The sequence below is a fragment of the Burkholderia sp. LK4 genome (assembly GCF_001043615.1).
Lineage (GTDB): Bacteria > Pseudomonadota > Gammaproteobacteria > Burkholderiales > Burkholderiaceae > Burkholderia > Burkholderia cepacia.
On record NZ_LDUL01000040.1, the window covers coordinates 1 to 57,142 of the forward strand.

50 protein-coding genes and 1 pseudogene (1 of these 51 cut by a window edge) are annotated in these 57,142 nt (G+C 66.5%); 22 read left to right on the forward strand and 29 right to left on the reverse strand.

Annotated elements, in window-relative coordinates; all coding sequences use genetic code 11:
* Positions 1–68: 68 nt before the first annotated feature.
* The 5 genes from VK92_RS20545 to VK92_RS20565 form a co-directional block, all read right to left on the reverse strand.
* Positions 69–1,130, reverse strand: coding sequence for a radical SAM protein (locus VK92_RS20545; RefSeq protein ID WP_048023594.1), 1,062 nt, complete (start codon positions 1,128–1,130; stop codon positions 69–71).
* A 39-nt stretch (positions 1,131–1,169) separates the two neighbouring features.
* On the reverse strand, positions 1,170–1,979 hold the full coding sequence (locus VK92_RS20550) for an alpha/beta hydrolase family protein (RefSeq protein WP_231600588.1): 810 nt from the start codon (positions 1,977–1,979) through the stop codon (positions 1,170–1,172).
* A gap of 435 nt (positions 1,980–2,414) precedes the next feature.
* Entirely contained in the window at positions 2,415–3,806 is a 1,392-nt protein-coding gene (gabP, locus tag VK92_RS20555) for a GABA permease (protein ID WP_021156961.1), read from the reverse strand.
* 412 nt (positions 3,807–4,218) lie between these two features.
* The gene (locus tag VK92_RS20560; RefSeq protein WP_021156959.1) at positions 4,219–4,563 is read right to left on the reverse strand and encodes an MmcQ/YjbR family DNA-binding protein; all 345 of its coding nucleotides are present in this window, start codon (positions 4,561–4,563) and stop codon (positions 4,219–4,221) included.
* 81 nt (positions 4,564–4,644) lie between these two features.
* Positions 4,645–5,961, reverse strand: coding sequence for an MFS transporter (locus VK92_RS20565; RefSeq protein ID WP_048023597.1), 1,317 nt, complete (start codon positions 5,959–5,961; stop codon positions 4,645–4,647).
* Positions 5,962–6,154: 193 nt separating this feature from the next.
* On the opposite strand from VK92_RS20565, the gene gcvA reads away from it, so the two are divergent.
* From gcvA to ettA, 3 genes are all read left to right on the forward strand, one after another.
* On the forward strand, positions 6,155–7,072 hold the full coding sequence (gcvA, locus tag VK92_RS20570) for a transcriptional regulator GcvA (protein WP_048023598.1): 918 nt from the start codon (positions 6,155–6,157) through the stop codon (positions 7,070–7,072).
* Positions 7,073–7,184: 112 nt separating this feature from the next.
* The gene (locus tag VK92_RS20575; RefSeq protein ID WP_048023599.1) at positions 7,185–7,493 is read left to right on the forward strand and encodes a DUF3761 domain-containing protein; all 309 of its coding nucleotides are present in this window, start codon (positions 7,185–7,187) and stop codon (positions 7,491–7,493) included.
* A gap of 190 nt (positions 7,494–7,683) precedes the next feature.
* Positions 7,684–9,351, forward strand: a complete 1,668-nt coding sequence (gene ettA / locus VK92_RS20580) for an energy-dependent translational throttle protein EttA (protein ID WP_039352138.1) — start codon at positions 7,684–7,686, stop codon at positions 9,349–9,351.
* Between the two features lie 136 nt (positions 9,352–9,487).
* Here the strand turns inward: ettA and VK92_RS20585 are convergent, their stop codons facing one another.
* The 4 genes from VK92_RS20585 to VK92_RS20600 all read right to left on the reverse strand — a co-directional run bounded on the left by VK92_RS20585 (position 9,488) and on the right by VK92_RS20600 (position 12,824).
* Positions 9,488–10,111: an HAD family hydrolase gene (locus VK92_RS20585; protein WP_021161781.1), complete on the reverse strand. Its 624-nt coding sequence runs from the start codon at positions 10,109–10,111 to the stop codon at positions 9,488–9,490.
* Positions 10,108–10,659: a cysteine hydrolase family protein gene (locus VK92_RS20590; protein WP_021161782.1), complete on the reverse strand. Its 552-nt coding sequence runs from the start codon at positions 10,657–10,659 to the stop codon at positions 10,108–10,110. The genes VK92_RS20585 and VK92_RS20590 overlap by 4 nt, the downstream gene beginning before the upstream one ends.
* Before the next feature lie 77 nt (positions 10,660–10,736).
* Positions 10,737–12,551 carry an aminopeptidase P family protein gene (locus VK92_RS20595; RefSeq protein WP_048023603.1) on the reverse strand — a complete coding sequence of 605 codons (1,815 nt, stop codon included), beginning with the start codon at positions 12,549–12,551 and terminating at the stop codon, positions 10,737–10,739.
* 18 nt (positions 12,552–12,569) lie between these two features.
* The gene (locus VK92_RS20600; RefSeq protein WP_021161784.1) at positions 12,570–12,824 is read right to left on the reverse strand and encodes a hypothetical protein; all 255 of its coding nucleotides are present in this window, start codon (positions 12,822–12,824) and stop codon (positions 12,570–12,572) included.
* Positions 12,825–12,995: 171 nt separating this feature from the next.
* Between VK92_RS20600 and VK92_RS20605 the strand changes: the two genes are divergently transcribed.
* From VK92_RS20605 to VK92_RS20635, 7 genes are all read left to right on the forward strand, one after another.
* A complete protein-coding gene (locus VK92_RS20605; RefSeq protein ID WP_021161785.1) occupies positions 12,996–13,757 on the forward strand; it encodes a response regulator transcription factor in 762 nt (253 codons plus the stop codon).
* A 26-nt stretch (positions 13,758–13,783) separates the two neighbouring features.
* A complete protein-coding gene (hemA, locus tag VK92_RS20610) occupies positions 13,784–15,082 on the forward strand; it encodes a glutamyl-tRNA reductase (RefSeq protein ID WP_048023606.1) in 1,299 nt (432 codons plus the stop codon).
* Between the two features lie 93 nt (positions 15,083–15,175).
* Complete coding sequence (prfA, locus tag VK92_RS20615; protein ID WP_027788492.1) at positions 15,176–16,258, forward strand: peptide chain release factor 1; 1,083 nt, start codon at positions 15,176–15,178, stop codon at positions 16,256–16,258.
* A 7-nt stretch (positions 16,259–16,265) separates the two neighbouring features.
* Complete coding sequence (gene prmC / locus VK92_RS20620) at positions 16,266–17,108, forward strand: peptide chain release factor N(5)-glutamine methyltransferase (protein WP_048023610.1); 843 nt, start codon at positions 16,266–16,268, stop codon at positions 17,106–17,108.
* 67 nt (positions 17,109–17,175) lie between these two features.
* Entirely contained in the window at positions 17,176–17,487 is a 312-nt protein-coding gene (gene grxD / locus VK92_RS20625; protein ID WP_021161789.1) for a Grx4 family monothiol glutaredoxin, read from the forward strand.
* Between the two features lie 20 nt (positions 17,488–17,507).
* On the forward strand, positions 17,508–18,104 hold the full coding sequence (locus tag VK92_RS20630) for a UbiX family flavin prenyltransferase (RefSeq protein ID WP_048023612.1): 597 nt from the start codon (positions 17,508–17,510) through the stop codon (positions 18,102–18,104).
* Between the two features lie 219 nt (positions 18,105–18,323).
* Positions 18,324–19,115: a DODA-type extradiol aromatic ring-opening family dioxygenase gene (locus VK92_RS20635; protein ID WP_048023613.1), complete on the forward strand. Its 792-nt coding sequence runs from the start codon at positions 18,324–18,326 to the stop codon at positions 19,113–19,115.
* A 111-nt stretch (positions 19,116–19,226) separates the two neighbouring features.
* On the opposite strand, the gene VK92_RS20640 is transcribed toward VK92_RS20635, so the two are convergent.
* Positions 19,227–20,825, reverse strand: a complete 1,599-nt coding sequence (locus VK92_RS20640; protein ID WP_048023615.1) for an APC family permease — start codon at positions 20,823–20,825, stop codon at positions 19,227–19,229.
* A 420-nt stretch (positions 20,826–21,245) separates the two neighbouring features.
* Between VK92_RS20640 and VK92_RS20645 the strand changes: the two genes are divergently transcribed.
* Positions 21,246–21,449, forward strand: coding sequence for a cold-shock protein (locus VK92_RS20645; RefSeq protein WP_006477070.1), 204 nt, complete (start codon positions 21,246–21,248; stop codon positions 21,447–21,449).
* Positions 21,450–21,548: 99 nt separating this feature from the next.
* Here VK92_RS20645 and VK92_RS20650 read toward each other — a convergent pair whose 3' ends face one another.
* The 3 genes from VK92_RS20650 to VK92_RS20660 form a co-directional block, all read right to left on the reverse strand.
* Positions 21,549–22,799, reverse strand: coding sequence for an Hsp70 family protein (locus VK92_RS20650; RefSeq protein WP_021161794.1), 1,251 nt, complete (start codon positions 22,797–22,799; stop codon positions 21,549–21,551).
* Positions 22,800–22,985: 186 nt separating this feature from the next.
* Positions 22,986–23,591, reverse strand: a complete 606-nt coding sequence (locus VK92_RS20655) for a nitroreductase family protein (protein ID WP_021161795.1) — start codon at positions 23,589–23,591, stop codon at positions 22,986–22,988.
* 165 nt (positions 23,592–23,756) lie between these two features.
* Complete coding sequence (locus tag VK92_RS20660) at positions 23,757–25,040, reverse strand: MFS transporter (RefSeq protein ID WP_021161796.1); 1,284 nt, start codon at positions 25,038–25,040, stop codon at positions 23,757–23,759.
* 220 nt (positions 25,041–25,260) lie between these two features.
* Between VK92_RS20660 and VK92_RS20665 the strand changes: the two genes are divergently transcribed.
* Entirely contained in the window at positions 25,261–25,881 is a 621-nt protein-coding gene (locus VK92_RS20665; RefSeq protein WP_021161797.1) for a TetR/AcrR family transcriptional regulator, read from the forward strand.
* 76 nt (positions 25,882–25,957) lie between these two features.
* A complete protein-coding gene (locus VK92_RS20670; protein ID WP_048023616.1) occupies positions 25,958–26,530 on the forward strand; it encodes a DUF1415 domain-containing protein in 573 nt (190 codons plus the stop codon).
* A gap of 70 nt (positions 26,531–26,600) precedes the next feature.
* On the opposite strand, the gene VK92_RS20675 is transcribed toward VK92_RS20670, so the two are convergent.
* From VK92_RS20675 to VK92_RS20690, 4 genes are all read right to left on the reverse strand, one after another.
* Complete coding sequence (locus VK92_RS20675) at positions 26,601–27,491, reverse strand: class I SAM-dependent methyltransferase (RefSeq protein ID WP_021161799.1); 891 nt, start codon at positions 27,489–27,491, stop codon at positions 26,601–26,603.
* Between the two features lie 89 nt (positions 27,492–27,580).
* Complete coding sequence (locus tag VK92_RS20680) at positions 27,581–28,714, reverse strand: methyltransferase (RefSeq protein WP_048023618.1); 1,134 nt, start codon at positions 28,712–28,714, stop codon at positions 27,581–27,583.
* 156 nt (positions 28,715–28,870) lie between these two features.
* Complete coding sequence (locus VK92_RS20685; RefSeq protein ID WP_027788501.1) at positions 28,871–29,203, reverse strand: YegP family protein; 333 nt, start codon at positions 29,201–29,203, stop codon at positions 28,871–28,873.
* 147 nt (positions 29,204–29,350) lie between these two features.
* Positions 29,351–29,845, reverse strand: coding sequence for an LEA type 2 family protein (locus tag VK92_RS20690; protein ID WP_042976607.1), 495 nt, complete (start codon positions 29,843–29,845; stop codon positions 29,351–29,353).
* 640 nt (positions 29,846–30,485) lie between these two features.
* On the opposite strand from VK92_RS20690, the gene VK92_RS20695 reads away from it, so the two are divergent.
* Positions 30,486–32,654, forward strand: a complete 2,169-nt coding sequence (locus VK92_RS20695) for a M1 family metallopeptidase (protein WP_021161803.1) — start codon at positions 30,486–30,488, stop codon at positions 32,652–32,654.
* 154 nt (positions 32,655–32,808) lie between these two features.
* On the opposite strand, the gene VK92_RS20700 is transcribed toward VK92_RS20695, so the two are convergent.
* Positions 32,809–33,729, reverse strand: a complete 921-nt coding sequence (locus tag VK92_RS20700) for a LysR family transcriptional regulator (RefSeq protein WP_048023621.1) — start codon at positions 33,727–33,729, stop codon at positions 32,809–32,811.
* 161 nt (positions 33,730–33,890) lie between these two features.
* Here VK92_RS20700 and VK92_RS20705 point away from each other — a divergent pair, with 161 nt between their 5' ends.
* Together VK92_RS20705 and VK92_RS40375 are read left to right on the forward strand one after the other, a co-directional pair.
* Complete coding sequence (locus VK92_RS20705; protein ID WP_048023623.1) at positions 33,891–34,868, forward strand: quinone oxidoreductase family protein; 978 nt, start codon at positions 33,891–33,893, stop codon at positions 34,866–34,868.
* Positions 34,869–34,892: 24 nt separating this feature from the next.
* Positions 34,893–35,042: pseudogene (locus VK92_RS40375) on the forward strand (DUF1427 family protein); the annotation flags it as partial.
* 16 nt (positions 35,043–35,058) lie between these two features.
* Here VK92_RS40375 and VK92_RS20710 read toward each other — a convergent pair.
* A complete protein-coding gene (locus VK92_RS20710) occupies positions 35,059–36,084 on the reverse strand; it encodes a transporter (RefSeq protein WP_048023647.1) in 1,026 nt (341 codons plus the stop codon).
* A gap of 204 nt (positions 36,085–36,288) precedes the next feature.
* Complete coding sequence (locus tag VK92_RS20715; protein ID WP_048023625.1) at positions 36,289–37,245, reverse strand: hypothetical protein; 957 nt, start codon at positions 37,243–37,245, stop codon at positions 36,289–36,291.
* A gap of 121 nt (positions 37,246–37,366) precedes the next feature.
* Here VK92_RS20715 and VK92_RS20720 point away from each other — a divergent pair, with 121 nt between their 5' ends.
* From VK92_RS20720 to VK92_RS20735, 4 genes are all read left to right on the forward strand, one after another.
* Positions 37,367–38,212, forward strand: a complete 846-nt coding sequence (locus VK92_RS20720; RefSeq protein ID WP_021161809.1) for a M15 family metallopeptidase — start codon at positions 37,367–37,369, stop codon at positions 38,210–38,212.
* Between the two features lie 301 nt (positions 38,213–38,513).
* A complete protein-coding gene (gene tssM, locus VK92_RS20725) occupies positions 38,514–42,458 on the forward strand; it encodes a type VI secretion system membrane subunit TssM (RefSeq protein WP_048023626.1) in 3,945 nt (1,314 codons plus the stop codon).
* Positions 42,455–43,444 carry a type VI secretion system-associated protein TagF gene (gene tagF / locus VK92_RS20730; RefSeq protein WP_021161811.1) on the forward strand — a complete coding sequence of 330 codons (990 nt, stop codon included), beginning with the start codon at positions 42,455–42,457 and terminating at the stop codon, positions 43,442–43,444. The genes tssM and tagF overlap by 4 nt, the downstream gene beginning before the upstream one ends.
* 4 nt (positions 43,445–43,448) lie before the next feature.
* Positions 43,449–44,378, forward strand: a complete 930-nt coding sequence (locus VK92_RS20735) for an OmpA family protein (RefSeq protein WP_048023628.1) — start codon at positions 43,449–43,451, stop codon at positions 44,376–44,378.
* Between the two features lie 85 nt (positions 44,379–44,463).
* On the opposite strand, the gene tssA is transcribed toward VK92_RS20735, so the two are convergent.
* The 9 genes from tssA to VK92_RS20780 form a co-directional block, all read right to left on the reverse strand.
* Positions 44,464–45,585 carry a type VI secretion system protein TssA gene (gene tssA / locus VK92_RS20740; protein WP_021161813.1) on the reverse strand — a complete coding sequence of 374 codons (1,122 nt, stop codon included), beginning with the start codon at positions 45,583–45,585 and terminating at the stop codon, positions 44,464–44,466.
* 39 nt (positions 45,586–45,624) lie between these two features.
* A complete protein-coding gene (tssH, locus tag VK92_RS20745; protein ID WP_048023629.1) occupies positions 45,625–48,294 on the reverse strand; it encodes a type VI secretion system ATPase TssH in 2,670 nt (889 codons plus the stop codon).
* Between the two features lie 404 nt (positions 48,295–48,698).
* Entirely contained in the window at positions 48,699–49,799 is a 1,101-nt protein-coding gene (tssG, locus tag VK92_RS20750) for a type VI secretion system baseplate subunit TssG (protein ID WP_048023630.1), read from the reverse strand.
* Positions 49,763–51,598 carry a type VI secretion system baseplate subunit TssF gene (gene tssF, locus VK92_RS20755; RefSeq protein ID WP_021161817.1) on the reverse strand — a complete coding sequence of 612 codons (1,836 nt, stop codon included), beginning with the start codon at positions 51,596–51,598 and terminating at the stop codon, positions 49,763–49,765. Before tssF ends, tssG begins: the two co-directional genes overlap by 37 nt.
* A gap of 77 nt (positions 51,599–51,675) precedes the next feature.
* Positions 51,676–52,161 carry a type VI secretion system baseplate subunit TssE gene (gene tssE / locus VK92_RS20760; RefSeq protein WP_021161818.1) on the reverse strand — a complete coding sequence of 162 codons (486 nt, stop codon included), beginning with the start codon at positions 52,159–52,161 and terminating at the stop codon, positions 51,676–51,678.
* Between the two features lie 62 nt (positions 52,162–52,223).
* Positions 52,224–52,727: an Hcp family type VI secretion system effector gene (locus VK92_RS20765; protein ID WP_006477093.1), complete on the reverse strand. Its 504-nt coding sequence runs from the start codon at positions 52,725–52,727 to the stop codon at positions 52,224–52,226.
* A 70-nt stretch (positions 52,728–52,797) separates the two neighbouring features.
* Positions 52,798–54,288, reverse strand: coding sequence for a type VI secretion system contractile sheath large subunit (gene tssC / locus VK92_RS20770; protein WP_006477094.1), 1,491 nt, complete (start codon positions 54,286–54,288; stop codon positions 52,798–52,800).
* Positions 54,289–54,303: 15 nt separating this feature from the next.
* Positions 54,304–54,819: a type VI secretion system contractile sheath small subunit gene (tssB, locus tag VK92_RS20775; protein ID WP_006484395.1), complete on the reverse strand. Its 516-nt coding sequence runs from the start codon at positions 54,817–54,819 to the stop codon at positions 54,304–54,306.
* A 46-nt stretch (positions 54,820–54,865) separates the two neighbouring features.
* Positions 54,866–55,504, reverse strand: coding sequence for a tetratricopeptide repeat protein (locus tag VK92_RS20780; RefSeq protein ID WP_042976611.1), 639 nt, complete (start codon positions 55,502–55,504; stop codon positions 54,866–54,868).
* A gap of 373 nt (positions 55,505–55,877) precedes the next feature.
* Here VK92_RS20780 and tssJ point away from each other — a divergent pair, with 373 nt between their 5' ends.
* Positions 55,878–56,489, forward strand: a complete 612-nt coding sequence (tssJ, locus tag VK92_RS20785; RefSeq protein WP_042976613.1) for a type VI secretion system lipoprotein TssJ — start codon at positions 55,878–55,880, stop codon at positions 56,487–56,489.
* Between the two features lie 102 nt (positions 56,490–56,591).
* A protein-coding gene (gene tssK, locus VK92_RS20790; RefSeq protein WP_011350756.1) for a type VI secretion system baseplate subunit TssK crosses the window boundary here: on the forward strand, positions 56,592–57,142 show its beginning. It continues 796 nt past the right edge of the window; the window shows 551 of its 1,347 coding nt (coding positions 1–551); the start codon lies at positions 56,592–56,594; its stop codon lies beyond the right edge, outside the window.

Consider the following 57,142-nt stretch of genomic DNA (forward strand, 5'->3'; position numbering starts at 1 on the left):
AGTTGCTTAACTGAACGGCATTACCGCTGCAGCGGGCTTTTCATTTTCCGGGCGAGCGGCCCGTTGTGTCATTGCATCGTGCGACTCGAGATACGCTCAAGACGACTGCGCGGATGGTATCTCGACCAGACGAACTGACTGAAATAGCTCTCCGCCACTTCCGTCCACGTTCTGAGCCCGTCGTCTTCCTGCATAACTTGCTTGGCATTGACCAGCAACCACGACATCACGGCCTGGCTGTCTCGACACTTCGCACATTCTCCTGATGTGCAGCAGCGCGCTAGCGTATGCATGTCTGCACGATACGCGTTGAATTTCGGCAACGCGGGCCACCCCGACGTGAAACGCGTGGCGTTCTGCGGATGAGCCTCGCTGACGCTCGGGCAACTAGTATGGTCGAATGTCCCCCATGCGGTCTCCCCGCGCATGAGAGCAGCCAGATAATAGGGATGGCTCGCCACTGTTTCCGGATATTTCGCCTTCAATTCGAGCAATACATCCAGGAGCTGCTCCTCACCACGTCGGCGAAGCGGGCCGGCAACGTCGTATGGACTGTAGTAGTTGAACAGCAGTCGATTTCCGTTATCTTGAATCTTGCGCACCGTATCTTCGATATAGGCAATTCCGTCGATCGACACCGCATAGACGAAACCCGCCCGCTCGTCATTGCGATAGTTGAGTAGCGCCTTGTCAAACAAGCCCGCGAAACGCTTCCCATTCGGACCGATCGCGCGCAGTTCGTCATCGAGCGGCCCGCCACCGAATACAGAGATCGCGATGGTGATATCTTCGAAGCCCTCGATTGGAATGCGCCGAAGGCCGTTTGTCGAGACGGACACCTTCGGCATGTGTTTCCGGAATATTCTTATCCGGTCGAGATGCAACGCAGGCTCGCCGCCGATCAGCAATGGTGCGTTGACCCCGCGCTCGGCCTCGTCCTTCACGCGCGCCTCAAGACGCGACGTATCGTTTAACTCATCCGATGCGACGTCGAATTCGTTTTCGAAGAACCAGCACCCCTTGCATCGCAAGTTGCATTGATTCGTGAGATGGTAAAGCGATGCGCGCGTTTCACTCGCTTCGTTTCTGACTGCTTTGAAGCGCGCCTTCATATCTTTTGAATCGTCCATCTTGGTCTCCTGATACGAGGATGCAAGCTCGCCTGAACGTCAACCCCGCAATCCTCTGATGAGTTCCGGCCACAACGACGAATACTGGCGACGAAACATGCCGACGTGACCGATTGCTCGGCCATCGCAGTTTTCCGGACTGATGAAATGGATATTGCTTTTGGCCCGCGGCAACCATCGCAGCCAGTCTTCGATGTTGGCCGGTGTCGCGAGTGGGTCGTCGGTCGCAGCAACTACCGTGACGGGAGCGGAGAATTCGTTGTAGTGGTGCTGCGTAATGCCGACCCCGAACTCGTTCGCCATATATCCGGGGCGGCGGCACCATCGGGCCCACTGAAGCCCGACGCGTGCCGGCAAATCGTCGCCCCAACCGAGCACCCTCGCAGGCACATAGCCGAGTAGGCGTGCGGTAACCGGAACATAGAGATTCGCCAGCAACAACGCAGCGATTCGCTTCGGCCACCGGATGTTGCCGACGTATCCGGATGACGCGGAAATCGCGCATAACGAACGGATCGACGCGTGATTCGGCATCAGTCCGACCAGTTGCCCGCCCGCACTGTGACCGATCAGGTGAGCTTCGCTCGCGCCGGTTTCACGAAGAAGCCAGTCAAGCGCGGCGGGCATGTCGAGCTGGCCCCAGTCCTGTTTGCGTGCGCGCGACTGGCGAACATGGCGCATGCCGAGCGACGCCCCCATCCCCCGGTAATCGAATACGAATACTGGATACCCGATTGCATTCAGCCAATCCGAGAATGGAAAATAAAAGGATTGGCGAACGCCCGTCGCGGGGCAAATGAGAACGGGAAAGCAAGTGGCCGAGGCCACCGGAAAATACGTGCCCTTCAACGGAAATCCATCGCGGGCTTGAAATGCAACGCATACACGAGATAACGACGGCCGGTTCATCGCTCGGGTCCCGATACGATAATCACGCAAGGATGTGCCCGGCATTCCGGAACGAACATACGGCCCGATTTCTGAATTTGGTCGTGTAAAAAAGGATTCAAAATCGATTCGCCCATCGATTCACCCCGTTTATCGAGGTGATCAATGTATTAATTTTTTGCCGCCAGTAAAATCAGACGAGTTCGATTTTTGACCACAAATTTCAATGCCGCATGCTGTTACCGAACAACTCGCGTCGACACCGGAAAGCGGTACCCGTTTGTCCCGAAAAGCAAATGGCCCGACCGGCTTTCGCCGATCGGGCCATTTTTCACGCCGGTAATCTCCTCACCAGCCGACGGCAAACACTCGGTCCGCCGCCGCTTCGTCGTCACCTCACATCGCCGACACCCGCCGCCCCGCGCTCGCCTGCGCATCGCGGCCGCGCTTGTTCAGCCACGATGCCAGCAGCACGATCAGCGCCAGCACGGCCGTCGCGCCCACTTCCATCCTGTGATCCTCGCTCACGAGCATCACGGTCAGCGTGCCGCAGATGAACAGGATCACCAGCCACGTGAGCCAGGGGAACAGCCACATCCGCAGCGTCAGGTCGGCGCCGGTCGCTTCGAGCGTCTTGCGCATCCGCAGCTGCGAGATCGCGATCACGAGATACACGAGCAGCGCGATCGCGCCCGACGTCGCCAGCAGGAATCCGAAGACCTGTTCCGGCATCAGGTAGTTCGCGATCACGGTCAGGAAACCGAATGCGGTCGATGCGAGCACGGCCGCGCGCGGCGTGCCGGTCGAATCCGTGCGGTGCAGAAACGCGGGCGCGTCCTTGCGCTTCGACAGCGAGAACAGCATCCGCGACGCGGTGTACAGCGCCGAATTCAGGCAGCTCGCGACCGACACGAGCACGATCACGTCGATGATCGCCTTCGCGTTCGGGATGCCGATCAGCTCCATCGCGCGCTGATACGAACCGTGCTTCGGCAGCAGCGGATCGTTCCACGGCACGATGGCCGCGACGATCAGGATCGAGCCGAGATAGAACAGCGTGATGCGCCAGATCACCGAATTGGTCGCGCGCACGATCTGGCGTTGCGGGTTGTCCGATTCGGCGGCCGCGATCGTCACGATCTCCGTGCCGAGGAACGAGAACATCGTCGTCAGCATCGCCGCGAGCACCGCACCGGCACCGTGCGGCATGAAGCCGCCGTGCACGAACAGGTTCGATACGCCCGACACGGCAGGCGCGGGAATGATGCCGACGATCGCCGCGCCGCCGATGCACAGGAACACGACGATCGCGACGACCTTGATCAGCGCGAACCAGAATTCGAATTCGCCGTAGTTCTTGACCGAGAAGAGGTTGGTCACCGTCAGCACCAGCGTGATGCCGAGCGCGAAGACCCAGGTTGCAACGCCGGGGAACCACGCATTGAGGATGGTCGCGGCGGCGGTCGCCTCGATCGGGATCACGAGCACCCAGAACCACCAGTACAGCCAGCCGATCGAGAAACCGGCCCAGTGGCCGATCGCGCGATCGGCATAGGTGGAGAACGAACCGCTGTCCGGATGCGCGACGGCCATCTCGCCGAGCATGCGCATCACCAGCACGACCAGCACGCCCGCGATCGCATACGCGAGGATCGACGCCGGGCCGGCTTCCGCGATCGCGTGGCCGGAGCCGACGAACAGGCCCGCGCCGATCACGCCGGCAATCGACATCATCGTCACGTGCCGCTGCTTCAGGCCCGTACCGAGGCCTGTGTTGCTTCCACTCATCTGTCTCTCTCCAAAAAACGGTTCCGGTATGGCCGGGTGTCGCGTGAAGGCAGCAGGGGGAGTTGTCGTTCTTGAATCCGGCTGCGAGCGCGCGTGCATCGCACGCGGGCATGCGGCCGGATGGGACCGTTCGGATCGGCGCGCCGCGCAGTCTGCGAAGCTGCGGGTGCGATGCGGCGCGCGGTGCGCCGACGCATCGCGTGCGTCGTTTCCGTCGGCTTTCGTCAGCTGCCTTCGAAGCGAAGGAGTGTAAGCACCAAACGGTTCTTCACTAAGAACCAATTGAAGAATTTCGATGGAACCACTCGTTGCATCGACATCGATCGATGCAACGCTTGTACCCGTTCGTGCCGGCGCGCGAGCCGCGCCGAAAGCGCCCGGCGACGCCGGGCGGCAGGCCGCAACCGGCGTGTCAGTTCGCGCCGTGCGCCCTCTCGTCGCGCCATTTGGCGGGGACGACGGCCTGCCATTCTCGCAGAAGCAGTTTTTTCACGGCGTCGGGACGAGCCGCCGACAGCCGCACCAGCACGATGGGCCAGCCGACGTAGTGATCCGTCACGTAATACACGTCCGGTTCCGATTCGATCAGCCACGCGCGCTCGTCGGGGCCGACACCTTTCACGACGAGCGTGTCGCCGTCCTCGCGCAGCCGCGCGAGCATCTTGCCCCTCACCTTGAGCGCAGGCGTGCCGTACGACGTACCTTCCTCGACGCCGCGCCATGCCAGCGCGATCTGGCGGACTTCGTCGAATGTCATGAGGCCTCCCGGCTGCACTTCTTCGGTTCACGATCCGGCCACCCTACCGGAATTCGCGAAGGCACGCCGCGGGACGTGCACCTATCCGCGCGCCGCACGTGCGGCCACCGGCGCACGCCCCGTCGTCGCGACGATCGCGAAGGCGATCGCATTCACGGCGGCGCTGGCCAGGATCGGCACGAGATAGCCGCCGCCCGCGTCGTAGATGAAACCGGCCGCGGCCGGCCCGATCAGCGTGCCGAATGCGACGCTCGTATAAAGCACGCCGATAATCCCGCTCACGTTGCGCCCGCCGAAGTAGTCCATCACGACCGCCGGCAGCACGGCGACCCAGCCGCCGTAGAACACGCCGAACACGAGCGCGAACGCGGCAAGCGTCGCGACGGTGCCGGCACCGGCCCACGCGACGAGCGCGACGGCCATGCCCGCGAACATCGCGAGCAGCGACGCACGGCGGCCGAAGCGGTCGGCGAGGCCGCCGAGGAAGAAGCGGCCGGCCGTGCTGCCGACGCCGATCGCGCCGAGCAGCAGCACGGCCGTCGACGGCGCGACGCCATGATCGAGCGCGTACGGCACAAGGTGAACGAACGGGACGAACACGCCGAACGAGCAGGCGAGGCATGCGGCGTACAGGCTCGCGAACGGCCGCGACATGACGGCCTCGCGCACCGTCGCGCCGGCAGGCGCCGAAGCGGCGACCGGCTGCCGTCCCGCCGCGGCGGCGGACACCGAGGCCCCCGCACCGTGCCCGGTGACGTGCGCCCCGCCGCCGGGCTCATGCGCAGCCTCCCCGTCCGGCAGCAGCCCCCGCCCGCGCGGGTCGTTCTCGATCAGCAGCGACATCCCCGCGCCGATCACGACCGCGATCACGGCCAGCGTGAAATACGCGCCTCGCCAGCCGACCTGCGCGATCAGCGTGGACGCGAGCGGCGGCATCACCAGCGTGCCGACACCGATGCCCGCGACCGCGAGCCCCGATGCGAAGCCGCGCCGGCGCACGAACCAGCGTTGCACGGCGCCGACCGCCGGTACGTATGCGCAGCCGACGCCGAAACCGACGCCAAGCCCATACGCGACGTAGACCTGCAGCAGCGTGTGCGCGGCGCCGGCAGCCGCGAGCCCGGCGGCCGTCAGCAACATCCCGGCGACGGCGAGCCGCCGTGAGCCGAAGCGGTCGGCCAGCGGCCCGCTGACGATGCCGAAACCGAAATACAGGAAGCCGGCGAGCGAGAACACGAGCGAGATCTGGCCGCGCGACGCGGCGAAGTCCCGCTGCAGCGACTCGACGAACGCACTGAACGTATAGGCGCTGCCGAACCCGACGAACGTGACGGCGAACGCGGCCGCGACCACGTACCAGCCATAGAAGAAATGGCGCGATGCGCCCGGGCGGTTCATGACGATGCTCCTCTCAGGTCCCGCCGGACACCTCACGGCGTCCGGTTTGCCTCGTGGATATAGTTGAACTATGTTGATCGCATTGGCTGCCGCAATGCAGCCACATAGCATGCAATCGGATGCGACAACGGTACTCGCGCACACGCGCCGTCTCAAACGATATTTCATCGGTCATTCGCTTTAGAAAAACTCAATGAATCGTTCCCGCCTGCCGCCGCTCAACGCGCTGCGTGCATTCGAAGCAGCCGCCCGCCACCTGTCGGTGAAATCGGCGGCCGAGGAGCTGTCGGTCACGCCCGGCGCGGTGAGCCAGATGATCCGCACGCTCGAGACGCACCTCGGCGTGCAGCTGTTCGAGCGCGTCAACCGCGGCATCCTGCTGACGGCCGCCGGCCGCGACTACCTGCCGCCGGTGCGCAATGCGTTCCGGCAGATCGCCGACGCGTCGCAGCGCGTGTCGGGCGCCGCCGACAGCGGCGTGCTGACGGTGAGCGTCACCCCTTTCTTCGCATCCGCGTGGCTCGTCCCGCGCCTCGCGCAATTCCGGCACGCGTGCCCTGACGTCGACCTGCAGGTCGTCACGAGCCATGCGCTCGCGGATTTTTCGCGCGACGGCGTTGACGTTGCAATCCGTCATGGCCTCGGGCGCTACATCGGCCTGTGCAGCGAGCGCCTGCTGACGGTGGAGATCGTCGCGCTCGCGTCGCCCGACCTCGTCGCTCGGCTCGGCATGCCGGCGACGCCAGCCGATCTCGTCGGCTGGCCGCAGCTGCACGACGCCGAGCGCAAGGGCTGGCACATCTGGTTTGGCGCGCAGCGGATCGACGATATCGGCCCGCCGCGCGGCCCCGCGTTCGACGACTCGGGCCTGTTGCTGCAGGCGATCGTCGCCGGCCAGGGCGCCGGGCTGCTGCCGGCCGCGATGGTGCGCGGCGAGCTGGCAAGCGGCCGGCTCGTGCAGCTCGCCGACGTCGCGTGGCTCGACGATTTCGCGTACCACCTCGTCTATCCGCCGCATCACGCCGAGCGGCCGAAGGTCGCCGCTTTTCGCCGGTGGATCCTCGAGGCCGCGCAGGCCGACGGCGCGGCCTCGATGTCGGGCGCGGCGTAGCGTCACGCCGCCGCGCGGCGCCGGCACCGGCGTCGGTCGGGCGCCGATCCGCTAACATGCGGCGCGGGCCGTCCGCCCGACATCGATAACAACAAACCGACCGGGAGAGACCATGCCTGCCCTGTTCTGCCGCGCGACACGCATCGCGGCACTGTCCGCCGTCTTCTTCGTCGCCTGCGCCGCGTTGCCCCAACCCGCACACGCGTACCGCGCACCGCCCGGCTACGGCAACGAAGCCGATCTCGACCGTCACGACACGTATCGCAACCGCGACGGCGAAACCGTGCACGCACCCGCGCATTCGAAATCGGGCCGCGTGCCCGAAGGCGCGAGCGCGCGCTGCCGCGACGGCACCTACAGCTTCAGCCGCCATCGGCGCGGCACGTGCTCGGGGCACGGCGGCGTCGCCGCGTGGCTGTGAGCGCGGCCCCGGCCAAAAGGCCAGGTGTCGCGCCAGCGGCGGCCGGCGGCGAAGTACAATAGCCGTCCGCGCCGCCGACACGCGGCGACGCCGCCGCGCCGTGCGCGGCACGCTCCGTACCGAATCACCCGACGCCGCCACGCCCGCGCGCTGCGCGGCAGTCTCAACCACTTCTGACTTTCACACCCAAATGGCCCAATACGTTTTCACGATGAACCGGGTCGGCAAGATCGTGCCGCCCAAGCGCCAGATCCTGAAGGACATCTCGCTGTCGTTCTTTCCCGGCGCGAAGATCGGCGTGCTCGGCCTGAACGGCTCGGGCAAGTCGACGCTGATCCGCATCATGGCGGGCGTCGACAAGGACATCGAAGGCGAAGCGACGCCGATGCCGAACCTGAACATCGGCTATCTGCCGCAGGAGCCGCAGCTCGACCCGACGAAGACGGTGCGCGAAGCCGTCGAGGAAGGCCTCGGCGACCTGTTCCAGGCCAACAAGAAGCTCGAGGAAATCTACGCGGCGTACGCGGAGCCGGACGCCGACTTCGACGCGCTCGCCGCCGAGCAGGCGAAGTACGAAGCGATCCTCGCGTCGAGCGACGGCGGCAGCCCCGAGCAGCAGCTCGAAGTGGCCGCCGACGCACTGCGCCTGCCGTCGTGGGACGCGAAGATCGAGCATCTGTCGGGTGGTGAGAAGCGCCGCGTCGCGCTGTGCAAGCTGCTGCTCGAAAAACCCGACATGCTGCTGCTCGACGAACCGACCAACCACCTCGACGCGGAATCGGTCGACTGGCTCGAGCAGTTCCTGGTGCGCTTCCCGGGCACCGTCGTCGCGGTCACCCACGATCGCTACTTCCTCGACAACGCGGCCGAATGGATTCTCGAACTCGACCGCGGCCACGGCATTCCGTGGAAGGGCAACTACAGCAGCTGGCTCGACCAGAAGGAAGAGCGGCTGAAGCAGGAAGAAGCGTCGGAATCGGCACGCCAGAAGGCGATCAAGAAGGAACTGGAGTGGGTGCGCCAGAACCCGAAGGGCCGCCAGGCGAAGTCGAAGGCGCGTATCGCGCGCTTCGAGGAGCTGAGCAGCCAGGAATACCAGAAGCGCAACGAAACGCAGGAAATCTTCATTCCGGCCGGCGAACGCCTCGGCAATGAAGTGATCGAGTTCAAGAACGTCAGCAAGTCGTTCGGCGACCGCCTGCTGATCGACAACCTGAGCTTCAAGATCCCGGCCGGCGCGATCGTCGGCATCATCGGCCCGAACGGCGCCGGCAAGTCGACGCTGTTCAAGATGCTGACGGGCAAGGAACAGCCGGATTCGGGCGAAGTCGTGATGGGCCCGACCGTGAAGCTCGCGTACGTCGACCAGAGCCGCGACGCGCTCGACGGTTCGAAGACGGTGTTCGAGGAAATCTCGGGCGGCGCCGACGTGCTGACGGTCGGCAAGTACGAAACGCCGTCGCGCGCGTACATCGGCCGCTTCAACTTCAAGGGCGGCGACCAGCAGAAGATCGTCGGCAACCTGTCCGGCGGTGAACGCGGCCGCCTGCACCTCGCGAAGACGCTGATCTCGGGCGGCAACGTGCTGCTGCTGGACGAACCGTCGAACGACCTCGACGTCGAAACGCTGCGCGCGCTGGAAGACGCGCTGCTCGAATTCGCGGGCTCGGTGATGGTGATCTCGCACGATCGCTGGTTCCTCGACCGGATCGCGACGCACATCCTCGCATTCGAAGGCGATTCGCAGGTCACGTTCTTCGACGGCAACTACCAGGAATACGAAGCCGACAAGCGTGCGCGCCTCGGCGAGGAAGCCGCGAAGCCGAAGCGTCTGCGCTACAAGCCGATCAGCCGCTGAGCGGCGCGGCCCCGGCGCCCGGCACTGCGGCAACGCAGGAACGGGCACCGAGGCTGGTCTCGCCCCGGAAGCGGAACAACAAAAAACGGGCCGCTGGCCCGTTTTTTTATCCGGCGGCTGGCTGCCCGCTTGCCGCTTACGCCAGCGCGCCCAGGTCGCGCAGCCGTGCCTCGGTCGCCGCCGCACTCGTGTGATGAATGCCGTGCCAGCCGAGCGCCGTCGCGGCCGCGGCGTTCTTCGCGTTGTCGTCGATGAACACGAGTTCGTGCGGCGCGATGCCCGGCAAGTGCGGCTCGATCCGCGCATGCATCTCGCGGTAGATCGCCGGATCGGGTTTCACGAGCTTCACACGGCCCGACACGACGATGTCCCTGAAACGCCGCAGCACCGGGAAGTTGTCCCACGCATACGGAAACGTCTGCGCGGACCAGTTCGTCAGCCCGAACAGCGGCATCCCCTGCGCGTCGAGCCGGTCGACGAGCGCGGCGCCTTCGTCGAGCACGCCGCCGATCATCTCGTGCCAGCGCGCATAGAACGCGCGGATCAGCCCCTCGTGCGCCGGAAACTTCGCGACGAGCTCGGCCGTCCCCTCTTCGATCGTCTGCCCGCCGTCCTGGCGGACCACCCAGTCCATCGTGCACACATGCGTGAAGAACCAGCGACGCTCGGCGTCGTCGGGAATCAGTTCCCGGTAAAGGTACTCGGGGCTCCAGTCGATCAGCACGCCGCCGAAATCGAATACCACGGCCTTGATCGTCATGCGAACTCCGTCGCAAGGACGTCCGCGAGCGGGCGCGGCGTCACCGGGTTGCCCGACAGCGAATTGTTTTCCCATACGAAGTGATGATGCGCGACGATCTGCGCGGCCGACAGGTGCGTGCGCTCGTTCGTGGTGTGCAGGTCGGACACGACGGTCGTCCGGTAGCCGAGCAGCGCTGCGCGGCGCGCGGCCGAATCGACGCAGAACTCGGTCGCATAACCGCAAATCAGCACCGAACGGATGCCGTGGCGCTCGAGTTGCGCCGCGAGCGGCGTATCGTGAAACGAATCGCTCATCTGCTTGCGCACCCGCCAGTCGCCGTTCCCGACGACCAGCCCCGCGTGCAGTTCCCAGCCCGGCGTGCCGGGCACGACGTCGTCGTCCGCGTCGCCGTCGTGCTGCACGAAGCACACGGGCGCGTTCGCCGCACGCGCCGCCGCCGTCAACCGGTTGATGCCCGACACCACGTCATCGAGCCGGTACGCGGGCCTCGCCCGCTCCACCAGCCCGCGCTGCATGTCGACCACGATCACTGCAGTGTCCGCCATTGCTTGCCCTCGTCGTTATTGTCCGGCCGTCGTTCGACCGCTATCCAATCGTTACTCGGCCGCTACCGCGCGTTGCATCAGATCGGCTGCGTGCGTGCGTCGAGCCACGCCTTCGCGTCGCCGCTCAGGTGCCGGCCGACGCGCTCGCGCACCGTTGCGTGATATGCGTTCAGCCACGCGCGTTCTTCTTCATGCAGCATCTCGATCAGCACGCAGCGCGTGTCGATCGGGCACAGCGTCAGCGTCTCGAACGCGAGGAAATCGCCGAACTCGGTCTGCCCGGCCGCGCGGTTCACGACCAGGTTCTCGATCCGGATGCCCCACTGGCCGGGACGGTACACGCCCGGCTCGATCGACGTGATCATGCCCTCTTCCATCGCCGTGTACGGCTCGGCCGGCGCGTAGTGCGAGATCACCTGCGGGCCTTCGTGCACGTTCAGGAAGTAGCCGACGCCGTGCCCCGTGCCGTGCCCGTAGTCGAGCCCGGCCGCCCACATCGGCGCGCGCGCGATCGCGTCGAGCATCGGCGAGCGGATACCGCGCGGGAATCGGGCACGCGACAGCGCCATCATCGATTTCAGCACGATCGTGAAGTCGCGCCGCTGCAGATCGCTGACGGTGCCGACCGGCACGACGCGCGTGATGTCGGTCGTACCCGTCACGTACTGGCCGCCCGAATCGATCAGCAGCAGCCCGTCGCCGGCGATCGTCGCGTGCGACTCCGGCGTCGCGCGGTAATGCGGCATCGCGCCGTTCGCGTTGAAGCCCGCGATCGTCGCGAAGCTCGGCGACACATAGCCGGGGCGCCGCGCGCGCGCGGCAGTGAGCTTCTCGTCGATCGTCAGCTCGGTGATCGTCTCGCGGTTCACGGCCTGTTCGAACCAGGTGAAGAATTCCGCGAGCGCGGCGCCGTCGTGCTCCATCGTCACGCGCACGTGCTCGATCTCGGTGGATGTCTTGCGCGACTTCGCGAACGTCGACGGATTCACGGCCTCGACGAGCTTCACGCCGGCCGGCACGGCCTCGAGCGTGCCGAACGTCACGCGGCGCGGATCGATCAGCAGCGTCGCGCCGTCGGGCAGTGCCGCGAGCGCGGCGCGCGCGGCGTCGTAGGCGCGAACGTCGACGCCGTCCTGCGCGAGCGACGCGGCCAGTGCCGGCGACACCTTGCCGTCGGCGACGAACAGCGTCGCGCGATCGGCGCCGATCATTGCGTGCGCAACGAATACGGGATTGAAGTTGACGTCGGCGCCGCGCAGGTTGAACAGCCATGCGAGATCGTCGAGCGTCGAGACGAAATGCCACTGCGCGCCCTGCGCATGCATCGCGCGGCGCACTTCGGCCAGCTTGCTCGCGCGCGTCGTGTCGGCCTGCGGCGCCGCGTGCTCGAACACCGCATCGCCGGGCAGCCCCGGCCGCTCGGGCCAGATCGCGTCGAGCAGGTCGAGATCGGTGCGCAGCGCGATGCCGCGCGCGTTCAGCGCGGCCGTCAGCCCGCGTGCGGCCGCGACGCCGAGCACGGCGCCGTCGACGCCGACGGTTGCACCCGCCGCCACGTTCTGCGCAAGCCAGTCGACGTGCGGCGCGCTCTGCTGCCCGCCCGTCATCTTCATCAGTTGCACGCCCGTGCCGGCCAGTTCGGCGTCGGCCTGCACCCAGTAGCGGCTGTCGACCCACAGCCCCGCGAAATCCGCGGTTACGACCAGCGTGCCGACCGAGCCCGTGAAGCCGGACAGCCAGCGGCGGGCCTGCCAGCGCTCCGGCAGATACTCGGACAGATGGGGATCGGCGGACGGCACGAGATAGGCGGCCAGGTCCTCGCGGACCATCGCGCCACGCAGCAGCGCGAGACGGGCCGGCACCGGCGAGACTTCGGGAAGACGGGCATTCATGATTTCACCTGAGAGCATTCAGCGACGGGCCGACAGCGCAACCGTCACGGCTACTGCGAGGAACGCGACGCCGGTGCAGACCGGCCATTCGAGCGTCTCGCCATCGTAAAACAGTCCAGAGAGATTGCCGGCCATGCGGGCCGCGGCCGCGCCGACGATACCGGCGAGCACCGCGATCCACCATGCCGGCCGGGCCGTGCGCCGCATCGGATGCAGCCATCGGCCGAACAGCCCGACGGCCGCTCCCAGGACAAGGATTCCAAACCAGTTCATTCAACGCCTTCGATAAATTCGGATTCGTCCCATAGGCGTGAACGTTGCCAGCGGCTAGCATCGATTCATCCATCGAACCCGAGACCAGCCGGGTGCCGCGAACGTTCGAGTGTAGGGGCCGACTCGACGTTATGGCAAGCGCGCACCAGCTGCCGTATTGAAGAAATTCTCATGCGAATCGCTCTGATCGATCCGGACGCGCGCCATGCCGCGCTCCTGAACCGCCTGCTCTTTGCGGGCGGTCACGTATGCCACGCGTTTCCGTCCAGTACGGCGTTCTTCGAGTGGCTCGCCGCCAATACCTGCGACATGCTGATCACCGGCCACTGGGCCGGCGACCAGCCGGCCGAGGAAGTCATTCCGCGCGCGCAGGCAGTCCTGCCCGGGCTGCCGGCGATCGCCGTGATGCAGATGCCGCGCGAAAGCGAGATCGTATCGTGCCTGCACGCGGGCGCCGACGATTGCCTCGTGCGCCCGGTGAGCGGGCCCGAGCTGCTCGCGCGCGTCAACGCGCTGAGCCGGCGCGCCGGCGTGCGCCGGCCGCCGGCCCGCTCGCGCGAAATGTATGGCGAATACGCTTTCGACGCCACGCACTGCCTCGTTCGCTTCGGCAACGCAATCGTTTCACTCACGCCGAAGGAGTTCCGTTTTGCGCAGTTGCTGTTCGCGAACCTGTCGCGGCCCGTGTCGCGCGCCCATATTCTCGAAACGGTGTGGGCGCGCCGCCGCGACACGAAGTCGCGCACGCTCGATACCCACGCGTCCCGGCTGCGCAGCAAGCTGCACCTGCTTCCGGAGCGCGGCTACCGGCTGCTGCCGCTCTACGGCTATGGCTATCAGCTCGACCGCGTGCCGATCGAGCCCCCAAATTCCCGGCCCCGCCACGCCGATGCCCGGTATGCCGCGAGTGAGGAAATCGCTGAAACGCTATAATATGGGGCTAAACGATAGCCCTCGATATGCAACTCCTCACGATCGGAATCAATCACCACACTGCGCCTGTCGCCTTGCGCGAACGCGTGGCGTTTCCGCTCGAGCAGATCAAGCCGGCTCTCGTCACGTTCAAGAACGTGTTTCTCGGCCCCCAGGCGCCCAACACGCCCGAAGCGGCGATCCTCTCCACCTGCAACCGCACCGAACTGTATTGCGCGACCGATGATCGCGCCGCACGCGAAGGCGCGGTCCGCTGGCTGTCGGAGTATCACCGGATTCCGGTCGACGAGCTCGCACCGCACGTCTATGCGCTGCCGCAGTCGGAAGCAGTCCGGCACGCGTTCCGCGTCGCATCCGGCCTCGATTCGATGGTGCTGGGCGAAACCCAGATTCTGGGCCAGATGAAGGATGCCGTCCGCACCGCGACGGAAGCCGGCGCGCTCGGCACCTACCTGAACCAGCTGTTCCAGCGCACGTTCGCGGTGGCGAAGGAAGTGCGCGGCACGACCGAAATCGGCACGCAGTCGGTGTCGATGGCCGCCGCCGCGGTGCGCCTCGCGCAGCGGATCTTCGAAAAAGTGTCCGATCAGCGCGTGCTGTTCATCGGCGCCGGCGAGATGATCGAGCTGTGCGCGACGCACTTCGCCGCACAAGGCCCGCGCGAACTCGTCGTCGCGAACCGCACGGCCGAACGCGGTCAGCGCCTGGCCGAACGCTTCAGCGGCCGCGCGATGCCGCTCTCGGATCTGCCGACCCGCATGCACGAATTCGACATCATCGTGTCGTGCACGGCGTCGACGCTGCCGATCATCGGCCTCGGCGCAGTCGAGCGCGCGGTGAAGGCACGCCGCCACCGGCCGATCTTCATGGTCGACCTCGCGGTGCCGCGCGACATCGAGCCCGAAGTCGGCAAGCTGAAGGACGTGTTCCTCTATACCGTCGACGATCTCGGCGCGATCGTGCGCGAAGGCAACGCATCGCGCCAGGCTGCGGTTGCGCAGGCCGAATCGATCATCGAAACGCGCGTGCAGAATTTCATGCAATGGCTCGACACGCGCAGCGTCGTGCCGGTGATCCGTCACATGCATACGCAGGCCGACGCGCTGCGCCGGGCCGAAGTCGACAAGGCGCAGAAGCTGCTCGCGCGCGGCGACGATCCGGCCGCCGTGCTCGAAGCACTGTCGCAGGCACTGACCAACAAGCTGATCCACGGCCCGACGAGCGCGCTCAATCGCGTGAACGGCGCCGATCGCGATTCGCTGATCGACCTGATGCGCGGCTTCTACCAGCACGCACCGCGCTCGAACGACCAGTCCGGCCACTAGCGCCGGCCGGTCGCCCTGCCGCCGGCCGGTCGTTGTCCCGCCGCCGGCCTATCCTTTCCGAATACCCCTTGCCCGGGAGCGCCGCTCCACACCATGAAGACGAGCATGCAACGCAAGCTCGACCAGCTTTCCACACGGCTGGCCGAACTGAACGACCTGCTGAGCCGCGAAAACGTCACGGCCGACCTCGACCAGTACCGCAAGCTGACGCGTGAACATGCGGAACTCGGCCCGGTGGTCGAACAGTACGCGCTGTGGCGCCAGTCGCGCAGCGACGAGACGGCCGCGCAGGAGCTGCTCGGCGATCTGTCGATGCGCGACTTCGCGGAAGACGAAATCCGCAGCGCGCGCGAGAGCATGACCCGCCTCGAGACCGAGCTGCAGAAGATGCTGCTGCCGAAGGATCCGAACGACGACCGCAACATCTTCCTCGAAATCCGTGCGGGCACGGGCGGCGACGAATCCGCGCTGTTCGCCGGCGACCTGCTGCGCATGTACCTGCGCTTCGCGGAACGCCAGCGCTGGCAGGTCGAAATGATGTCGGAGAGCGCATCGGATCTCGGCGGCTACAAGGAAGTGATCGTGCGGATCGCGGGCCAGGGCGCGTATTCGCGCCTGAAGTTCGAATCGGGCGGCCATCGCGTGCAGCGCGTGCCGGCAACCGAGACGCAAGGGCGCATCCACACGTCCGCGTGCACGGTCGCGGTGATGCCGGAAGCCGACGAAATCGGCGAGGTCGAGATCAATCCGGCCGACCTGCGGATCGACACGTTCCGCGCGTCCGGCGCGGGCGGCCAGCACATCAACAAGACCGATTCGGCGGTGCGCGTCACGCACATCCCGACCGGGATCGTCGTCGAGTGCCAGGACGACCGTTCGCAGCACAAGAACAAGGATCGCGCGCTGAAGGTGCTCGCCGCGCGCATCAAGGACAAGCAGTATCACGAGCAGCACGCGAAGGAAGCCGCGACGCGCAAGAGCCTGATCGGCTCCGGCGACCGCTCGGAACGGATCCGCACGTACAACTTCCCGCAGGGCCGGATGACCGACCACCGGATCAACCTGACGCTGTACCGGCTCGAGGCGATCATGGACGGCGACCTCGACGAACTGATCAGCGCGCTGGTCAGCGAGCACCAGGCCGAACTGCTCGCGTCGCTCGGCGACGCCGACTGAGGTCACGATGCCCGACACGACCGCCGACGAACTGCTGCGCGCGTCCGCGCTCGACGCGGTCGATGCGCGCGTGCTGCTCGCGCACGCGCTTGGCTGGACCCGCACACAACTGATCACGCGCGGCGACGCGCCGCTCGATGCGGCCGCGGTCGAACGCTACCGCACGCTCGAGGCACGCCGCATGGCCGGCGAGCCGGTCGCGCAGCTCGTCGGGATGCGCGAATTCTTCGGCCGGCCGTTCGACGTGACGCCCGACGTGCTGATCCCGCGCCCTGAAACCGAACTGCTCGTCGAAGCCGCACTCGATGCGATCGACGGGCTGCCGCATCCGGCGGTGCTCGATCTCGGCACAGGCAGCGGCGCGATTGCCGTCTCCATCGCCGCCGAGCGGCCCGACGCCCGCGTGTGGGCGCTCGACCGTTCGCCAGCCGCACTCGAGGTCGCGCAACGCAACGCAAGCAAGCTGCTCGACGCGCACCGCCCCGGCGGCCCGCTGCACTGGCTGCAGAGCGACTGGTACGCGGCGCTCGATCCTGCGCTCGCCTTCGACACGATCGTCAGCAATCCGCCGTACATCGCGCAGCACGATCCGCACCTCACGCAGGGCGACCTGCGTTTCGAGCCGCGCGGCGCACTCACCGACGATGCCGACGGCCTCAGCGCGATCCGAACGATCGTCGCGGGCGCCGGCACTTACCTGAAACCGGGCGGCACGCTCTGGATCGAGCACGGTTACGACCAGGCCGAGGCCGTGCGCGCCATACTCGCATCGCACGGCTTCGTCGCGGTCGAATCGCTCGCCGATCTGGCCGCAATCGAACGCACGACAGGCGGCCGCCTGCCGGGCTGATGCCCGGCCCGTCCGGTTGAAATCCGCTATCATTTCGATCTAACGCCCCGCAAACGCAAGGTCAGTCATGGACACCCAACAACGTATCAAGCAAATCGTCGACGAAAACCAGGTCGTGCTCTTCATGAAGGGCAACGCGCAATTCCCGATGTGCGGCTTTTCGGGCCGCGCCATCCAGGTGCTGAAGGCCTGCGGCGTCGATCAGTTCAAGACGGTCAACGTGCTCGAAGACGACGAGATCCGCCAGGGCATCAAGGAATTCTCGAACTGGCCGACCATCCCGCAGCTCTATGTGAAGGGCGAATTCATCGGCGGCTCGGACATCATGATGGAGATGTACCAGTCGGGCGAACTGCAGCAACTGTTCGCCGCCGCGTAATACGCCCCGCCCCCTTTTCGATGGCATCTCCCAGCGCGCCGCCACGCCGGCTGATCGTCGCGATCACCGGCGCCACCGGCGCGATCTACGGCGTACGGCTGCTCGACCTGCTGCGCGCCGCCGGCGGCGTCGAAACGCACCTGCTGATTTCGAACGCCGGCTGGCTCAACATCCAGCACGAATTGAAGCTGTCGAAGGCCGAAATCGAAAGCCGTGCGGACGTCGTGCACTCGGTGCGCGACGTCGGCGCGACGATCGCATCGGGGTCGTTCGCGACCGACGGGATGGTGATCGCGCCCTGCTCGATGAAGACGCTCGCGAGCGTCGCGCACGGGCTGTCCGACAACCTGATCACGCGCGCGGCCGACGTCACGTTGAAGGAGCGCCGCCGCCTCGTGCTGATGGTGCGCGAAACGCCGTTCAACCTCGCGCATTTGCGCAACATGACCGCCGTGACCGAAATGGGCGGCATCGTCTTCCCGCCGCTACCCGCGTTCTACGCGATGCCGAAGACGATCGAGGAACTCGTCGACCAGACCGTCACCCGCGTGCTCGACCTGTTCGCGCTCAGTGCACCGATGACGACGCCGTGGGCCGGCATCCGGCCGGCGCAGTAAGCCGCTCGCCGCGGCGCTTCTGTGCCGTTCTTCGCGCATCTTCGCCGGTTCACCTGCCTTCCGTGCTGAATCGACCACCTCGAGCCCCCGTCCGCCCTCGCGTTCGTGAAATCGGCCCGATTATCAACCAATACGACTCAATCAAATTCCTCGCGACGGATTTATCAATGCCCGGTGCGCGCCTATAGTCACAGGCAAATCCCTTTGCAGGCCACCACCATGAACCGCTTGCCTTCGCTCTACCTGTCCCACGGCGCCCCGACGCTGCCGATCGACCCGACGCTGCCGTCCGGCGCGTTCACCCACCTTGGCGCCGAATTGCCGCGCCCGCGCGCGGTACTGATGCTGTCCGCGCACTGGGGCACGCAGCGTCCCGTCGCCAGCGTCGCCGCGCATCCCGAAACGATCCACGACTTCTACGGCTTTCCGCAGGCGCTGTACGACATCCGCTACCCGGCGCCCGGCGCGCCCGACGTCGCCGAGCGCGCGGCCGGACTGCTGAATGCGGCCGGCATCGCCACCGCGACGACCGAGCACGGCCTCGACCACGGCGCGTGGGTACCGATGCTGCTGATGTTCCCGGAAGCCGACGTGCCGGTGGCACAGCTGTCGATCCAGCCGCGCGCGGATGCGGCGCACCACTTCGCGCTCGGCCGCGCGCTGCGACCGCTGCGCGACGAAGGCGTGATGGTGATCGGCTCCGGCCAGATCACGCACAACCTGCGCGCCGCCGATTTCGGTGCGGCACCGGAAGATGCGGACCCGCGCGTCGCGGAATTCACCGACTGGTTCGAGGCGAAGCTGGCCGCACGCGACGTCGACGCGCTGCTCGACTACCGTCGGCAGGCGCCGCATGCCGCGCTGATGCATCCGACCGACGAGCATCTGCTGCCGGTGTTCACGGCGCTCGGCGCGGCGGACGACGACTACCAGCTCGGCATCCAGTCGCTCGGCACGTACCAGCGCGTGCTCGCGATGACGAACTACGTGTTCGCCGGCACGGCCGCCTGACCAGCGGACGGCGACCGTCGACCGCCCAACAAAAAGCCCGCCCGAGCATCGCTCGGGCGGGCTTTTTTACGCTGCTTGCTGCCGCCGCCGGATCCGGCGGCAGGTCACGCGTCAGGCACCGACCCCTTCGAGGATCTCGTCGTGCGACTCGCGCTCGTCGAGATACTGGGTCCGGTAGCCCGTATTCACACCCCAGAAGTAGAAAACCAGCGAGATGGCCGCGACGATCAGCATGTCCCAGCCGTACGGCAAGTAGCCGTGACCGCCAAATTCCTTGCTGCCGATCAGCGACAGCACGGCCATCGTCGGCAGGTACGCGACCAGCCACCATGCGGCCTTCAGGTCAGCGCCCCAGCCGGTCCAGCCCGATTTCGCCTGGAAGTAGAAGTACACCGGCAGCGCGACGATCATCAGCAGGATGATTTCGCCCGTCAGCGGCCACTTCGCCCAGTACAGGATCAGCGATGCGCACACGAATGCGAACGGGGCGATCAGCTTCATCAGCGGAATCGACAACGGACGCTCGATGTCGGTCGCGGAGCGGCGCAGCGCCATCAGGCTGATCGGGCCGGTCAGGTACGAGATCACCGTCGCGACCGAGATCACCGCCGCGAGCGAGCTCCAGCCGCGGAAGAAGAACAGGAAGATGAACGACACGAGCAGGTTGAACCACATCGCCTGACGCGGGACGCCGTAGATCGGGTGCACGTTGCCGAACATCTTCGGCATCGTGTTGTTGCGCTCCATCGCGTAGATCATGCGGGTGGTCGTCGCCATGTAGGTCGTCCCGGTGCCGCTCGGGCTGATGAACGCGTCGACGTACAGCAGGATCGCCAGCCAGTTCAGGTTCAGCGCGATCGCGAGTTCCGCGAACGGCGACGAGAAGTTGAAGTGCGCCCAGCCCTTCGCGACGTCGGCCGGATTCACCGAACCGATGTAGGCCATCTGCAGCAGCACGTAGATCACGAGTGCGAGCAGGATCGACGTGATCACCGCGAACGGCACGCTGCGCGACGGGTTGCGCGCTTCGCCGGCCAGGTTCACCGGGCTCTGGAAGCCGTTGAACGCGAACACGATACCGCTCGTCGCGACTGCAGTCAGCACGGCCGACCAACCGTACGGCGCGAAGCTCGAATTGGATGCGGTGCCGAGGTTCTCCGCATGGAAGCTCGTCAACATCAGGCCGAGGATCGTGAGGCCAGGGATCAGGAACTTGAAGATCGTGATCGCCGTGTTCGCCCGCGCGAAGGCCTTGACGCCCCAGTAGTTCAGCATGAAGTAGATGACGACCAGCACGGCCGACAGCAGCAGGCCGAGTGTCTGTAATTCGCCGTTCACGAACAACGCATGCGCCCACGGATACGGCCACGTGCTCATGTACTGGATCGACGCTTCAGCCTCGATCGGGATCACGGATACGATCGCGATCCAGTTCGCCCACGCACTGATGAAGCCCACCAGCGAACCGTGCGAGTAGCGCGCATAGCGCACCATGCCGCCCGACTCGGGGAACATCGCGCCCAATTCCGCGTAAGTCAGTGCAATCGCGAGAATCACGACAGCGCCGATGATCCAAGCGCAGATCGCCGCCGGACCGGCAATCTTCGCGGCCTTCCAGGCGCCGAACAGCCAGCCCGAGCCGATAATCGAACCCAGCCCCGTCAGCATCAATGCAAACGGGCCGATGTTCCGTTGAATAGAACTCTTCACATCCTCTCCTGTGTCTCAAAAAGCATGGTCGGCCCGCGGTCCGGGATCGGCTCGGACTGCACCGCGCACGCATTCTTGGGGGGACGCGTCACCCGATCAGGGCAACCCGTCCGCGCGGCGCGTAGTTTAACGGTTGCACCTCGGGCGTGGCGCCAAAATCGTTCGGCCCCTACAAAAAATTCGCATCGTTTGCAAGCTTTGTAAACCTGATCTCCGCAATAACCCTGAGTTCATGGAAATACGGTTGACCACGCGGGTGATAAGCCGTATAAAGGACTTCGCAGGATTTCAAGTGGCGAGTGAATTGGTTCTTTCGTAGTTCGCCCATCAACGGTACTCCGGTTGGTCCTATTACCCCTTCCTTGATTTTCCGCACACCATGGGCTTCGGCCCCGTTTTATCTTTTTAGGAACAAGTAACATGGCAACCGGTACCGTCAAGTGGTTCAATGACGCAAAGGGCTTCGGCTTCATCACCCCGGAAGGCGGCGGCGACGATCTGTTCGCGCACTTCTCGGAAATCCGCGTCGAAGGCTTCAAGACGCTGCAAGAAAACCAGAAGGTTGAATTCGAAGTGAAGACGGGCCCGAAGGGTCTGCAAGCTGCGAACATCCGTCCGGTCTAAGCTTGGCGCGATAATTCGTGTAAAAAAGCCCCGCTTCGGCGGGGCTTTTTGTTTTTCGGCGCCGGTCGCCCGGCCTGACGGCCTTTCAGCCGCCCGCATTCAGCCGAACAATCGCTGCGCGTGAATGCCGAGCCCCGTCGCGACACTCGCGAGGCGGTCGCCGAACACCGGCTGCGCATCCGGGAACGCACCTGCGAGCGCCCCCGACAGGAATGCGAGCCCCGTCGAGCCGCCGGTGAAATACAGTGCGCCGACATCGCGCGGCGCGACACCCGCAAGCCGCACCGTCTCGCGCGCGGCATCGACGATGCGGGCGGTGTCGTCGTGGCTCGCATCGACGAGGCGCTCGGCATCGAACGCGATCTGCAGATCCTCTTCCACGTCGTTCAGGTCGATCATCGTCTCCCCGCCCGCCGCGACGCCGATCTTCGCTTCCTCCGCGCGCGCCATCAACGCATGCCCGAGCCGCTGCTCGACCACGGTCGTGAGCCGGTCGTACTGCTGCACATCGCGGTACAGGTGCTTCATCAGCTTCAGCTCGCCGAGTCGCTTCGGCGTGTAGACCGTGTTGATCAGGTGCCAGGTCGCGAGATCGAAGTAGATCTTGTTCGGCAGCTCGCGCCCTTCGGGATCGAGCGAACGGTAGCCGAATGCGGGCAGGATCGCGGCCAGCTCGACACGCCGGTCGTAGTCGGTACCCGCGACGTGCACGCCGTGGTGGGCCAGCACGTCGTCCTTGCGCTCGAGCCGCGCCATCCGCTCGGGCCCGACGCGCACCAGCGAGAAGTCGGACGTGCCGCCGCCGATGTCGGCAACGAGCACGAGGCGCTCCGCCTGCTGACGCGATTCGTAGTCGAACGCGGCCGCGATCGGTTCGTACTGGAACTGAACGTCCGTGAAGCCGACCGATCGCGCGGCAGCCTCGAGCTGGTCCTGCGCAAGACGGTCGGCGCGCGGATCGTCGTCGACGAAGAACACGGGCCGGCCGAGCACCGCACGACCGATCGGCGCAGCCGCTCGGGTTTCGGCCTTGCGCTTCAGGTGCGTCAGGAAGCGCGCGATGATGTCGGTGTACGCGATCGCGCTGCCGTCGCCGAGATCGGTCGTCGTTTCCGCGAGCGGCGAGCCGAGAATGCTCTTCATCGAGCGCATCAGCCGGCCGTCGAAACCGTCGATGTAGGAAGCCAGCGCCGCACGGCCGTATTCGACCGTCTCTTCGTCGTTGTTGAAGAAGATCGCGGTGGGCAGCGTCAGGTGATCGCCCTCGACGGGCGCGAGGCGCATGCCATCGCCGTCGGGCAGCGCCACGGCGGAATTGGACGTGCCGAAATCGATCGCGCAGTAAGTCATGGGAAATTGCCGCAGCAGGGCCGGCGCGAAAACGGAAAGGACGGGCTTTTTAACATGAAGCCCGCGGGATCACAACCGGGGCCGGCCACCGGTGCCGCGCAGCGGGCCCCGGTGGCGACGGCGCGCAGACGGGCGCGCCGGGAAGACAGGCGGACGGGACGCGCGACGCAGCGCCCTCCGGGCAGGTCAGGCCGCCGCGTCGAAGCCCTTCTTCCACGCGCCCGCATAGACGACCTCGCCGATCGCATGACGCGTGCGCGGCGCCTTCTCGCGATCGCGCAGCACGGGATCGAGCTTGTCGACGTTGCCGTAGTGACCGAGCGAGATGATCGCGGGAATCGCAACGTCGGCCGGGATCGCAAACGCGTCCCGGAACGCCTTCGCGTCGAAGCCGCTCATCTGGTGGGCGGCCAGGCCCAGCGCGTGCGCCTGCAGCACCAGCGACATCGCGGCGGCGCCCGCGTCGTACAGCGCGGTCGGTGCCGGTTCCCCCTTCGGCGTGAGCGTGTGCGCGGTCACGGCGATCAGCACGGGCGCCGGCGCATTCCAGCCCTGGTTGAACGGCACCAGCGTCGCGAACGCGCGCTTGAATGCGTCTTCGTCCTGCGTGCGGTCGAATACGATGAAGCGCCACGGCTGCGCGTTGTACGCAGACGGTGCCCAGCGGGCAGCCTCGAGCACCGCGTGCAGATCGCCGGCGCTGACGGGTTCATCCGAATACGCGCGCGGGCTCCAGCGGCCCGCGATCAGATCGTGAATCGAAACAGTGGTGGGAGCAGGTTTGACGGACATGCGGATCCTCGCTGACATCGATGAAGGGGCGCGAACGCCTGGCGAACCGCAAGCATACCCGCTTGAGCCGATCCGCGCCCGATCCTGCCGCGCTATGCAAATCTCCGTGCGTGCAATGGCCGGCCGCCCGCCGCGCGGGCCGGCCGGACTGCCGGCTTGCCGCGATCAGGCCGCCTGCGCAGCCGCGCGCGACGGGCCGCGATTGATGCGCAGCACGATCAGCGCGCCGACGATGCACAGCCCGCCCGAAATCATCGACGCGATCGTGTAGGTGCCGAGGCTCGCGCGCAGCAGCCCCGCGCCGAGCGCCGCGAACGCCGCGCCGAGCTGGTGGCCGGCGACGATCCAGCCGAACACGACCGGCGCCGCGGCCTTGCCGAACACGTCGGTCGCGAGGCGCACGGTCGGCGGCACGGTCGCGATCCAGTCGAGCCCGTAGAACATCGCGAACAGCGGCAGCCCGAAGAAATCGATCCCGAACGCGTGCGGCAGGTAGATCAGCGACAGCCCGCGCAGCCCGTAGTACCAGAACAGCAGCACGCGATTGTCGTAGCGGTCGGACAGCCAGCCCGACAGCGTCGTGCCGAACAGGTCGAACACGCCCATCGCCGCGAGCAGCGATGCGCCCTGCACTTCCGTCATCCCGTAGTCGCTGCACATCGCGATCAGGTGCGTGCCGACGTAACCGTTGGTGCTCGCGCCGCAAATGAAGAAGCTGAAGAACAGCAGCCAGAAATCGCGCGAGCGACTCGCGGTCAGCAGCGTACGGAACGCGACCGCGAGCGGGTTCTCCTTGGTCGCATCGGGCGCGGGCGGCGCATCGGCCGGCTCGCCGTACGGACGCAGCTGCACGTCGGCCGGCCGCTCGGGCAACAGGAACGCAACGAGCGGAATCACGATCGCGGCCGCCACCGCGACGACCAGCACGACCGGCCGCCAGCCATGGCGCTGCGCGATCGCCGCGAGCATCGGCAGGAACACGAGCTGGCCGGTGGCCGTGCTCGCGGTCAGGATCCCCATCACGAGGCCGCGCCGCGCATGGAACCAGCGCGTGACGAAGGTCGCGGACAGCGTCAGCGCGACGACACCCGTCGAGCAGCCGACCATCAGGCCCCAGATCACCACCATCTGCCAGCTCTGCGTCATCATCGACGACAGCGCGACGCCCGCGCTCATCGTCACGAGCGCGGTGAGGATGGTCGGGCGCAGCCCGAAGCGCTGCATCGCGGCGGCCGCGAACGGGCCGGTCAGGCCATACAGCGCGATGTTCACCGAGATTGCCAGCGAAATCGCCGCGCGGCTCCAGCCGAGCTCGCGTTCGAGCGGCACCATCAGCACGCTCGGCGTCGCGCGCGTGCCGGCGGCCGCCAGCAGGATCAGGAATACCACCGCCGCCGCGAGCCATCCGTAGTGGAAGCGCCCGCCGATTCGTGTCACCGCCCAGTTCATCTTCGCGTTCTCCAGTTGGCGGCGCCGGCACCTCTGCGCCCGCTCCGCCCCACCCAGCCAGGCCACCTCCGCCGCACGCTGCATCGGCTGACCCGGGCCGACGCTTGGCATTTGTCTGTCGATCCGGTCGGCATTGTTACCGACCGGTCACAAGTGTGTTGCGATCGTAGTGACCAATCGGTAACATGTCAAGCAATCCAATATGCAGTCGAGGGTCATCATGTCGGGCATCGAGATCGCCAAGCCGCCGGCGCGCCGTACGCGCCGGCCGATCGACGGCGCCACCGCGCAGGAGCACCTGCTGCGCGCCGCCGAGGAGCTGTTTTACAGGGAAGGCGTTCGGACGGTGGGCGTCGAGGCGGTCGTGGAACGCGCGGGCGTCAACAAGATGAGCCTGTATCGGCAGTTCTCGTCGAAGGACGACCTGATCCTCGCGTATCTGGAGCGGATGGATGCGTGTTTCTTCGAGCGTCTCGACACAAGCACCGCGAAGCATCCGGGCCAGCCGAAGGCGCAACTGATCCAGTATTTCGTCGACCTGGCCGAGCGCGCGACGCAGAAGGACTATCGCGGCTGCCCGTTCGTCAACGTCGCGGCGGAGTTTCCGGATGCATCGCACCCGGCGCGCGAGCGCGTCGCGCAGAACAAGGAACAGTTGATGAAGCGGCTCGTCGCGCTATGCGAAGGCGCCGGCGCGCGGCAACCGCAGGCGCTCGCCGATGCGCTCGCGCTGGTGATCGAGGGTATCTACGCGGCGAGCCAGACCTACCGGCACGGCGAAACGCCGATCGGCACCGCACCCGCGCTCGTCACGCAATTGATCGAAGCCGCGTGCGCGTGACGGGCCGCGCGCGTCCGCACCCTGCGCGCCCGCTACAATGCGGCCCTCGCCGCCCTTCCGCCCGACTGGTTTCACGATGACCGACACCCGCCCCGAATCGCACGACGACATCCTCGCCGCCACGCGGCACTGGCTCGCGCGCGCGGTGATCGGGCTCAATCTGTGCCCGTTCGCGAAAAGCGTCTACGTGAAGGAACAGGTGCGCTACGCGATCAGCGAAGCGACGACGCTCGAAGACGCGCTCGCCGAACTCGAAACGGAACTGCGCGCGCTCGACGCGGCCGACCCGCAGCAGGTCGACACGACGCTATTGATCTTCCCGGATGCGTTCGCCGACTTCGTCGACTACAACGATGCGCTGTTCTTTGCCGACCGCCTGGTGCGGCAACTGCGGCTCGACGGCGTGCTGCAGATCGCGAGCTTCCATCCGCACTACCGGTTCGAAGGCAGCGAGCCCGACGACATCGAGAACTACACGAACCGCGCGCCGTATCCGATCCTGCACCTGCTGCGCGAAGACAGCATCGCGCGCGCGGTCGACGCGTTCCCGGACGCGTCCGCGATCTACGAAAGGAATCAGGAAACACTGCGCCGCCTCGGCCACGACGGCTGGCGCGAATGGATGCGCCGGCCGGGCGACGACGTCTGACGCGGCGTGCAACGTGCGGCGTGCAACGTGCGCCGCGCCGCGCGCCGCCGCCCGTCCGCCCGCCCGTGCTTCAGCCTTCAGCCGGCTCCGCGACCTCGCCGCCCGCCGCCGCGGCTTCCGGCACGAAGAAACGTGCGTTCAGCTCGGCAAGCCCGAACATCCCCAGGATCTCGTTCAGCCGCTCGCCGGGCCGACGACGCGGCAGGTTCTTGTACTGCGCGATGATCAGCTCGTTCTTCATCGAATGCTCCCAGCCGACCAGCTCGGTTACGCTGACCTGGTAGCCGTGCGCTTCGAGCTGCAGGCAGCGCAGCACGTTGGTGATCTGGCTGCCGAATTCGCGCGTATGCAGCGGATGCCGCCACACTTCCGTCAGCGCGTTCGCGAGCGATTTGCCCTTGTTCTTGCGCAGCACGCCCGCGACTTCCGCCTGGCAGCACGGCACGAGCACGATGTGCTGCGCGCGCTTCGCGAGCGCGAAGCGGATCGCGTCGTCGGTCGCCGTGTCGCACGCATGCAGCGCGGTGACGACGTCGACCGTTTCGGGCAGCTTCGGCGATGTGATCGAATCGGCGACCGACAGGTTCAGGAACGACATGCCGCCGAACCCGAGCCGCGCGGCCAGCTCGGCCGAACGCGTGACCAGTTCCTCGCGGGTCTCGATCCCGTACACGTGCGACGCAAATGCCGCCGTGCCGTGCCCCGGCTGCTGCTTGAAGAACAGGTCGTACAGGATGAAGCCGAGATACGACTTGCCGGCGCCATGGTCGACGAGCGTCACGCTGCCACGATCGGCCTGCACGCCGGCAAGCAGCGGCTCGATGAACTGGAACAGGTGATAGACCTGTTTCAGCTTGCGGCGGCTGTCCTGGTTCAGCTTCCCGTCGCGGGTGAGGATGTGCAGTTCCTTCAGCAGCTCGACGGACTGCTCCGGGCGGATTTCGTGGGTCTTGTTCGACATCGTGATGCGGCGCCGGGCCACGGTCGGCAGACCACGGCCCGGCGGCGGGAATTCGTGAGGAATGGCGATAGTTTACCGAAAATGCGCGGTCAGGCTCGTGCGCCGAGCCGCCAGAGCGACGTGACCTCGGCGCGGCGTGCCGCATGCAGCGGATCGTCGGCGTCGGCGGACTTCGGGTGTGCGGGGCGGATGTCTTCGCGGCCGAGCACGACGAGGCCGGCTTCGTCGATCCACTGCAGCAGGGTGTCGCGCGGCCGCAGGCCGAGATGCTCGGCGAAATCGGACAGGATCAGCCAGCCTTCGCCGCCTGGCTCGAGATGGTCGGTGAGCCCCGCGAGGAAACCGCGCAGCATGCGGCTGTCCGGATCGTAGACCGCGTATTCGATCGGTGCACTCGGACGGGCCGGCACCCATGGCGGGTTGCAGACGACGAGCGGCGCGCGGCCGGCCGGAAACAGATCCGCCTCGACGACCTCGACGCGGCCCGCGTGGCCCAGCCGCTTGACGTTCTCGCGCGCACAGGCGAGCGCCCGCGGATCCTGATCGGTCGCGACGATGCGCTCGACGCCGCGCGACGCCAGCACGGCCGCGAGCACGCCGGTGCCCGTGCCGACGTCGAACGCGAGCGACGTCGCCGGCAGCGGCGCGCGCGCGACGAGCTCGACGTATTCGCCGCGTACCGGCGAGAACACGCCGTAGTGCGGATGGATCGGCGCGCCGCCCAGCGCCGGGATCGGCACACCCTTCTTGCGCCATTCGTGCGCGCCGACGAGGCCGAGCAGCTCGCGCAGCGACACGACCGTCGGTTCGCCGCCCGGGCCGTACGCTTCCTCGCATGCGGCGCGTACGTCGGGCGCGCGGCGCAGCGGGATCGTGTAGTCGGCATCGAGCGGGATCAGCAGCATCCCGAGCGTGCGGGCGCGCTGCGATTGCGCAAGACGATGCAGGTTGAATGCGTCGACGCCCACCGCGGCCTTCGCCTTCTTCGGCTTGCGCTCGACGCGGCGCGCCATCGCCTGCACGAGCTGGCGCGCATTCTGGAAGTCGCCCTGCCAGACGAGCGCGGTGCCCTCGCAGGCCAGGCGGTAGGCCGCGTCGGCAGTGAGACGGTCGTCGGCGGGCACCGCGCGCTTCGGCGGCTGCACGCCGGCTTCGGAGCGCCAGCGCACGGCATGTTCGGCGCCGTCGGCGTCGGTCCAGTGGAAAACGGGGAAATCGGTCACGCGAGCTCGGCTACGGTTGGCTTCAGACAGGCGGCGCTACAGGCATGCGCCGCGCGGACCACACCATACCGCGCTTTGCCCGCGCGGCAAAGCGCGGGCGACCGCCCCGACTGCCACCCGCGCGATGCCCGCGGCGTATTGGCGCTACCGGGCCGCTCAGCTCTGGTCGTCGAGCGCGGCATCCGGCGCGTTCTGCTTGACCGACGCGATGCCGTTCTCGCGGCTCGCTTCGGCCTTGTACAGCTCGCTCGTGCCGATGATCTCGTGATTGCCGGCCTTCAGGTTGAACATGAACTGGCCGTTGCTCGCGGTCTTGCGCTCGTAGCGCGCATCGTCCGGCGCGTTCTTGCGCACCGACGCGACGCCGTTTTCCGCCGACGCCTTGGTCTTGTACAGCTCGCTGCGCAGAATGATCTCGCCGTTGGCGGCCTTCAGGTGGAACAGGAACTGCCCGTCGCTCGCTTTCTTGATGACGAATTTCGCTGCCATGGTGTCCTCTCGAAAAAGTCGCCCGGCCCTCCGGACTGAGGCAGTCTAAACGCGATTGACGCGCAAAACGTAAGGCATTCGAAGCCCGATCGTCAGGAATCGTCAGACGGCGCCGCGATCGCGACGCTTCGTCCGGCCCGGCATCGTCTACCCGCCCCACCCCGGCGTCGCCGGCATGCGCAGCGTGCCCGCATCGCTGAAGCGCACGGTGCCGAGCACGCCGCCCGCGAGCCGGCCGCGCAGCGCATACGGCAACTCGCCGCTGGCAGCCGCGCCGGGCAGGTTCCACGCCTGCCGCGCGGCGGCGAACGCCGACACGGAAACCGGCACGTCGAGCACGGCCTCGCCGAAGCGCGGCACGACGCCCGAGCGGTCGCTCACGCCGCTCGCGAACGGCGTGCCGTTCAGGTCGAGCGCCACCGAGATGCCGTCGTATTCGATCGGCGTGTCGTTCGGGTTCTGCACGCGCAGCTTCAGGTTGAAACGCATCTCGAGGCCCTGCCCGACGAGCGGGTCGAGCCCGGCGACCGACACGCGCACGGAATCGCGCGTGAGCCCCGCGCAGCCGCCGAGCAGGAGCACGGCGGCGAACAGCAGCAGCACGGCGCGCAGCGGCGCGATTCGGAACAGGGTTCGTGGCATGGGGGCCTCCTCGCGGCAATCGGTGAGCGGATCGTCGCTGCATTGTACCGAGTGCGCCCCCGCACACCGGATTTCGTAGTTTTCGCGGCCACGCCGGATCGTTAATAGATTAAAACTACGAAAATACCAGCCAAACGGAAAGCGCATTAATGCTTTCCAGCATTCAATGAAGCGCGGCGAATTCAATAGATGCAATTTCTAAATTTTTCGTTTCCTTTACCTAAAACCATCAAGTATATTTACGCATCCTTCGAGCAAGCCGACAAAGCTTGAAGCCGCATGACGGCGATTTTACGGAACGGCGACACGCCTTCCGGCCATCCTGCGGCCCGGCCCGGCCAGCCCCGTAGGTCGTCGGTTCAAGGGAATCGCGCGCTCGCGCAGGGCGTGCGGCTCCGTGTCGTGCGCGCGAAATCAACTCAGTACAACACGCGCCCGGCCATTTTGAACCGGCAAGTTAACCGACATCCGGAAATCCAGAGGGGGCAGTAAACCATGATTACCTTCACGTAGTCAGCCGCCGCGTTTTCGAATAATCCGTCATTGGCATTTTCATCGCTGTTGATTAACGGCGAGGGGATTGTTTTTGCCGGCGTTTTCGCAGCACTGAACGATTCTTTCAACAATCGAGGTTTCAGTCATGTCGATCGATATTCGCAAGATGCGTTATCTGCCGCTCGTCGCCGCGCTCGCACTCGCCGGGTGCGGCGGTGACGACGGCGGTGCAGGCTCCGCTTCCGCGCTCAGCTCCGCCGGCGCACCGCACTCGGGCTCGTCGCCCACCGTCAACGCGCCGCCGAGCGCATCCAACGTCGACAAGAGCGTGTCGCCTGTCGAGTTGCCGGACACCGTGGTGCCCGTGAACTACCGACTGTGGTTCCGCCCGAACGACGCGCTGAACGCGTTCGACGGCCGCGCCGACGTCGAGATCAAGGTGCTGAAGCCGGTCAACAACATCGTGATCGCCGGCCACCGGATCAAGTTCACGAACGGCCGCATCACGCTGCAGCCGGGCAACATCCAGCTGATCGCGACGCCGCAGGACAAGGGCGACTTCTACCAGCTGCGCCCCGTGAGCGGCACGATCTCGCCGGGCAACTATTCGCTGCACATGGAGTGGTCGGGCATCATCAACTTCAAGTCGTATGACGATCCGGGCACGAAGACGGGCGGCAGCTGCGGCGACGATCCGTATCCGGGCTGCTCGGCCGCGGAAGGCGTGTTCCGCGTCGACCTGAAGGGCACCGACGGCAAGACGAGCGGCGCGATCCTCACGCAGGGCGAAACCAACCTGTCGCGCCAGTGGTTCCCCGGCTGGGACGAGCCGGCGTTCCGCCCGACCTATGAAGTGACGGCCGAAGTGCCGTCGAACTGGCGCGTCGTGTCGAACGCGGCCGAGAAGCCGTCGACCAACGTCGGCGGCGGCTACAAGCTCGTGCAGTTCGAGAAGACCCCGCCGATGCCGTCGTACCTGCTGTTCTTCGGCGGCGGCCAGTTCGACACCTATGAAGACGACTTCACGAGCCCGCTGCCGGGCGGCAAGGGCGGCCTGCACCTGCGCGTGTTCACGCCGCCGGGCATGAGCGACTGGGCGAAGCCGGCAATGGACCGCACCAAGCAGGCGCTCGACTTCTACTACCGCTACACGGGCATTGCGCTGCCGCTCACGAAGTTCGACACGGTGGCCGCGAACGATGCGTTCAAGGAGCAGAAGGACCTGAACTTCGGCGGGATGGAGAACTGGGGGTCGATCCTCGAGTTCGCCGACGACATCCTGCCGCAGCCGGGCCAGCCGATGTCGCACTACGGCAACGAGGTGCTGACGCACGAAGTCGCGCACCAGTGGTTCGGCGATCTCGTCACGACCGACTGGTGGGACAACGTGTGGCTCAACGAGTCGTTCGCGACGTTCTTCGAGACGAAGACGACGATCCAGTTCTTCCCCGACGAGTTCAGCTGGCTCGACCAGGTGAAGAACAAGTACCGCGTGATCAATCGTGACATCGGCCCGAACGCCTTCCCGGTCGCGCCGAACTTCAACGGCTGGGCCTCGAACGACTTCGTGCTGAGCGCCAGCGCGTTCACGTACGACAAGGGCGGCCACGTGCTGAAGACGCTCGAGAACTATCTCGGCGAACAGACGCTGCGCAAGGGTCTGCAGCAGTACCTCGTCGACTACTCGTTCGGCAACGGCACACCGAAGCGCCTGTGGGATGCGCTGTCGAAGGAAAGCGGCCAGGCGATCGGCGCGATCGGCGACAGCTACGTCCGCCAGACCGGCGTGCCGCTGATCTCGCTCGACACGCAATGCGACCTGACGAAGAACCAGACGGTCGTCACGCTGAAACAGCAGCCGTTCCCGAACAAGAACGCGTATCCGGGCCTGCAGTGGACGGTGCCGATCACGCTCGCGTACGGCCAGGGTCTCGCGAAACGCACGACGCTCGCGCTGAAGGATACGCAGACGCAAACGCGGATCGACGGCTGCACGGGCGTGGTGGCCGACCCGAGCGGGCTCGACTACTACGTCGTGAACTACAGCGACGCGGCCTGGAGCGGGCTGCTCACGCAGGTCAACGGCTCGACCGATCCGGTGCTGCTCGCGAACCTGAAGAGCGAAGCCGCGCTGCTCGTCGCGAACAACCTCGCGCCGGCATCGCGCTCGACGTCGATCGGCTCGGTCGCATCGCCGGCCGCGATGAAGCTGCGCCAGACGCCGACCTTCGGCGGCATCGAACCGGTGACGAAGGAACGCCCGGCACTGCAATACCAGGGCATCTTCAAGCCGCGCAAGGTAGTCACGCAGTAACGGTGCGCGCCCGGCCGGTGCCGCGCAGCCTGCGGCGGCCGGCCGGCGTACCGGTTTCTCCGACCTTTGACGGGCCTCGCGTGCGAGGCCCTTTTTCATGCCCGGCGTGCGTCAGGCCCGGCGACACGTCGCCGGCCGTCGCCCGCCGTCGTCGTCACGCCCACGCGGCATCCCACGCCGGCTGCGCGAACCACGTCGCGAGGAACGCGACGAGCCGCGACGCGCGTGCGGTGCCGCGCGCCGGCTGGCGCAACACGTGGATCGTCGCCGGCTCGGGCGCCGCCGCGAACTGCGGCAGCACCGCGCGCAAGCGGCCGTCGCGCAGCGCGTCCCCCGCGAGCCAGGTCGGCAGGTGCGCGAGACCGAGCCCGTCGATCGCGGCTTCGAGCAACGCTTCCGAATGATTGCTGCGAAACCGCGGCTGCGCCGGCGCGTGGCGGCGCTCGCCGAAGCGCCACGCGCCCGGCGGCGGCACGCCGTGCCAGGCGAGGCAGTCGTGTCCGGCGAGTGCGTCGGGCGTATCCGGCTCGCCACGCCGCGCCAGATACGCCGCGCTCGCGCACAGCACGCGCCGCTGCGGTGCCAGCACGGTTGCGACGAGGCGCGTGTCCTCGAGCGGGCCGATACGCACCGCGAGATCGACGTCCGAGCCGAGCCGCGCGCCCTGCAGGTCGACCATGCTGTCGGTCAGCACGAGGTCGACCTGCAGCGCCGGATGACGCTGCATGAACGCGGCCAGCGCGGCCACCAGGTGCCGCCGGCCGAACGGCGCCGGACAGTCGACGCGCAGCAGCCCGCTCGGCTCGTCTTGCTGGCTGTGCAGGTCTTCCTGCAGGCCGCGCAGCTCGGCCAGCATCCGCGTCGCGCGCCCGTACAGCAACTGCCCGGCCTCGGTGGGCCGCAGCGCATGCGTGGTGCGATGCAGGAGGCGGATGCCGAGCTGTGTCTCGAGCCGGTCGATGCGCCGCGTGACCGACGACGCGGCGACACCCAGCCGGCGGGCGGCCGCCGAGAAGCTCTGCTGGTCGACCACGTCGACGAACAGCGCCAGGTGCGGGGAAAGGAAATCGTCCATTCGGTGCCTTCGGATTTGGCTATGCGTTTATCGCAAAACAATCATCCGTCTTTGCGGGTTTCCGCGTCAAACCGGGCCGACTAGACTGCGTTCATCCATTTCACTCGCTGCACGCCCCGCCCCACCGGGCCGCGCGGCAGCCAACCGCCACGGAGATCACCATGCGCAGCATCCGCTTCGACGCCCCCGCCGCCGACATCGAGTCGCTCGACGCGCGGGTCAGGGAAATCGACACGCCCGTACCGGGCGACGGCCAGATGCTGATCGAGGTGCACGCGGCCGGCGTGAACCCGAGCGACGTGAAGGCCGCGCTCGGCCGCATGCCGCACGCGGTGTGGCCGCGCACGCCCGGGCGCGACTGGGCCGGCATCGTGCGCAGCGGCCCGGAAGGCTGGATCGGCGCGCCAGTGTGGGGTTCGGGCGGCGATCTCGGCGTCGGGCGTGACGGCTCGCACGCGCAATGGCTCGTGCTCGACGCGGCACTGGTGCGCCGCAAGCCCGCCGTGCTGACGCTCGACGAAGCGGCCGGCGTCGGCGTGCCGTTCGTCACAGCCTACGAGGGCTTGCGCCGCGCCGGCATGCCGACGGCCGGCGACGTCGTGCTCGTGTTCGGCGCGAACGGCAAGGTGGGCCAGGCCGCGATCCAGCTCGCGACCGCGCACGGCGCAACCGTGATCGGCGTCGAGCGCAGCGCCGGCGGCTATCGTGGCCACGCATCGAGCGACGTGCACATGATCGACGCGTCGAAAGAACCGGTGGCCGACGCGGTGCGCGCAGCGACCGGCGGCCGCGGCGCGGACATCGTCTACAACACGGTCGGCAGCCCGTACTTCGAAGCGGCGAACGCGTCGATGGCGATCGGTGCGCGGCAGATCTTCATCTCGACGATCGAGCGCAGCGTGCCGTTCGACATCTTCGCGTTCTATCGCGGCCAGCACACGTTCGTGGGCATCGATTCGCTGCAGCTCGGCGGCGCCGCGGTCGCGCAGATCCTCGACACGCTCGCACCCGGCTTCGGCAACGGCACCCTGCGCCCGTTCCCGATCGGCGAAGACTACATTTATCCGCTCGAGCGCGCGCACGATGCGTATCGCGCGGTGCTGGCTGGTGCGCGCGAGCGCGTCATCCTCAAACCCTGACGCCGGATCACACGGGAGACCGCCATGACGGATTACGTGACCTCGCTCGCGGTGGGCCTCGGCGTCGGCGTGTTGTATGCGCTGCTGCACGTGCGCTCGCCGGCCCCGCCGCTCGTCGCGCTCGTCGGGCTGCTTGGAATGGTGATCGGCGAACGCGCGATCGCGCTGTTGCGCTGACGGGTCGATGCCGCTAGCGGTCGTCGCGCCGGCGGAATGCCCACCACGCGGCGAGTGCCGTGAAGCCCGCCACGAGCAGCACCATCAGCCAGAAGCCGTGCTTGTTCTCCGAGAACGGCACGCCGCCGACGTTCATCCCGAAGAAGCCGGCGACGATGTTGATCGGCAGCGCGATCACGGTCACGAGCGTCAGCGTGAACAGCGTCCGGTTGTTCTGCTCGTCGAGACGCGAGCCGATCTCTTCCTGAAGCAGCTTGATCCGCTCGTTGAGCCCGGCCAGGTCGGCGAGCACCAGCGAAAACTCTTCGGTCGACTCGCGCAGCTCCTGCACGTCTTCCACGTGCAGCCACGCGGGCGGTTTCGCGAGCAGCCGGAAGATCGACCCGGGCTCGGGCGCGAGCATGCGCTGCAGGCGCGTCAGCGTGCGGCGCATCGCGCCGAGCTCGATGCGGCTCGACGTGAGCCGCTGCGACAGGAAGCGGTCCTCGATGCGATCGACGTCGACACTCGTGCGCCGCATGATCTGGATCAGCAGGTCGGCCTGGTCGCGCAGCAGGTGCACGAGCAGCTCCGCCGGCGACCGGAACTGCTCGCCGTCGCGCACGCACGCGCGCAGCGTGTCGACCGAGCGCAGCGGCTTGAGCCGCGCGGTGACCATGATGCGCCGCTCGACGTGGACGAACAGCGTCGCGATTTCCGACGGCGTCAGTTCGAGGTTGAACATCACGTCGTTGACGATCGCCCGCAGTGCGCCGTCCTCCTGCTCGATGCGCGTCGAGCGCGACCCTTCGTGGAGGAATTCGAAGAAGCTGTCGGGCAGATCGAGGTGCGTGCGCATCCAGCGCTCGCTCGCGCCGTGTGCGAGATTGAAGTGCAGCCAGACGAAATCGTCCGACGCGCCATCGCGCTCGCGGCACGTGCGCAGCCACGCGGCGGCCGTGTCGGCGTCGAGCGTCGCGCCGGATCCGCCCGGATCGAAGCGGAATCCGCACACCATGCCGGACGTATCGGCGCCGTAAGTCTGTACGATCAGGTCCATCGTGTCGAAGGTCGTGCGGCGCGCGGCGCGCCGCGCATCGCGGGTCGCGAACCCGCGCCGGAAAAGGAAAGGAAACGTATGCCCGACGGGCATGACGCGCCGGTGACAGCGTCACGCCGCATCATACCGGCCGATTCCGCACCCCAAAAGCAACGCGCCGCCCAACGGGCGGCGCAGGTGCGGCAGGCCGGCACACGAGACGCGTTACTGCCGCGTCTCCGACTGCGCGGCACTCGGGCACGCGGGATCCTTGCCCCAGTGACCTTCGCAGACGCGCCAGCGGCACAGTTGATCCTCGAAGAAACCGCGCTCCGAACATTCCTTCACGCGCGACGCCAGCGAGCCGGCCGTCGCGGCCGTCTTGGTCGGCACGGCCTGCGCCTTCTGCGCGGCGAGTTTCTTGTCGGCGGGCTTCGTGCGCGCGACGAGCGCCGCGAGCAGATCCGCATCCGGATCGTCCTTCCCGGCCGCCTTCGCACTTGCGGTGCGGGTCGACGTCGCGTCGCGACGCTTCTTCGCCTGCGCAAGCTCGGCCTGCTGTTCCTTGCGATGCTTGCGGGCCTCGGCCTTTGCGTCAGCCTTGGTTTCGGCCTTCGTGTCGGTCTTGCCGTGCGCCGCGACCTTCGCGTTCTTCGCTGCGTCGGCCTTCGCGGTCTTGGTCGCAGCAGCAGCGGCAGCGGCCGCCGCACCGGCCGTGGCCGTGCCCGATGCATCGTCGGCGCCGTTGGCGAGCGCACGCGACAGGCGGCTGTTGTCCGCGGCGGACGCGGACGATGCGGAAGCAACGGTTCGGGAAGCTGCGTCGTCGTTGACGATCGTGGCCGGCTGCGCGGCGGATGCCGCATTTTGCGCGACCTGCACGGCAGCGTCGCTGGCCGCTGCGGCCTTCGCCGGCGCGGGTGCGGCCTCGGCCGTGACGGCGGCGGCCTGCTCGTTCGAATGCTGCATGCGCCATGCACCCCAGCCACCGACGGCAACCACCAGTGCAACGACGGCTGCGATCGGCGCCTTCAGCGAACGGCGCGGCGGTTCGGCCGGCGGCGTGACACGTCCTTCCAGATTCGCGAGAATGCGCGACTGCTGAGCTCCGTCGCCTGCCGGTTTGGTATCGGACAGCAGGCTGGGCGGAGATTTCGAATTTGAATTTTCCGGCGCACTCATTCAGCGTCTCATTGAATCCTGGTTTAATTCACCGCGATAATATAGCCCGGCCTCTCGAAGCAGCCTGATTCTAAGAGCAAGCATTGCAAAACACAATCAATTCCAATTTCCGGGGATTTCGTTGATTGCCGTCGCACTCGTCGCCTATTTCGCCCTTGCCGTAGCAGTTGCGGCACTGTTGCTTTTACCGGGTATCCGCGCGACCGTTTTCGAATCCGTCGCCCAGTTTCACGGCCGTCTTACACGCCGTGCGAACGATCGCGCCGCGCGTACGCGAAGTCAGATTGTTAAATCGGCAAGCGTTACGCGCGGCGCTTTAAACGATGTGCAAAATTTACTGGTTCGACGGCGCTTGATGATTATGGTATCGGCAGGTATTCTTGCGACGCCGCCATTGGTCGCCATTGCGTTACGCGGCCGGCAATTGTTCCAGTACGACGACACGGCGCGCGTGCCCGACGAGAAGATCGCCGCCCTGCTGCAGGGCGAACAGCTCGTACCGCCCCCGCCGCTGCCGCCGGAAGTCTTCGCCACCAAGGAAGTCGAACAGGTACGTCCGGCGCTGAAGGATGCAAGCCGCGACTGGAACCTGCTGGATCCGGATTTCCGTACTCGTTTGCTGCTGGTCTACAAGATCATGCACGAACAATATGGATATGAAATGGCGTTGCTGGAAGGTTACCGGAGCCCGGAACGGCAGAACCGGCTGGCGGCAATGGGCGGCAACGTGACCAACGCGGCGGCCTTCCAGAGTTATCACCAATTCGGGCTGGCGGCCGACAACGCATTCCTGCGCGACGGCAAGCTGGTCATTTCCGAGAAAGATCCGTGGGCGATGCGCGGCTACCAGTTGTACGGCCAGGTCGCCGAACAGGTTGGCCTGACCTGGGGGGGCCGCTGGAAAATGATGGATCTCGGGCACGTGGAATACCATAAACCCGGTTTTAAACTGGGACGCGGCAGCTAGCCAGGGCTGCCGGACAGGAAATAATGAGGGCGGCATGGGGCTTTTTAATATCCCGGCAGGAAACGATATGGGCGGCGCAAAAAATCATGCATTCCGGTGCGCGATTTTTTCCGGCCGCCGCTTCCGTTTTAAATCTCACAGCGTCCTTTCGTTAATGCGCGCGCCTTCTCCGATGCCGCGGGCGCATTGATGCCAGCCCCCTTCATCCCGTTTGACAGCATGGCGACACATCGCGGCGCCACCCTTGCCGCTCGACGCGCCTGCGTCGCCTCACCGAATCGCACCGGAACCTGAACGTCCTATGCAACGCATCCTCAACGTGCTGACTCATCCGCGTACGCTCTCGATCGTCGGGATCGTCGCGCTAGCGGCCATCCTCTTCATCGTCGCCGACATGCTCCAGCTGCCGCTCCTGTGGGCGGCAATCGCGTTCGCGGCGATCCTCGCGCTGTGGCTCGTCGTCGCGCTGTGGCGCCGCTGGCGCGTGAAGCGCGCGAACCAGCAGCTCGGCCAGGTGCTGGAGGAGCAGGCGGAAACCGGCAAGATCGCCGCGCCCGCCGCCGCCGCGCTCGCCCCCGACGCGAAGACGGCCGATCTCGACGTGCTGCGCACGCGGCTGTCGGACGCGGTGAAGACGATCAAGACGTCGAAGATCGGCCAGGTGTCGGGCGGCTCCGCGCTGTACGAACTGCCGTGGTACATCGTCATCGGCAACCCGGCCGCGGGCAAGAGCAGCGCCGTGCTCAATTCCGGCCTGCAGTTCCCGTTCGCGGACAAGAACAGCGCGGTGATCCACGGCATCGGCGGCACGCGTAACTGCGACTGGTTCTTCACGACCGAAGGGATCCTGCTCGACACGGCCGGCCGTTATTCGGTGCATGAGGAAGATCGCAGCGAATGGCTCGGCTTCCTCGGCCTGCTCAAGCGCTATCGCCCGAAGGCGCCGATCAACGGCATCATCGTCACCGCGAGCATCGCCGAACTCACCGGCAACCGCCCCGAATTCGCGATCAACCTCGCGAAAAACCTCCGCCAGCGCGTCCAGGAGCTGACGGAGAAGCTCGAGGTGTTCGCACCGGTCTACGTGATGTTCACGAAGGCCGACCTGATCACCGGCTTCACCGAATTCTTCAGCAGCAGCGACAAGCACGAGTACGACCGCGTGTGGGGCGCCACCCTGCCCTACGAGCCCGACGACAAGCGCGACGTAGTCGCGCAGTTCGACACGCACTTCGAGGAACTGTACGAAGGGCTGAAGGAAATCAGCGTCGCGCAGCTGTCGCTGTCGCGCGGCAACCAGCTGTCGCCGGGCCAGCTGAGCTTCCCGCTCGAATTCTCGACGATCAAGCCGTCGCTGCGCGCGTTCCTCGCGACGCTGTTCGAGAACAACCCGTTCCAGTACAAGCCGATCTTCCGCGGCTTCTACTTCACCAGCGCATTGCAGGAAGGCGAAACCAACAGCGCGGCCGCGCAGCGCATCGCGCAGCGCTTCGGCCTCGACGGCAGCGCGCTGCCGAAGCCGCACAGCGCGTTCTCGAAGAACGGCTTCTTCCTGCGCGACCTGTTCTCGAAGGTGATCTTCGCGGACCGCCAGACGGTGCGGCAGTTCGCGAGCCCGACCAAGACCCGGTTGCGCTACGCGACCTTCTTCGGCTTCGTCGCGGCGCTCGCGCTCGCGCTGGGCGGCTGGACCTGGTCGACGATCGGCAACCAGCAGCTCGTCGCGAACGTGCAGGCCGACCTCGACAACGTCACGCGCCTGCAGCAGGGCCGCAACGACCTGCAGTCGCGCCTGCAGGCGATGGACATCCTCGAGGACCGGATCGAGCAGCTCGAGCAGTTCCGCCGCGACAAGCCGGTCTCGGTGTCGCTCGGCCTGTACCAGGGCGACCGTCTCGAGCAGCACCTGCTGACCGAGTATTACAACGGCGTGCGCCAGATCCTGCTGGCCCCCGTGTCGCAGAATCTCGCGTCGTTCATGAAGGACGTGAACGCGCACCCCGAGCAGCTCGTGCCGATGACGCGCCCGCCCGAATCGGGCGCCGTGCAGGGTGGCGCGATTCCGGTCTCGACGAACGCGGCAGGCGCCGCGCCGCAGGCCGGTGCCGCACTGGCCGCGTCCGGCACCGCGCCGGCCGCAGCGCAACAGCCGGCCGCTCCGCAGGGCGGCCTCTACAGCGACGCGTCGCCGACCAACGTGCAGGACGCGTACAACGCGCTCAAGACGTACCTCATGCTGTCCGACAAGCGTCACGTCGAGCAGGCGCACCTGACCGACCAGCTCGCCCGCTTCTGGCGCGGATGGCTCGAGACGAATCGCGGCAACATGCCGCGCGACGAGATGATCAAGAGCGCGGAGCGCATGATCTCGTTCTACCTGTCGCGCGTGAACGACGACGACTGGCCGATGATCGACGCGAACCTCGCGCTCGTCGACCAGACCCGCGAGAACCTGCGCCGCGTCGTACGCGGCATGCCGGCCCGCCAGCGCGTGTACGAGGAAATCAAGGCACGCGCGTCGACCCGCTTCGCGCCGATGACCATCGCGCGCATCGTCGGCGACGGCAACCAGGGGCTCGTGGCAGGCAGCTACGCGATTCCGGGCACGTTCACGCGTGAAGCGTGGTTCGACTACGTGCAGCCGGCGATCCGCGACGCGGCGACCAAGGAACTGCAGGCGAAGGACTGGGTGCTGAACACGTCGACGCAGGACGACCTGACGCTCGAGGGCAGCCCCGAGCAGATCCAGAAGACGCTCGTCGGCATGTACAAGACCGAGTATGCGCAGCACTGGCAGAAGTTCATGCAGGGCATCGCCGTGCAGGGCTTCAGCAGCTTCGGCCAGGCCGTCGACGGGATGAACCGCCTCGGCGACCCGCAGGATTCGCCGATCCGCAAGATCCTCGAGACCGCGTACGACCAGACGTCATGGGACAACCCGTCGCTCGCGAACGTGACGATCAAGAAGGCGCAGACGGGTGTCGTGAACTGGGTCAAGCAACTGTTCTCGCGCTCGCCGGCCGGCCAGGTGGCGGCCGCCAACATCGACATCAACGGCAATCCGGCCGAGGTGCCGATGGGTCCGATCGGCCAGGAATTCATCGGGCTCGCGCGGATCGTCGCGGTGCATGACGGCACGTCGATGCTCAAGGGCTACATGGAGTCGCTGTCGAAGGTCCGCACGCGCTTCAACGTGATCAAGAACCAGGGCGACCCGGGCCCGGGCGCGCGCCAGCTGATGCAGCAGACGCTCGACGGCAACGGTTCGGAACTCGCCGATTCGCTGAAGCTCGTCGACGAACAGATGCTGACCGGCCTCACCGATTCGCAACGCAAGTCGCTGCGTCCGCTGCTCGTGCGGCCGCTGATGCAGGCGTTCGCGGTCGTGATCCAGCCGGCCAGCGCCGAAGTCAACAAGGTGTGGAACGCGCAGGTCTACCAGCCGTTCCAGAACTCGCTCGCGACGAAGTACCCGTTCGCGGCGAGCGCGAAGGTCGAGGCCGGCGCCGGTGAAATCGCGCAGGTGTTCGGTCCGGACGGCTCGATCGCGAAGTTCGTCGGCACGACGCTCGGGCCGCTCGCGGTGCGCCGCGGCGATACCCTCGCCGCCCGCACGTGGGGCGACATGGGCATCGGCCTCACGCCGGACTTCACGAACGGCTTCGCGCGCTGGGTCGCGCCGCTCGCGGGCGGTGCGGCAGGCGGCGCGGCCGCGTCGTCCGAGCCGCAGACGGTGTTCCAGATCCTGCCGCAGCCGAGCACGGGCACGACGGAATACACGATCGCGATCGACGGCCAGCAACTGCGCTACCGCAACACGCCGCCGCAGTGGACCAACTTCGTGTGGCCGAACCCGCAGGGCTCGCCGGGCGCGACGCTGTCCGCGACGACCTTCGACGGCCGCACGGTGCAGCTCGTCAACGAGCCGGGCCGCTACGGCCTCGAGAAGCTGATCAACTCGGCGCAACGCAAGCGCCGTCCGGACGGCACCTTCGACCTGACGTGGGCGCAGGGCAGCGTGAACGTGTCGGTGACGATGCGCATCATCAGCACGTCGCAACCGTCCGGCGGCGGGGGCAGCGACCAGCCGCAGCAGCAGAGCCTGCGCGGCCTGCAGCTGCCGTCGTCGGTCGCCGACGCGAGCGCGGGCGCCGCGCAGAACGCGACCCAGTCCGGCACGGGTACGCCGGCCGCAGCGCCGGCCGTCGCGGCCGCCAACGCAACGAATGCACAGGGGGCGCAATGACGCAAACCGTACAGGCGCAAATCGCCTACTTCGGCAAGATCCCGTCGCGCGGCGACTTCGTGAAGAGCCCGCACAATCCGCAGTTGCTGCAGACGCTCGATCGCTGGATCGCGCAGGCGCTCGAACTGCTCGCGGAAGATCCGCGCTGGAAGCTCGTCTACGAGGATGCGAAGCCGATGCATTTCGCGTTCCTCGGCTCGCGCAGCAAGCTCGCGATCGCGGGCCACATGGTCGCGAGCCACGACGTGTCGATGCGCCGCTTCCCGTTCCTCGGCGCAACGGCGCTCGAGGTCGACCGGCCGCTCGCGTTCCTCGCGCGCAGCCCGCTGGCGTTCGCGCGGCTGTGGTCGCGCGTCGCCACGCAGATCCCGCCGCTGCTGGGCAAGGACGAGCCGCCCGGCGCGCTGCAGGCGCTCGGCGACACGCAGGTGCCGATCGACGTCGGCGGCCCCGGCACGTCGCATGACGGCACCTTCAACGATTTCGTCGAACACCAGTCGCTGTACGGCCTCCAGGAGATGCTGCTCGACAGCGGTCATCCCGTGCGGCTGCGCGGCGCGATGCTCGCGCTCGGCTCGCTGCTGCGGCCGGTGATGCAGAGCGGCTCGTCGCACATCGAGCGCGGCCTCACGCTGCCGCTGCCGGTCGATCCGTTCTACCGCAGCCTCGTCGCCGCGTTCTGGCTCGAACTGATCGCGCCGTTCGTCGCGCAGGCCGACTTCGAGCTCGCGATCTTCATCGGCACGATCGCCGAACGCGAACGGCTCATCATCGGCTTCAACGGCGCGTCGGCCAAGACGCTGCTGAGCGTCGTCGACCCGCAGACCTACGCCGCCCACAACATCGACATCGACGATCCCGAGTGGATCGACGCCCATGCGCAAAACGATCACCAGATCAGCAAGCTCGTCAGCTACCTCGAACAACCGCAACTCTCGCTGCGCGTCGCCATCGACGCGTTCCGTGAAGCGTTCATCGGAGGCTGACGGGATGCATCGCATGAATCACGTCCTCGCCGCCCTCTTCGCCTCCGGCCTGTTCATCGGCAGCGGCACGGCCTTCGCGCAGAACACGGGCGCGACGGTCACGCCGGTCGGCAACGGCACGGTCGCGACGACCGCGCTGCCCGCGAACCCCGGTGCCGCACCGGGGACGGCGTCAGGCGCCGTCGTGCACGGCACGGCCGGCACCGCGAGCACCATCACGCCGCCGCCCGCGGCCGCGACACCCGGCCAGGTGGTCGTCGGCGGCAAGGTGCCCGACGAGGCGACCAAGGCCGCCGTGCTGCAGAAGCTGCGCGACACCTACGGCGCGACGAACGTCGTCGACCAGATCGAGGTCGGCGACGTCGCAACGCCGCCGAACTGGAGCGCAAACGTGCAGAAGCTGCTCGGCGCGCAGCTCAAGCAGATCAGCAAGGGGCAGCTGAAGATCAACGGCACGCAGATCGAGATGAAGGGCGAGGTGCACAACGAAGCGCAGCGCCAGCAGCTCGCGAGCGACATGGCGAACACGCTGAACCCGACGTATACGATCAGGAACGGGCTGCGCGTATCGGCATCCGAACAGGGCGTGCTCGACCAGACGCTCGCGAACCGGACGATCGAGTTCGAGACGGGCAGCGCGACGCTCACGCCGCAGGGCAAGCTGATCCTCGACCAGATGGCGGCCGCGCTCGCGAAGATGCAGAACCGCACGGTCGACATCATCGGCCACACCGACAACTCGGGGAACCGCACGTCGAACATCGCGCTCAGCCAGGCGCGCGCGGATGCGGTGAAGGGTTACCTGATCACGAAGAGCATCCCGCCGCAGCAGATGACGACGACGGGTGTCGGGCCGGATCAGCCGATCGCGCCGAACGATACGGCAGACGGGCGGGCGCGGAACCGACGGATCGAGTTCCGGGTGGGGCAGTAAGCGTAGAGGGATGTCACGGGCCGCTTCGTGCGAAGCGGCCCGGCAGGCGACGGGCGGCGGCAGCGATGCGCCGCCCGTTTCGCGTTTACGACTGCTCGTCCGGCCTCACGCCCAGCAGTTCGCGAATATGCGACAGCGAGCCGTCGTCCTTCACGACGCTCTCGAGCCACTTGTGCAGCGGCATGTCGGCCCATTCGGCCGCCTTGTCGGCGAGATACGCGACCGGGCTGTGCGGCTCGGTCTGGCGGAAATAGCGGGCGACCGCGCGCAGCTGGTCGACGGCCTGCGCACGGTTCTGGATGCCGGCGATCATCTGCGTCACCGGGGCGCGCGGAACGGGCTGCGGCTGCACGTGAGTCTCCTCGGTCTGAATCGGATTGCCGAACACCGGCTCGATGCGCTCGGGTTGCGCCTGCGGTGCCGACTGTGTGTGCGGCGCGCTGCCCGTATAACCCTGCTCGCGCGCAAAGCGCTCGGCGAGGCGGTACACGGTCTCGAACGCGTCGCGCGCCTGCCGGAAGCTCGGCGCCGAATCGCCCGCGCGCTCGACGAGCCGCTCCTCGAACGCATCGAGCGCGAATTCGAACGCCTTCAGGTTCGCGAGCAGCGCCGTGTAGAACGCGATCGACGTCACGCGCCGCGACGAATCGATCTGCTCGATCGACGGCTTGCCGCGTGCGATGTCGTCCGCGTGTTCGGGGTCACGCTTGATGGCCTGCGCGACGTGCTGCGCCACTTCCCAGTCGAGCGTGCTGAACGCGTTCGACGCGCCGTCCGTCAACGGCACCGCGCGCAGCAGCTCGGCCGTGCGGCCGGACAGCCATGCGACGTTGCCGAGCCGGTGCTCGATGTCGTCGTCTTCGGGCAGCGGGTGGAAGGTGTCCCAGAAGTCGCGGCACAGGCCCTCGAGCAGCGCATAACCTTCGGTGAGGCCGGTGATGCCGTCCTCGAGCGCGAGCGCCTCGGTCAGCCACACGGCGAGCCGCAGGTCCTTCGTGCGCGTGCGCAGCAGCTCGCCTGCGTGATCGACGACGAAGCCCCAGTCGGCCTCCTTGATCTCGGTCACCCATTCGCCCTGGTCGAGCGTCGGATCGTCGTAGCGCCGCGCGTCCTGGATCGCGTCGAATTCGTTCGAAAACAGCAGGTCGTCGCCGCTGGGCGACGCATCGCTGATCGGCGTCAGCAGCTCGGGGAGATTGATCGGCATGGTTTCAGTTCATCAATGCTGGGTGATGCGCGGCCGCGCTCATTCGACGGTGTACGTGAATTCGCCGGCCTCGTCCGCGTGCACCGCGATGCGCGCGATGGCCGCGCCGTCGGCGATCCGGCCGAGCACGTGGCCCGCGATCTCCGGCAGCAGCGTACCGTTCAGGATATGGTCGACGTTGCGGGCGCCCGAATCGACTTCGGTGCAGCGCGCGAGCACCGCGTCGACAAGCGACTCGTCCCATTCGAACGCCGCCTTGTGGTTCGCCTCGATCCGGCGGCGGATCCGCTCGAGCTTCAGCTCGATGATCTCGGCCAGCACGTCGTCGGAAATCGGGTAGTACGGCACGACCTTCATCCGCCCGAGGAACGCGGGCTTGAACGTCTTGTACAGCTGCGGGCGCAGCGTCTCGGCAAGGGCATCCGGATCGGGCAGTTCCTCGGCCGGCTTGTTCAGGCACGCCTGCATCACCGCGGCGGAACCGACGTTCGACGTCAGGATGATCAGCGTGTTGCGGAAGTCGATCTCGCGCCCTTCCGCATCGTCCATCGCGCCCTTGTCGAACACCTGGAAGAACATCTCGAGCACGTCGGGGTGCGCCTTCTCGACCTCGTCGAGCAGCACGACCGAATACGGGTTGCGGCGCACCGCCTCGGTCAGCACGCCGCCTTCACCGTAGCCGACGTAGCCCGGCGGCGAGCCCTTCAGGCCCGATACGCTGTGCGCTTCCTGGTACTCGCTCATGTTGATCGTGACCATCTTGCGCTCGCCGCCGTACAGGATGTCGGCCAGCGCGAGTGCCGTCTCGGTCTTGCCGACACCCGACGGCCCGACGAACATGAACACGCCGCGCGGCTTGTTCGGATCCTCGAGGTTCGCGGTCGCGGTGCGCACGCGCTGCGCGATCGCGTCGAGCGCATGGTCCTGGCCGATCACGCGCGCGGTGAGCAGCGGCTGCAGGTTCAGCACGGTGTCGATCTCGTCCTTCACCATCCGGCCGAGCGGAATGCCCGTCCACGCGGCGACGATCTCGGCGACGACATGGCCGTCGACCTGCAGCGGCACCATCGGCTCGCCGCCCTGCAGCGCGTGCAGCGCCGCGACGCGCTCGGCGAGCTTGTCGCGGGTCGCCTGCACATCGACCGGCTGGCCGTCTTCCGATGGGCCGCGTGCCTTGTCGAGCGTATCGCGCAGCTCGGTGATCTCGGCGACGATCACGCGCTCGGCTTCATAACGCGCTTCGTCCTTCGCCAGTTGTTCGAGCGCCGTGTCGCGTGCGCCGCGCAGCTCGCCGAGCCGCTCATCATGCGCCGCGCCGCCGGCCGCCTCGCGCTCCAGCGACGCGATTTCCGCGTCGATCCGTTCGATGCGCTTCTTCGTGTCGTCGATCGCCGCCGGCGTCGCGCTGTGCGCGAGCGCGACCTTCGCGCACGCGGTGTCGAGCACGCTGATCGCCTTGTCCGGCAGCTGGCGGCCGCTGATGTAGCGGTGCGACAGACGCACGGCCTCGGTGATCGCATCGTCGAGGATCCGCACGTTGAAGTGCTTTTCCATCAGGCCGGACATCCCGCGCAGCATCGCGGCCGCGAGCGGCTCGCTCGGCTCCTCGACCTTCACGACCTGGAAGCGCCGCGCAAGCGCCGCGTCCTTCTCGAAGTACTTTTTGTATTCGCTCCACGTCGTCGCGGCGATCGTGCGCAGCTCGCCGCGCGCGAGCGCCGGCTTCAGCAGGTTCGCCGCGTCGTTCTGGCCGGCCTGGCCGCCCGCGCCGATGATCGTATGCGCCTCGTCGATGAACAGGATGATCGGGTGCGCGCTCTTCTTCACCTCGTCGATCACGCTCTTCAGGCGATTCTCGAACTCGCCCTTCACGCTCGCGCCGGCCTGCAGCAGCCCCATGTCGAGCACGTGCAGCGCGACGCCGCGCAACGGCGGCGGCACGTCGTCGGCCGCGATGCGCAGCGCGAGGCCCTCGACGACCGCCGTTTTGCCGACGCCGGCCTCGCCGGTCATGATCGGGTTGTTCTGGCGGCGACGCATCAGGATGTCGATCGCCTGGCGGATCTCGGCTTCGCGGCCGATCACCGGATCGATCTTGCCGTCGCGTGCGCGCTGCGTGAGGTTGGTCGTGTACGTGTCGAGCGCGGGCGTCTTCGACGGACCCGCCGCGGGCGCCGCGCCGTCGGCTGCCGGCGCGAGGCCGCCGTCTTCCGTATCGCCCTGGCGCGGTTCGGCCTCGCTCGATCCGGCCATGATTTCGTCGAACTTGTGCTTCAGGTCCGTCACGTTCACTTCCGCGAACTGCGACGACATCCGCTGCGCGAACTGCGCGAGATCCGGCGCGGTCAGCAGCGCGAGCAACAGGTGCCCGGAACGGATGCGGCCGAGCTGCGAATCGAGCGACGCGATCAGCCACGCCTGCTCGAACAGCGCGATCAGGTGCACGGAGAACACAGGCGTGCGCGTGTTGCCGGTCTTCAGGCGCGTCAGTTCGCGCTCCAGATCGGCGCGCAGCGCATGCGGATCGACACGGCTCGCGCGCAGCGCGAGCGGCAGGTCGCCCGCCGGCTCCTCGAGCAACGCGAGGAACAGGTGCTCCAGATCGACTTCGTAGTGGCCGCGCGCCAGGCACGCGCTCGCCGCACGCTCGGTCGCGTGGCGGCACAGCGGGTTCAGTTTCGTGATCAGGGTCTTCAGAGGCGTGCTCATGGCGTCGATCTCAGGTTCGATTGCGTGTTTGTTGTTAGGGTCTGTTTACATATGGAACGCGCATGCGTTGCCACGAGAACGGCCGCTCGCGAGGCGCGCGACGACCAACGGAAGTCCCCGTGGGACGCCGCGAATACTGACGTATTCGCAAGGAGCGCAACGCGGCGAGCGGCCGTTCTCGTGGCAACCCCAAATCAAAAAATTCATATCACGGGAATGCCCGAAATCGCCCGCATGGCGGCGTCGCTCGTCCCTTGTCCCCCAAGGGGACTTCCTGCGGGGCGTTTGGCTCGGCCAAACGGCGCTCCTCACTTCTTGCCTGCGCCCCGTTAGGAAGTCCCCTTGGGGGACGAGCGATTTCGGGCATTCGCATGCGCGTTCCATATGTAAACAGACCCTTGGAATCAGTGAATCACGTGCAGTTCGTAACGCGCGTCGGAGCGATCCTCGAGCGCGTCTCGCGTGCACAGGAACGCGTCCCAGCCGAGCCGCGAGCCGGCGCCGAGCACGCTCGCACCGACCTCGGTGCGCTTGAGCACGAGCTTCACCTCGTATTCGAGCGTGACGCCGGCCAGCAGCGTCAGCATCCGCTCCAGTGCGATGGCCTGCGCGCCGCCGGGCAGGAACGCCTCGTAGTCGCGCTTGGACAGCGGGCCGACGACGATCCGCGCGCGCATGTCGCGCTGCCATACGCGTTCGCCGACGAGCGCCGTCGCGCCGAGCACCGCGTTGACCTCGCCGAGCACGCTCAGCTGGTCGGGCGGCACGTCGTACCACTTGCCGACGAACTGGTCGATCTTCACCGGCACGCGGAAATAGTCCGACAGCGTGCGCTGCAGGTATGCGGCCGACATCGGCCGGTGCCGCGCGGCCAGCGCATAACCGGCAACGGCCTCGTCGAGCACGCCGCCCACGCCGGCCGCGAGGCTGTCGCGCACTTCGTCGCTCGGCACGCCCGCGATCGCGAGCAGCAGCGGCAGATAACGTTCGTCGCGATCGAGCTCGTAATGGAACGGCAGCCGGTATTTCTTCCACGCGGCATAGAACAGCGCGGTCGCGCGGTTCGAGAACACGTCGAAGAATGCGCGCGCCGCGTGGTCGCGCTTCAGGTGCTCGCGCGCGATGATCTGCTCGGTGTAATGCAGCGGCAGCGCGCCCTGCCCGCCCAGCAGCCCGAAGAACGCGGGCGTCAGCTCGACGTGGCCGAGCTCGCCGGCCGCGAGCGCGGCGCCGCGCTGCTCGTCCGTCTTCAGTTGCGTGCCGTCGCCGTCGAACGAGCGCGCGCCTTCGATCTCGCTCGGCGGAAAACCGAGCGACAGCGTGTTGCGGAATTCGATGCGCTGCGCGACCACGTCGCCCTGCCGCCACGCGCCGGGCGCATCCGACGCCTGCCGCGCGAACAGCCCTTCGAGCACGCGCACGGCCTGGAAGAACTCGAAGCGGTGCGGTTCGTCGAGCAGCGCGTCGACTACGCCAGGATCGATTCGCCGGTCCGGGGCTTGCATCGGATGATCTCCTCGCCGGTGCGCTTCGACACGACGACTAGTTGAACGAAACTGTTGAGGTGGACGTACAGCCCGAAGAAGCTGTCGAGCACGCGCACGAACGAGGCCAGGCTCGCGCCGACGAAGTGCTCCTCGTCGATCGTCAGGCGGATCTCGATGCCGCGCACGAAGGTCGCGAACGGCTTGCCGGGCAGCCACTGCACGGCGCCGCGCTGCTCGACGCCGGCGAGGCCGTCGATCTGGCGCATCGACACGGCGGTGCGCCGCAGGTCGTACAGCGTCAGCATTTCCTTCAGCGGCGCGAGGCCGTGCGCGACCAGCGACACGTGATTGAGCGCGAGGTGCGACACGAGCCGCCAGTGCGCGGCGCGACCGCGCTCGAAGCGCACGCTCTGCGTCGGGCGGCGCAGCATCGAGATGCCGCTCGTCTGCGCGCCGCCTTCCTGGAACAGGTCGCCGCCTTCGAGCCCGAACGCGAGCATGGCCGGCAGGTCGCGGTTCGTGCAGGTGAGGTCGAGGCTCAGCGTGTCGGTCTGCGGCGACGTCGGCTCGAAATCGATGTCGACGATCGAGATTTCGGTTTCATAACCGGGGCTCTTCTGGGCGACCCAGTCGTTGCGGCGCGCGAACCAGTAATGGCCGATCCGCGCCGATTCGCCGTGATGCAGCGAGTAGAACGGCCGGAATTCGATCACCGATTCCTCGTGTGCCTGCTGCCTGACGAGCTTCACCGAATCGATCGAGTACACCTCGTACGCGAACGCGCGCCGCGCCTCGGCGATCACCGGGTAGGACACCGCGCGGTGCGTGATGCGGATCGGCTCGCCGTGCTGGCGGAACAGGTTGACGATCGGCGTGCAGAACAGCCGGAAGTGGCTCGCCGTCAGCAGCTCGAGCAGCCGCGCGACGTGCGAATCGCTGCGCACGTCCTGCAGCACGAGGTGCAGCGTCGCCCGCTGGCAGCGGCCCGTCGCGCGCGCGATCGCCGCGATGTCGAAGTCGACGAAATCGAACTTGTCGGGGAACGCGAAGTATTCGGTGAGCAGGCGATACGCGGGATGCGATTTCGCCGGGTAGTCGATCAGCGCGTCGTCCTCGTCGAAGCCGGCGTGCGCGATCGGCAGCTTGCGCAACGCGGTCCAGCGGCCGTTGCGTTCAGGCTCGACATACGCGCCGAGCACGTTGACGAACAGGCAGTCGGTCAGCGCGGCGACGAACGACTGCTCGCCGTGCAGGTGCGCGCGCAGCGTCGGCAGCTTCAGCGCACCGAGATCGAGCTGCGCGGCGAGCGACTCGAACGTGATCGAGATCACGCCCGTCGCGTTCGACGGCAGCACCGTCGCGCTCGGCGCGAGCGCGACCGGCGTGTAGCGCGCTTCCGAGATGCGGATCGGCGCGAGCGTCACGTCATAGGCGGTGCGGAACCGGCACTGCACGCCGCGGATCGGGCGGCTCTTCAGCTCGGTCCCGCGATCGATCACGACCGGCTCGGTCTGCTGGCCGGGCGAGGCCGGCGTGAACTGCGCGATCGAGCACGACGGGAACGGCCGCAGGTAGTGCGGATAGAGCACTTCCAGCAGCGCTTCGGTGAATTCGGGGTAATCGTCGTCGAGCTTCTTGTTGATGCGCGCGCCGAGCAGCGCGAACGACTCGATCATCCGCTCGACGTGAGGGTCCTCGCAATGCTCGCCGGACAGCGCGAGCCGCGCCGCGATCTTCGGATAACGTTCGGCGAAATCTCGCGAATAGCGCCGCAAAAACGATAATTCGCGCTCGTAATACGGCAGCAATTCTTCCATCGACGACCCCGAACCTCAATATTTCCTGCCGGACCCTGAACCATCACCGGGCGGTCCGGCCCGCTCGGCGGCTTGATTTACTGCATTCTGGCGGCGCGTGCGCGCGTGACCGAATACTGCAGCGTCGACGGCTGCAGCATCGCGTCGAAACTCACCGGCTCCTCGGCCGGGTGCACGACAAGCAGCGCCTGGATCGCGAAATAAAGCGCGTTGGTGGCCTGCTCGTTCAGCTCGAACGTCACCTGCACCTGCTGCAGGCGCGGCTCGTGGCGCGCGATGGCCTGCTGGATCGACTTGCAGATGAACGCGCGGTCGTAGTGACTCGCCAGGCTCAGCCCTGCAAAATCGTTCAGCCCGTAGGTCAGCACCGACTTCTGGCACTCCGGCAGCGTGGCCAGCTCGTTCTCGGTGTGGGCGATACGGGTGTTGAGGATCGCCTCGACGTCGCGGGCGACCGTGTTCTTGAGCTCGTCCAGCGACAATTGCCGCATCGCTGCCGAGGCCGGCAGGTGCGGTTCGTCGTCGAACAGCTTGTCGAGAAAACTGGGTTCGAATCGTTTCATCGGCCGGTACTTACAGCGAAAACGGCAACGGGACGCCGAGCGCCCCGCTGCCGCAACCGACCTTAGACCGCGTAGGTCTTGTCGTTCTTCGTCAGACTCCAGGCGCCTTGCGTGTTGCCGCCCTGGTTGCCGCCGATCTTCTGCTGGGTTTGCTTCCACTGCACGGCTGCGTACTTCAGCGAGAACGTCTCGAGCGGCAGACCTTCCTCGCGAACGCTCGGGGCGATGCTCGAGATGATCACGTACTTGAGCTTGACTTCCAGATACTGCACGCGCTTGCCTTCACCGTCAGCGCGCGAGAAATGAACCGTCACCTCGTCGAACGTGGTACCGCCCGAAGCGTGTTGGTACAGCAGCGGGCTCGACGAATCGATTTCCTTCGTGAAAATCATGTCGCCGTGCTCGCAACGCGTCATCGTGTGACCGCCAGCGGTCGATGCGGTTGCCGAACGCGGCTGAACGATCGAGTGATCCCACGATTTCAGTTCGATCCAGCCCTGGTGGTCCTTGTCCGCGGACTCGCCCTTCACCGCGGGACTACCAAACTGCAAGTGCATATGTAACATGGCCCTTCGACTCCCCAAAGAGGTGGTTTTAACGTCCTACCCAGGCGGCCCGCCCGGGCGATTTACTCGCTTATGAATTTGCCGGTTTGGGCAGATCAGCGACAAGTCGCAGAGAAATCGAGAGTTCGTCGAGCTGAAAGTGCGGGCGCAGGAACGCGACCGAACGATACGAGCCCGGCTTGCCCGGAATCTCCGACACTTGTATGGATGCCTCGCGCAGCGGGAATTGCGCCTTCTGTTCCTGCGACGCGTTGTCGTCGAGCAGGACGTACTGCGAAATCCACCGGTTGAGGAAAGTCTCTACGTTCTGCGCCGATGCGAAGCTGCCGATCTTGTCCCGCATCATCGCCTTCAGGTAGTGCGCCACGCGCGACACCGAGAAGATGTACTGAAGCTGGGCGGACAGGACGGCGTTCGCATTCGCGCTGTCGGTGCTGTATTTTTTCGGTTTCTGCACCGATTGCGCAGCGAAAAACGCAGCGTAATCCGAGTTCTTGCAATGAACGAGCGGGATGAAGCCGAGGTCGCTCAGTTCCTTCTCGCGGCGATCGGTGATCGCGATTTCGGTCGGGCACTTCAGCGCGACTTCACCGTCGTCGGTCTTGAACGTGTGGGTCGGCAGGTCCTCGACGAGGCCGCCGCCTTCGACGCCGCGGATCGCCGCGCACCAGCCGAAGTCGTCGAATGCAGCCGTCAGGCGTGCAGCGAACGCCCACGCGGCGTTGCACCACAGGTACTTGTCGTGGTCGGTGCCGTCGACGTCTTCGACGAAGTTGAAGTTCTCCGCGGTCTGGCCGTCCTTCGGATTGAACGGCAGGCGACCGAGGAAGCGCGGCAGCGTCAGGCCGACGTAGCGCGAATCTTCGGCGTCGCGGAACGACTTCCACTTCGCATATTCGACGGTATCGAACACCTTGCCGAGATCACGCGGCTTGCCGAGGTCGGAGAACGACTCGAGGCCGAGCAGCTCGGGCGACGCCGACGCGATGAACGGCGCATGCGCGGCTGCCGCGACGTGCGACATCTGCTCGATGAAGTACATGTCTTCCGGCTGGCGCGAGATCTCGTAATCGCCGATCAGCGCACCGAACGGCGAGCCGCCGAACGTGCCGAATTCCTCTTCGTAGACCTTCTTGAACAGCGCGCTCTGGTCGAATTCGCTCGCGCCCTTGAAGTCGCGCACGAGGTCGCGCTTCGGAGCGTGCAGCGCCTTGATCTTGATCGTCTGGCCGGTGTTGCTTTCCTTGACCAGATAGTCCATCCCGCGCCACGTGCTTTCGAGGCGCTGGAATTCCGGCGCGTGCATCACCGCGGAAAGCTGCGTGGAAATCAGGCGGTCGAGTTCCGCGACGCGCGCGTCGATCGTGGCCGACAGGTTGTCCGACACGATCACCGTGCCGTCGAGCACCTGGTGCACGAGTTCGCCGATCAGGTCCTTCGCACGTGCATGCTCGGAATCGGATTTCGCGACCTTGCTCTTCTCGACGATGTCGTCGAGCAGCGAAGTCCCGGCGGCGTATTCCGCGCCGCTCGCTTGGGCCGCAGCCGTTTGCTGGTTCATCTCAACACTCCGTCGTCATTCGCCGTCTTTGTCGCCGCCGGTGCCCTTCGCGAGCTCCTGCAGCTGCTGCGTGTTCTTCAGCACCTCGGACAGCAGATCCTCGAGCTTGTCGTTGCCGGCGAGCTTGTTGCGCAGGTCGGCGAGCTTCGAGCGCGCCTCGAGCAGGCGGCGCAGCGGCTCGACCTGTTCGACGACTTCGTCCGGGCTGAAATCCGACAGCGAGCGGAACTTCAGGTCGACCGCGAACTTGCCGCCTTCCGGGCTCAGGCGGTTTTCCACCTGGAACGCGGCACGCGGCTCGATCGCCTTCATCACGTCGTCGAAATTGTCGCGGTCGATGTTGACGAACTTGCGGTCGCGCAGCTTCGGCTGCTCGATTTCGGACTGGCCCGCCAGATCGCCGACGACCCCGACGACGAACGGCAGTTCCTTCACCTCGATCGCATCGCCCTTCTCGACCTCATAGGTCAGCTGGACGCGCGGCGGCCGTATTTTCTGCAAGCTTTTCTGAATGCTTTCTTTCTTGGCCATCTCGACGGCTCCCAGGTTAGTTGTGGTTATCGCGTCAGTTGCGGTTTCAGTTGCGCAGTGCGCCGAACGGATCGCCGCCCTTCGGCGCGGCGCCGCCCGACGACGTGTTCGCCGGCGGCACCGTAGCGGTGGTTTCGGCGGCCGGCGTCGTGCCTTTCTTGTGCACGACCGTGCGGGTCCTCTTGATTCGGCCGCTGGGGCGGGCAGTCGTCTCCGGCGGGAACAACGCCGATTCGCCCAGCGTGTCGCGCAGTTGCTTCGCGAGCGCCTGCGCATCGGACTTCGCGTCGCCCGCGAGCGACGAATCCTGACGCAGCTCGCCGAGCGACTGCGTCGCGATCCGCAGGCCGGCCACGGCCAGCACGCTCTTCGCCTGACGGTCGGTCGCGTCGCGCTGCAGCGCTTCCTGCGCGGCAACGATTGCCTGACCGTAGTGGTTCTGTGCGAACTGGATTTGCGCGATGCGCGACCACGGCTCCTCGCGCGTCGGATCCGACTTCGCGAGCTGCTGATACAGGCCGAGGGCCTTGTCCTGGTCCCCCGCCTTCGCAACTGCGTCCGCATCGGCCAGCGACTTGTTGAACACCTCTGCAGTCGGCGGCGCGGGAGGCTGGCTCGCACAACCGGCGATCACGCCGCAAGCCACTACTACCCCAGACAGTTTTGCGAAGAGACGGTCTTTCATCGTTATATCCACCGGCGCGTGAGTTTTAAATCGTTGAGAATCTGGTTCTTTTGCTTTGCAAGAAGCGCGCGGGTATAGTACCGATCAATTTTTCATAATTCAATCGTCGTGTGAAGAGTAATTCCTTTTAAAACCGGGCGCTACCCCCTCCAATGGCCGCTCGCCGCGGGCTCGCAGCGATTTTTCTTTCGGCCGGAATGGGCAAGTTTTACTGGTTGCACGACGCGCCGCCGGGGCGGCGGAAAAAATTTCCGGGCGCTCGCCACGACGCGGGCGTGCTTAATAGTTGAACAGTGCAATGTCGGGGATACGCAACGCGCGCGGAAATACCCGGCAGATTTGACAGGGATAAAGGCAGCACGCCGGAAATACGATGAGATCGTTGATGATTCGCTATGCGCTGCCGCTGGTTGCCTGCGCCCTTCTGGCCGGATGCGCGGCCGCCCCGCTGCTCGGCTCGGCCGCGAGCGCCGTGATGTCCGCGGCCGGCATCGGCAAGCCCGAGGTGCCCGACGCGCAGAAGCCGCCGCGCAACCTCGGCATCACGCTCGCCGCGGCGCCGAACCTGAACGCCGCGACCGACAACAAGCCGCTCGCGCTCGTCGTGCGGCTCTATGCGCTGAAGGACCCGACGTCGTTCCAGCAGGCGCCGTTCGACGCATTTACGGATCCGACCAAGGAAAAAGCCGCGCTGGGCGCGGATTTGCTGAACGTGCGTGAAATCACGCTGATTCCGGGCCAGCGCTATACGGCGACCGAGAAGGTTTCGCGCGAAGCGCAAGCGTTCGGCATCGTCGCGCTGTTCCGCGATCCCGCACTACAACGATGGAAACTGACGTTCGATCCGGTGAAGTCGGAGAAATCCGGCATAATCATCGGCCTGCATAATTGCGCGATGACGGTCACCGATGGCACCGTCATCGCACCGCAACAGGGTGCGCCTTCGCAACCGCTGAATTTGCTTTCTTCGGTCTCCTGCGGTTAAACATGACGCACGAATGTCAATTAACAAGAGTTAACAATTGGCGATTTAATTCGGGCACGAACGAATCGATTACATCGCAACGCGACATTAACCGGATTTGACATGAGTTATTCGGCCAAGGTGCTGTGGGGGGAAGGGCTGTTCCTCCGGCCTCAACACTTTCAGCGACAGGACGCGTACCACGAAGCGCGCCTGTTCGAATCGATCCAGGCGATCCAGCCGTACAACTGGGGCGTGCGCTCGGTGCGCATCGACCGCGACGCACTCGGCAGCAACGTGCTGCGGGTGGCCGAGCTCGCGCTCGTGTTCCCGGACGGCGCGCTGTATGCCGCGCCGCAGGCCGACGACCTGCCGCCGCCGATCGCGCTGGACACGCTGCCTGACGGCATCAACGAATTCGTGTTCTATCTCGCGCTGCACCCGCTGCGCGAGAACGGCACCAACTACAGCGACGATCCGGCCGCCGGCTTCATGACGCGTTTCGTCAGCGAGCAGACCAGCGTCGGCGACAACTTCACCGACGCAGCCGAAGCCGACATCACGTTCCTGAAGACGCAGGTCAAGCTGATCGCGCACAGCGAACCGCGCGACCAGCTGCTGTCGGTGCCGCTCGTACGCGTGCGCCGCACCGCGACGTCCGGTTTCGAGATCGA

Excerpts from the sequence above, each read along its gene's own strand:
- VK92_RS20545 (WP_048023594.1), bottom strand. The coding sequence starts at position 1,130 with ATGGACGATTCAAAAGATATGAAGGCGCGCTTCAAAGCAGTCAGAAAC.
- gabP (WP_021156961.1), bottom strand. The coding sequence starts at position 3,806 with ATGAGTGGAAGCAACACAGGCCTCGGTACGGGCCTGAAGCAGCGGCAC.
- VK92_RS20560 (WP_021156959.1), bottom strand. The coding sequence starts at position 4,563 with ATGACATTCGACGAAGTCCGCCAGATCGCGCTGGCATGGCGCGGCGTC.
- VK92_RS20565 (WP_048023597.1), bottom strand. The coding sequence starts at position 5,961 with ATGAACCGCCCGGGCGCATCGCGCCATTTCTTCTATGGCTGGTACGTG.
- gcvA (WP_048023598.1), top strand. The coding sequence starts at position 6,155 with ATGAATCGTTCCCGCCTGCCGCCGCTCAACGCGCTGCGTGCATTCGAA.
- VK92_RS20575 (WP_048023599.1), top strand. The coding sequence starts at position 7,185 with ATGCCTGCCCTGTTCTGCCGCGCGACACGCATCGCGGCACTGTCCGCC.
- ettA (WP_039352138.1), top strand. The coding sequence starts at position 7,684 with ATGGCCCAATACGTTTTCACGATGAACCGGGTCGGCAAGATCGTGCCG.
- VK92_RS20585 (WP_021161781.1), bottom strand. The coding sequence starts at position 10,111 with ATGACGATCAAGGCCGTGGTATTCGATTTCGGCGGCGTGCTGATCGAC.
- VK92_RS20590 (WP_021161782.1), bottom strand. The coding sequence starts at position 10,659 with ATGGCGGACACTGCAGTGATCGTGGTCGACATGCAGCGCGGGCTGGTG.
- VK92_RS20595 (WP_048023603.1), bottom strand. The coding sequence starts at position 12,551 with ATGAATGCCCGTCTTCCCGAAGTCTCGCCGGTGCCGGCCCGTCTCGCG.
- VK92_RS20600 (WP_021161784.1), bottom strand. The coding sequence starts at position 12,824 with ATGAACTGGTTTGGAATCCTTGTCCTGGGAGCGGCCGTCGGGCTGTTC.
- VK92_RS20605 (WP_021161785.1), top strand. The coding sequence starts at position 12,996 with ATGCGAATCGCTCTGATCGATCCGGACGCGCGCCATGCCGCGCTCCTG.
- hemA (WP_048023606.1), top strand. The coding sequence starts at position 13,784 with ATGCAACTCCTCACGATCGGAATCAATCACCACACTGCGCCTGTCGCC.
- prfA (WP_027788492.1), top strand. The coding sequence starts at position 15,176 with ATGAAGACGAGCATGCAACGCAAGCTCGACCAGCTTTCCACACGGCTG.
- prmC (WP_048023610.1), top strand. The coding sequence starts at position 16,266 with ATGCCCGACACGACCGCCGACGAACTGCTGCGCGCGTCCGCGCTCGAC.
- grxD (WP_021161789.1), top strand. The coding sequence starts at position 17,176 with ATGGACACCCAACAACGTATCAAGCAAATCGTCGACGAAAACCAGGTC.
- VK92_RS20630 (WP_048023612.1), top strand. The coding sequence starts at position 17,508 with ATGGCATCTCCCAGCGCGCCGCCACGCCGGCTGATCGTCGCGATCACC.
- VK92_RS20635 (WP_048023613.1), top strand. The coding sequence starts at position 18,324 with ATGAACCGCTTGCCTTCGCTCTACCTGTCCCACGGCGCCCCGACGCTG.
- VK92_RS20645 (WP_006477070.1), top strand. The coding sequence starts at position 21,246 with ATGGCAACCGGTACCGTCAAGTGGTTCAATGACGCAAAGGGCTTCGGC.
- VK92_RS20650 (WP_021161794.1), bottom strand. The coding sequence starts at position 22,799 with ATGACTTACTGCGCGATCGATTTCGGCACGTCCAATTCCGCCGTGGCG.
- VK92_RS20655 (WP_021161795.1), bottom strand. The coding sequence starts at position 23,591 with ATGTCCGTCAAACCTGCTCCCACCACTGTTTCGATTCACGATCTGATC.
- VK92_RS20660 (WP_021161796.1), bottom strand. The coding sequence starts at position 25,040 with ATGAACTGGGCGGTGACACGAATCGGCGGGCGCTTCCACTACGGATGG.
- VK92_RS20665 (WP_021161797.1), top strand. The coding sequence starts at position 25,261 with ATGTCGGGCATCGAGATCGCCAAGCCGCCGGCGCGCCGTACGCGCCGG.
- VK92_RS20670 (WP_048023616.1), top strand. The coding sequence starts at position 25,958 with ATGACCGACACCCGCCCCGAATCGCACGACGACATCCTCGCCGCCACG.
- VK92_RS20675 (WP_021161799.1), bottom strand. The coding sequence starts at position 27,491 with ATGTCGAACAAGACCCACGAAATCCGCCCGGAGCAGTCCGTCGAGCTG.
- VK92_RS20685 (WP_027788501.1), bottom strand. The coding sequence starts at position 29,203 with ATGGCAGCGAAATTCGTCATCAAGAAAGCGAGCGACGGGCAGTTCCTG.
- VK92_RS20690 (WP_042976607.1), bottom strand. The coding sequence starts at position 29,845 with ATGCCACGAACCCTGTTCCGAATCGCGCCGCTGCGCGCCGTGCTGCTG.
- VK92_RS20695 (WP_021161803.1), top strand. The coding sequence starts at position 30,486 with ATGTCGATCGATATTCGCAAGATGCGTTATCTGCCGCTCGTCGCCGCG.
- VK92_RS20700 (WP_048023621.1), bottom strand. The coding sequence starts at position 33,729 with ATGGACGATTTCCTTTCCCCGCACCTGGCGCTGTTCGTCGACGTGGTC.
- VK92_RS20705 (WP_048023623.1), top strand. The coding sequence starts at position 33,891 with ATGCGCAGCATCCGCTTCGACGCCCCCGCCGCCGACATCGAGTCGCTC.
- VK92_RS20710 (WP_048023647.1), bottom strand. The coding sequence starts at position 36,084 with ATGGACCTGATCGTACAGACTTACGGCGCCGATACGTCCGGCATGGTG.
- VK92_RS20715 (WP_048023625.1), bottom strand. The coding sequence starts at position 37,245 with ATGAGTGCGCCGGAAAATTCAAATTCGAAATCTCCGCCCAGCCTGCTG.
- tssM (WP_048023626.1), top strand. The coding sequence starts at position 38,514 with ATGCAACGCATCCTCAACGTGCTGACTCATCCGCGTACGCTCTCGATC.
- tagF (WP_021161811.1), top strand. The coding sequence starts at position 42,455 with ATGACGCAAACCGTACAGGCGCAAATCGCCTACTTCGGCAAGATCCCG.
- VK92_RS20735 (WP_048023628.1), top strand. The coding sequence starts at position 43,449 with ATGCATCGCATGAATCACGTCCTCGCCGCCCTCTTCGCCTCCGGCCTG.
- tssA (WP_021161813.1), bottom strand. The coding sequence starts at position 45,585 with ATGCCGATCAATCTCCCCGAGCTGCTGACGCCGATCAGCGATGCGTCG.
- tssH (WP_048023629.1), bottom strand. The coding sequence starts at position 48,294 with ATGAGCACGCCTCTGAAGACCCTGATCACGAAACTGAACCCGCTGTGC.
- tssG (WP_048023630.1), bottom strand. The coding sequence starts at position 49,799 with ATGCAAGCCCCGGACCGGCGAATCGATCCTGGCGTAGTCGACGCGCTG.
- tssF (WP_021161817.1), bottom strand. The coding sequence starts at position 51,598 with ATGGAAGAATTGCTGCCGTATTACGAGCGCGAATTATCGTTTTTGCGG.
- tssE (WP_021161818.1), bottom strand. The coding sequence starts at position 52,161 with ATGAAACGATTCGAACCCAGTTTTCTCGACAAGCTGTTCGACGACGAA.
- VK92_RS20765 (WP_006477093.1), bottom strand. The coding sequence starts at position 52,727 with ATGTTACATATGCACTTGCAGTTTGGTAGTCCCGCGGTGAAGGGCGAG.
- tssC (WP_006477094.1), bottom strand. The coding sequence starts at position 54,288 with ATGAACCAGCAAACGGCTGCGGCCCAAGCGAGCGGCGCGGAATACGCC.
- tssB (WP_006484395.1), bottom strand. The coding sequence starts at position 54,819 with ATGGCCAAGAAAGAAAGCATTCAGAAAAGCTTGCAGAAAATACGGCCG.
- VK92_RS20780 (WP_042976611.1), bottom strand. The coding sequence starts at position 55,504 with ATGAAAGACCGTCTCTTCGCAAAACTGTCTGGGGTAGTAGTGGCTTGC.
- tssJ (WP_042976613.1), top strand. The coding sequence starts at position 55,878 with ATGAGATCGTTGATGATTCGCTATGCGCTGCCGCTGGTTGCCTGCGCC.